The organism is Kluyvera sp. CHPC 1.251 (genome assembly GCF_036759945.1).
GTDB lineage: Bacteria > Pseudomonadota > Gammaproteobacteria > Enterobacterales > Enterobacteriaceae > Kluyvera > Kluyvera sichuanensis.
Genome location: NZ_JAPKIC010000004.1, coordinates 170,904 through 227,566, shown reverse-complemented (window position 1 = coordinate 227,566; position 56,663 = coordinate 170,904). Strand labels below are relative to the sequence as shown.

General features: G+C 56.3%; 55 protein-coding genes and 1 tRNA gene (2 of these 56 cut by a window edge). 25 read left to right on the top strand and 31 right to left on the bottom strand.

Annotated features, from left to right (window positions below; all coding sequences use genetic code 11):
• From rlmKL to rmf, 6 genes are all read left to right on the top strand, one after another.
• Window positions 1-378, top strand: the 3' end of a protein-coding gene (rlmKL, locus tag V6940_RS10250; protein ID WP_333495769.1) for a bifunctional 23S rRNA (guanine(2069)-N(7))-methyltransferase RlmK/23S rRNA (guanine(2445)-N(2))-methyltransferase RlmL. It extends 1,728 nt beyond the left edge of the window; only the last 378 of its 2,106 coding nucleotides appear in the window; its start codon lies off the left edge, out of view; it ends in the stop codon at window positions 376-378.
• 12 nt (window positions 379-390) lie between these two features.
• Window positions 391-2,298, top strand: a complete 1,908-nt coding sequence (locus tag V6940_RS10245; protein WP_185666544.1) for an ABC transporter ATP-binding protein — start codon at window positions 391-393, stop codon at window positions 2,296-2,298.
• A gap of 13 nt (window positions 2,299-2,311) precedes the next feature.
• Window positions 2,312-3,571 (top strand): membrane integrity-associated transporter subunit PqiA, encoded by a 1,260-nt coding sequence (gene pqiA, locus V6940_RS10240; RefSeq protein WP_333495768.1) that lies wholly within the window; start codon window positions 2,312-2,314, stop codon window positions 3,569-3,571.
• 4 nt (window positions 3,572-3,575) lie between these two features.
• Window positions 3,576-5,213 (top strand): intermembrane transport protein PqiB, encoded by a 1,638-nt coding sequence (gene pqiB, locus V6940_RS10235; protein ID WP_333495767.1) that lies wholly within the window; start codon window positions 3,576-3,578, stop codon window positions 5,211-5,213.
• Window positions 5,213-5,767: a membrane integrity-associated transporter subunit PqiC gene (gene pqiC, locus V6940_RS10230; protein WP_220440999.1), complete on the top strand. Its 555-nt coding sequence runs from the start codon at window positions 5,213-5,215 to the stop codon at window positions 5,765-5,767. The genes pqiB and pqiC overlap by 1 nt, the downstream gene beginning before the upstream one ends.
• A gap of 261 nt (window positions 5,768-6,028) precedes the next feature.
• A complete protein-coding gene (rmf, locus tag V6940_RS10225; protein WP_035892402.1) occupies window positions 6,029-6,196 on the top strand; it encodes a ribosome modulation factor in 168 nt (55 codons plus the stop codon).
• Between the two features lie 97 nt (window positions 6,197-6,293).
• On the opposite strand, the gene fabA is transcribed toward rmf, so the two are convergent.
• Entirely contained in the window at window positions 6,294-6,812 is a 519-nt protein-coding gene (gene fabA, locus V6940_RS10220) for a bifunctional 3-hydroxydecanoyl-ACP dehydratase/trans-2-decenoyl-ACP isomerase (protein WP_185666540.1), read from the bottom strand.
• A 69-nt stretch (window positions 6,813-6,881) separates the two neighbouring features.
• Window positions 6,882-8,642, bottom strand: coding sequence for a Lon protease family protein (locus V6940_RS10215; protein WP_333495766.1), 1,761 nt, complete (start codon window positions 8,640-8,642; stop codon window positions 6,882-6,884).
• A 184-nt stretch (window positions 8,643-8,826) separates the two neighbouring features.
• Here V6940_RS10215 and matP point away from each other — a divergent pair, with 184 nt between their 5' ends.
• On the top strand, window positions 8,827-9,282 hold the full coding sequence (gene matP, locus V6940_RS10210; RefSeq protein WP_333495765.1) for a macrodomain Ter protein MatP: 456 nt from the start codon (window positions 8,827-8,829) through the stop codon (window positions 9,280-9,282).
• Window positions 9,283-9,366: 84 nt separating this feature from the next.
• Here matP and ompA read toward each other — a convergent pair whose 3' ends face one another.
• The gene (ompA, locus tag V6940_RS10205) at window positions 9,367-10,428 is read right to left on the bottom strand and encodes a porin OmpA (protein WP_333495764.1); all 1,062 of its coding nucleotides are present in this window, start codon (window positions 10,426-10,428) and stop codon (window positions 9,367-9,369) included.
• Between the two features lie 354 nt (window positions 10,429-10,782).
• On the bottom strand, window positions 10,783-11,292 hold the full coding sequence (sulA, locus tag V6940_RS10200) for an SOS-induced cell division inhibitor SulA (protein WP_333495763.1): 510 nt from the start codon (window positions 11,290-11,292) through the stop codon (window positions 10,783-10,785).
• 218 nt (window positions 11,293-11,510) lie between these two features.
• Here sulA and V6940_RS10195 point away from each other — a divergent pair, with 218 nt between their 5' ends.
• Complete coding sequence (locus tag V6940_RS10195; protein WP_333495762.1) at window positions 11,511-12,128, top strand: TfoX/Sxy family DNA transformation protein; 618 nt, start codon at window positions 11,511-11,513, stop codon at window positions 12,126-12,128.
• Here the strand turns inward: V6940_RS10195 and yccS are convergent.
• Window positions 12,118-14,244: a YccS family putative transporter gene (gene yccS, locus V6940_RS10190; RefSeq protein WP_333495761.1), complete on the bottom strand. Its 2,127-nt coding sequence runs from the start codon at window positions 14,242-14,244 to the stop codon at window positions 12,118-12,120. The two genes, V6940_RS10195 and yccS, sit on opposite strands and share 11 nt — an antisense overlap.
• An 18-nt stretch (window positions 14,245-14,262) precedes the next feature.
• Complete coding sequence (locus V6940_RS10185; RefSeq protein ID WP_333495760.1) at window positions 14,263-14,709, bottom strand: YccF domain-containing protein; 447 nt, start codon at window positions 14,707-14,709, stop codon at window positions 14,263-14,265.
• 122 nt (window positions 14,710-14,831) lie between these two features.
• Between V6940_RS10185 and helD the strand changes: the two genes are divergently transcribed.
• Window positions 14,832-16,886 (top strand): DNA helicase IV, encoded by a 2,055-nt coding sequence (gene helD, locus V6940_RS10180; RefSeq protein WP_333495759.1) that lies wholly within the window; start codon window positions 14,832-14,834, stop codon window positions 16,884-16,886.
• Window positions 16,887-16,929: 43 nt separating this feature from the next.
• Here helD and mgsA read toward each other — a convergent pair whose 3' ends face one another.
• The gene (gene mgsA, locus V6940_RS10175; RefSeq protein ID WP_185666531.1) at window positions 16,930-17,388 is read right to left on the bottom strand and encodes a methylglyoxal synthase; all 459 of its coding nucleotides are present in this window, start codon (window positions 17,386-17,388) and stop codon (window positions 16,930-16,932) included.
• A gap of 134 nt (window positions 17,389-17,522) precedes the next feature.
• On the opposite strand from mgsA, the gene V6940_RS10170 reads away from it, so the two are divergent.
• Complete coding sequence (locus tag V6940_RS10170; protein WP_185666755.1) at window positions 17,523-17,936, top strand: CoA-binding protein; 414 nt, start codon at window positions 17,523-17,525, stop codon at window positions 17,934-17,936.
• Between the two features lie 65 nt (window positions 17,937-18,001).
• Here the strand turns inward: V6940_RS10170 and hspQ are convergent, their stop codons facing one another.
• Both hspQ and rlmI read right to left on the bottom strand, forming a co-directional pair.
• Window positions 18,002-18,319: a heat shock protein HspQ gene (gene hspQ, locus V6940_RS10165; protein ID WP_220441056.1), complete on the bottom strand. Its 318-nt coding sequence runs from the start codon at window positions 18,317-18,319 to the stop codon at window positions 18,002-18,004.
• A gap of 71 nt (window positions 18,320-18,390) precedes the next feature.
• On the bottom strand, window positions 18,391-19,581 hold the full coding sequence (gene rlmI, locus V6940_RS10160) for a 23S rRNA (cytosine(1962)-C(5))-methyltransferase RlmI (RefSeq protein ID WP_333495758.1): 1,191 nt from the start codon (window positions 19,579-19,581) through the stop codon (window positions 18,391-18,393).
• 143 nt (window positions 19,582-19,724) lie between these two features.
• Here rlmI and yccX point away from each other — a divergent pair, with 143 nt between their 5' ends.
• Window positions 19,725-20,003, top strand: coding sequence for an acylphosphatase (gene yccX, locus V6940_RS10155; protein WP_035892387.1), 279 nt, complete (start codon window positions 19,725-19,727; stop codon window positions 20,001-20,003).
• Here the strand turns inward: yccX and tusE are convergent.
• Window positions 20,000-20,329, bottom strand: a complete 330-nt coding sequence (tusE, locus tag V6940_RS10150; protein ID WP_202216118.1) for a sulfurtransferase TusE — start codon at window positions 20,327-20,329, stop codon at window positions 20,000-20,002. The two genes, yccX and tusE, sit on opposite strands and share 4 nt — an antisense overlap.
• An 87-nt stretch (window positions 20,330-20,416) precedes the next feature.
• Window positions 20,417-21,076 carry an FtsH protease modulator YccA gene (gene yccA / locus V6940_RS10145; RefSeq protein ID WP_052284078.1) on the bottom strand — a complete coding sequence of 220 codons (660 nt, stop codon included), beginning with the start codon at window positions 21,074-21,076 and terminating at the stop codon, window positions 20,417-20,419.
• 236 nt (window positions 21,077-21,312) lie between these two features.
• Between yccA and V6940_RS10140 the strand changes: the two genes are divergently transcribed.
• The 3 genes from V6940_RS10140 to V6940_RS10130 all read left to right on the top strand — a co-directional run bounded on the left by V6940_RS10140 (window position 21,313) and on the right by V6940_RS10130 (window position 24,197).
• A complete protein-coding gene (locus tag V6940_RS10140; RefSeq protein WP_333495757.1) occupies window positions 21,313-22,932 on the top strand; it encodes an ABC transporter substrate-binding protein in 1,620 nt (539 codons plus the stop codon).
• A 144-nt stretch (window positions 22,933-23,076) separates the two neighbouring features.
• A tRNA-Ser gene (locus tag V6940_RS10135) sits at window positions 23,077-23,164 on the top strand.
• Window positions 23,165-23,480: 316 nt separating this feature from the next.
• Window positions 23,481-24,197: a hypothetical protein gene (locus V6940_RS10130; protein ID WP_333495756.1), complete on the top strand. Its 717-nt coding sequence runs from the start codon at window positions 23,481-23,483 to the stop codon at window positions 24,195-24,197.
• 42 nt (window positions 24,198-24,239) lie between these two features.
• Here the strand turns inward: V6940_RS10130 and V6940_RS10125 are convergent, their stop codons facing one another.
• On the bottom strand, window positions 24,240-25,115 hold the full coding sequence (locus V6940_RS10125) for a LysR substrate-binding domain-containing protein (RefSeq protein WP_333495755.1): 876 nt from the start codon (window positions 25,113-25,115) through the stop codon (window positions 24,240-24,242).
• A gap of 108 nt (window positions 25,116-25,223) precedes the next feature.
• Here V6940_RS10125 and V6940_RS10120 point away from each other — a divergent pair, with 108 nt between their 5' ends.
• The 3 genes from V6940_RS10120 (at window position 25,224) to ansP (ending at window position 28,431) form a co-directional block, all read left to right on the top strand.
• Window positions 25,224-25,805: a nuclear transport factor 2 family protein gene (locus V6940_RS10120; protein WP_333495754.1), complete on the top strand. Its 582-nt coding sequence runs from the start codon at window positions 25,224-25,226 to the stop codon at window positions 25,803-25,805.
• A gap of 270 nt (window positions 25,806-26,075) precedes the next feature.
• Entirely contained in the window at window positions 26,076-26,675 is a 600-nt protein-coding gene (locus V6940_RS10115; RefSeq protein WP_333495753.1) for a transporter, read from the top strand.
• Between the two features lie 313 nt (window positions 26,676-26,988).
• Window positions 26,989-28,431: an L-asparagine permease gene (gene ansP / locus V6940_RS10110; RefSeq protein ID WP_185666523.1), complete on the top strand. Its 1,443-nt coding sequence runs from the start codon at window positions 26,989-26,991 to the stop codon at window positions 28,429-28,431.
• A 90-nt stretch (window positions 28,432-28,521) separates the two neighbouring features.
• Here the strand turns inward: ansP and V6940_RS10105 are convergent, their stop codons facing one another.
• A complete protein-coding gene (locus V6940_RS10105; RefSeq protein WP_442910796.1) occupies window positions 28,522-29,475 on the bottom strand; it encodes a hypothetical protein in 954 nt (317 codons plus the stop codon).
• Window positions 29,476-29,617: 142 nt separating this feature from the next.
• Between V6940_RS10105 and V6940_RS10100 the strand changes: the two genes are divergently transcribed.
• From V6940_RS10100 to V6940_RS10070, 7 genes are all read left to right on the top strand, one after another.
• The gene (locus V6940_RS10100; RefSeq protein ID WP_333495752.1) at window positions 29,618-29,980 is read left to right on the top strand and encodes a hypothetical protein; all 363 of its coding nucleotides are present in this window, start codon (window positions 29,618-29,620) and stop codon (window positions 29,978-29,980) included.
• Window positions 29,981-30,027: 47 nt separating this feature from the next.
• Window positions 30,028-32,058 (top strand): protein-disulfide reductase DsbD family protein, encoded by a 2,031-nt coding sequence (locus tag V6940_RS10095; RefSeq protein ID WP_333495751.1) that lies wholly within the window; start codon window positions 30,028-30,030, stop codon window positions 32,056-32,058.
• A gap of 6 nt (window positions 32,059-32,064) precedes the next feature.
• Window positions 32,065-32,787, top strand: a complete 723-nt coding sequence (locus V6940_RS10090; protein WP_333495750.1) for a DsbA family protein — start codon at window positions 32,065-32,067, stop codon at window positions 32,785-32,787.
• A gap of 44 nt (window positions 32,788-32,831) precedes the next feature.
• Entirely contained in the window at window positions 32,832-33,590 is a 759-nt protein-coding gene (dsbG, locus tag V6940_RS10085) for a thiol:disulfide interchange protein DsbG (RefSeq protein ID WP_185666753.1), read from the top strand.
• A gap of 615 nt (window positions 33,591-34,205) precedes the next feature.
• Entirely contained in the window at window positions 34,206-35,219 is a 1,014-nt protein-coding gene (gene glsA, locus V6940_RS10080; RefSeq protein ID WP_333495749.1) for a glutaminase A, read from the top strand.
• A 3-nt stretch (window positions 35,220-35,222) separates the two neighbouring features.
• The gene (locus V6940_RS10075) at window positions 35,223-36,824 is read left to right on the top strand and encodes an MFS transporter (protein ID WP_333495748.1); all 1,602 of its coding nucleotides are present in this window, start codon (window positions 35,223-35,225) and stop codon (window positions 36,822-36,824) included.
• A 71-nt stretch (window positions 36,825-36,895) separates the two neighbouring features.
• Window positions 36,896-37,273 (top strand): hypothetical protein, encoded by a 378-nt coding sequence (locus tag V6940_RS10070; protein ID WP_333495747.1) that lies wholly within the window; start codon window positions 36,896-36,898, stop codon window positions 37,271-37,273.
• A gap of 49 nt (window positions 37,274-37,322) precedes the next feature.
• On the opposite strand, the gene V6940_RS10065 is transcribed toward V6940_RS10070, so the two are convergent.
• The 6 genes from V6940_RS10065 to V6940_RS10040 all read right to left on the bottom strand — a co-directional run bounded on the left by V6940_RS10065 (window position 37,323) and on the right by V6940_RS10040 (window position 41,572).
• The gene (locus V6940_RS10065; RefSeq protein ID WP_333495746.1) at window positions 37,323-37,463 is read right to left on the bottom strand and encodes a hypothetical protein; all 141 of its coding nucleotides are present in this window, start codon (window positions 37,461-37,463) and stop codon (window positions 37,323-37,325) included.
• 49 nt (window positions 37,464-37,512) lie between these two features.
• Window positions 37,513-37,749: a hypothetical protein gene (locus V6940_RS10060; RefSeq protein WP_185666515.1), complete on the bottom strand. Its 237-nt coding sequence runs from the start codon at window positions 37,747-37,749 to the stop codon at window positions 37,513-37,515.
• Window positions 37,750-38,226: 477 nt separating this feature from the next.
• The gene (locus V6940_RS10055; protein WP_220439829.1) at window positions 38,227-39,354 is read right to left on the bottom strand and encodes an ABC transporter substrate-binding protein; all 1,128 of its coding nucleotides are present in this window, start codon (window positions 39,352-39,354) and stop codon (window positions 38,227-38,229) included.
• A 24-nt stretch (window positions 39,355-39,378) separates the two neighbouring features.
• Complete coding sequence (locus V6940_RS10050) at window positions 39,379-40,149, bottom strand: ABC transporter ATP-binding protein (protein WP_333495745.1); 771 nt, start codon at window positions 40,147-40,149, stop codon at window positions 39,379-39,381.
• A complete protein-coding gene (locus V6940_RS10045; protein WP_442910808.1) occupies window positions 40,149-41,150 on the bottom strand; it encodes a FecCD family ABC transporter permease in 1,002 nt (333 codons plus the stop codon). Before V6940_RS10045 ends, V6940_RS10050 begins: the two co-directional genes overlap by 1 nt.
• A 299-nt stretch (window positions 41,151-41,449) precedes the next feature.
• Window positions 41,450-41,572, bottom strand: coding sequence for a hypothetical protein (locus V6940_RS10040; RefSeq protein WP_333495743.1), 123 nt, complete (start codon window positions 41,570-41,572; stop codon window positions 41,450-41,452).
• 158 nt (window positions 41,573-41,730) lie between these two features.
• Here V6940_RS10040 and V6940_RS10035 point away from each other — a divergent pair, with 158 nt between their 5' ends.
• Window positions 41,731-42,342, top strand: a complete 612-nt coding sequence (locus V6940_RS10035) for a class I SAM-dependent DNA methyltransferase (protein ID WP_333495742.1) — start codon at window positions 41,731-41,733, stop codon at window positions 42,340-42,342.
• A gap of 18 nt (window positions 42,343-42,360) precedes the next feature.
• On the opposite strand, the gene V6940_RS10030 is transcribed toward V6940_RS10035, so the two are convergent.
• The 12 genes in view from V6940_RS10030 to V6940_RS09975 are tightly spaced (at most 43 nt apart) and all read right to left on the bottom strand, a layout consistent with a single transcriptional unit that may run on beyond the window.
• Window positions 42,361-43,356: an ABC transporter permease gene (locus V6940_RS10030; RefSeq protein WP_333495741.1), complete on the bottom strand. Its 996-nt coding sequence runs from the start codon at window positions 43,354-43,356 to the stop codon at window positions 42,361-42,363.
• Window positions 43,353-44,288: an ABC transporter permease gene (locus V6940_RS10025; protein ID WP_333495740.1), complete on the bottom strand. Its 936-nt coding sequence runs from the start codon at window positions 44,286-44,288 to the stop codon at window positions 43,353-43,355. Before V6940_RS10025 ends, V6940_RS10030 begins: the two co-directional genes overlap by 4 nt.
• Window positions 44,266-45,906, bottom strand: coding sequence for an ABC transporter ATP-binding protein (locus V6940_RS10020; RefSeq protein WP_333495739.1), 1,641 nt, complete (start codon window positions 45,904-45,906; stop codon window positions 44,266-44,268). Before V6940_RS10020 ends, V6940_RS10025 begins: the two co-directional genes overlap by 23 nt.
• 10 nt (window positions 45,907-45,916) lie before the next feature.
• Entirely contained in the window at window positions 45,917-47,671 is a 1,755-nt protein-coding gene (locus V6940_RS10015) for an ABC transporter substrate-binding protein (protein ID WP_333495738.1), read from the bottom strand.
• Window positions 47,672-47,690: 19 nt separating this feature from the next.
• Window positions 47,691-48,899, bottom strand: a complete 1,209-nt coding sequence (locus V6940_RS10010) for a GNAT family N-acetyltransferase (protein WP_333495737.1) — start codon at window positions 48,897-48,899, stop codon at window positions 47,691-47,693.
• A gap of 10 nt (window positions 48,900-48,909) precedes the next feature.
• On the bottom strand, window positions 48,910-50,130 hold the full coding sequence (locus V6940_RS10005; protein WP_333495736.1) for an acyl-CoA dehydrogenase family protein: 1,221 nt from the start codon (window positions 50,128-50,130) through the stop codon (window positions 48,910-48,912).
• 43 nt (window positions 50,131-50,173) lie between these two features.
• A complete protein-coding gene (locus tag V6940_RS10000; protein ID WP_333495735.1) occupies window positions 50,174-51,316 on the bottom strand; it encodes an LLM class flavin-dependent oxidoreductase in 1,143 nt (380 codons plus the stop codon).
• Complete coding sequence (locus V6940_RS09995) at window positions 51,313-52,719, bottom strand: LLM class flavin-dependent oxidoreductase (RefSeq protein ID WP_333495734.1); 1,407 nt, start codon at window positions 52,717-52,719, stop codon at window positions 51,313-51,315. The genes V6940_RS10000 and V6940_RS09995 overlap by 4 nt, the downstream gene beginning before the upstream one ends.
• Window positions 52,720-52,741: 22 nt before the next feature.
• Window positions 52,742-54,382: a dipeptide ABC transporter ATP-binding protein gene (locus V6940_RS09990; RefSeq protein ID WP_333495733.1), complete on the bottom strand. Its 1,641-nt coding sequence runs from the start codon at window positions 54,380-54,382 to the stop codon at window positions 52,742-52,744.
• Window positions 54,383-54,394: 12 nt separating this feature from the next.
• Window positions 54,395-55,231: an ABC transporter permease gene (locus V6940_RS09985; protein ID WP_333495732.1), complete on the bottom strand. Its 837-nt coding sequence runs from the start codon at window positions 55,229-55,231 to the stop codon at window positions 54,395-54,397.
• Window positions 55,232-55,233: 2 nt separating this feature from the next.
• Window positions 55,234-56,187 (bottom strand): ABC transporter permease, encoded by a 954-nt coding sequence (locus V6940_RS09980; protein ID WP_333495731.1) that lies wholly within the window; start codon window positions 56,185-56,187, stop codon window positions 55,234-55,236.
• On the bottom strand, window positions 56,184-56,663 hold the 3' portion of the coding sequence (locus V6940_RS09975) for an ABC transporter substrate-binding protein (protein ID WP_333495730.1). 1,143 nt of this gene lie beyond the right edge of the window; only the last 480 of its 1,623 coding nucleotides appear in the window; its start codon lies beyond the right edge, outside the window; the stop codon is at window positions 56,184-56,186. The genes V6940_RS09980 and V6940_RS09975 overlap by 4 nt, the downstream gene beginning before the upstream one ends.

The window sequence follows — 56,663 nt, the reverse complement described above, 5'->3', positions numbered from 1 at the left end:
GAACGTAACCTGCGCCTTAACGGCTTAACCGGCCGTGCGCATCGCCTGATGCAGGCGGACGTGCTGGCATGGTTGCGCGATACCGACGAACAGTTCGACGTGATCTTTATCGATCCGCCAACCTTCTCGAACTCCAAGCGCATGGAAGATGCGTTTGACGTTCAGCGCGATCATCTGCGTCTGATGAAAGATCTGAAGCGTCTGCTGCGTAAAGGCGGCACCATCATGTTCTCCAACAACAAACGCGGTTTCCGTATGGACCACGACGGCCTGGCAGAACTGGGACTGAAAGCACAAGATATTACCCAAAAAACACAGTCTCAGGATTTCGCCCGTAACCGTCAGATCCACAACTGCTGGCTGATTACTGCAGCCTGAAAGGAATAAAGAATGTCATTAATTAGTATGCACGGTGCCTGGCTGTCGTTCAGCGATGCGCCGCTTCTTGATAATGCAGAACTGCATATTGAGGATAACGAGCGCGTCTGTCTGGTCGGCCGTAACGGCGCGGGCAAATCGACGCTGATGAAGATCCTCAACCGTGAGCAGGGTCTCGACGACGGCCGTATTATTTATGAACAGGATCTGGTTGTGGCGCGTCTGCAGCAGGATCCACCACGTAACGTGCAGGGCAGCGTTTACGACTTTGTCGCTGAAGGTATCGAAGAGCAGGCGGTGTACCTTAAGCGCTACCACGATATCTCGCATCTGGTGATGACCGACCCAAGCGACAAAAACCTGCAGGAGCTGGCGAAGGTTCAGGAACAGCTGGATCACCACGGCCTGTGGCAGCTGGAAAACCGTATCAACGAAGTGCTGGCGCAGCTGGGTCTGGAGCCGGATATGGAACTGGCGGCACTGTCCGGCGGCTGGCTGCGTAAAGCGGCGCTGGGCCGTGCGCTGGTGAGCGCACCGCGCGTGCTGCTGCTCGACGAACCGACGAACCACCTGGATATTGAAACGATCGACTGGCTGGAAGGTTTCCTGAAAACCTTCAAAGGCACGATTATCTTTATCTCCCACGACCGTTCCTTCATCCGCAATATGGCGACCCGTATTGTTGACCTCGATCGCGGCAAGCTGGTGACCTATCCGGGTAACTACGACCAGTACCTGCTGGAGAAAGAAGAAGCGCTGCGCGTAGAAGATCTGCAAAACGCCGAGTTTGACCGCAAGCTGGCGCAGGAAGAGGTCTGGATCCGTCAGGGCATTAAAGCGCGGCGTACCCGTAACGAAGGTCGCGTTCGCGCCCTGAAAGCGATGCGAAACGAACGTAGCGCCCGCCGTGAAGTGATGGGCAGCGCTAAAATGCAGGTTGAAGAAGCGTCCCGCTCCGGCAAAATCGTCTTTGAGATGGAAGACGTTAACTACCAGGTTAATGGCAAAGTGCTGGTGAAAGATTTCTCCGCACAGGTTCAGCGCGGTGACAAGATTGCGCTGATCGGCGCCAACGGCTGTGGCAAAACCACGCTGCTGAAGCTGATGTTAGGTCAACTGGAGGCGGACAGCGGGCGTATTCACGTCGGCACCAAGCTGGAAGTGGCCTACTTCGATCAGCACCGCGCCGAGTTGGACCCGGACAAAACGGTGATGGACAACCTCGCCGAAGGCAAGCAGGAAGTGATGGTTAACGGTAAGCCGCGCCACGTGCTGGGCTATCTGCAGGACTTCCTGTTCCATCCGAAGCGCGCGATGACTCCGGTTCGGGCGCTGTCCGGCGGGGAACGTAACCGTCTGCTGCTGGCAAGACTGTTCCTGAAACCAAGTAACCTGTTGATTCTCGATGAACCAACCAACGACCTGGATGTCGAAACGCTCGAGTTGCTTGAAGAGCTCATCGACGGCTATCAGGGCACCGTGATGCTGGTCAGCCACGATCGTCAGTTTGTTGATAACACCGTTACCGAATGTTGGATCTTCGAAGGCGAAGGGCGCATTGGTCAATATGTCGGCGGTTATCACGACGCGCGCGGCCAACAATCGCAGTCACGGGCGCAAAAACAGTCAAACGAGAAAAAAAGCCCAGAAGTGGTGCAGCCAAAAGCAGAAACGGTCAAACGAGCAAGCGCCAAACTAAGCTATAACCTGCAGCGCGAACTGGAGCAGCTGCCGCAGAAGCTAGAAACGCTGGAGGCGAATCTGGAAACGTTGCAGGCTCAGGTTGCCGATGCATCGTTCTTCAGCCAGCCTCACGACCATACGCAAAAGGTACTGGCCGATCTGGCTCAGGCTGAGCAAGCGCTGGAAGAAGCGTTTGAACGGTGGGAATATCTGGAAGCGTTAAAAAACGGCGCCTGATTGAGGAGTTTTCATGTGCGAACAACATCATGCTGCGCAGCATATCCTATGTTCACAATGTGACATGCTGGTGGCGTTGCCGCACCTGGAGCATCGACATAAGGCCACCTGCCCACGCTGTGGTACAACGCTGACCACTGCGTGGGACGAGCCCCGCCGGCGCCCCACGGCCTATGTGCTGGTTGCGCTCTTTATGTTGGTGCTGGCGAACCTATTTCCGTTTATCAGCATGAATGTGGCGGGGGTCAGCAGTGAAATTGAGCTGCTGGAAATCCCAGGCGTTATGTTCTCTGAAGACTACGCCAGCCTCGGCACCTTCTTCCTGCTGTTTGTACAGCTGGTACCCGCGTTCTGTCTGATTACCATTCTGCTGTTGGTCAACCGGGTGCGCATGCCGCACCGGCTTAAGGCGATTCTGGCGCGTATTCTGTTTACCCTGAAAACCTGGGGTATGGCGGAAATCTTCCTTGCCGGGGTGCTGGTGAGCTTTGTGAAGCTGATGGCATACGGTGATATCGGTGTCGGTAGCAGCTTCCTGCCATGGTGTCTTTTTTGTCTATTACAGCTGCGGACCTTCCAGTGCGTAGACCGTCGATGGCTGTGGGACGATATTGCCCCGATGCCCAAACTTGAACAGCCGCCGAAACCTGGCGTGACCGGTATTCGTCAGGGGCTGCGCTCCTGCGCCTGCTGTACGGCGATTTTACCCGCCGACCAGCTTGAGTGCTCGCGTTGCCACAGCAAAGGGCACGTTCGACGTAAAAACAGCCTTCAGTGGACGATGGCGCTGCTGGTGACGTCGATTATGCTTTATCTTCCGGCCAACATCCTGCCCATCATGATAACCGACCTGCTGGGTGACAAGATGCCGTCGACCATCCTGGCCGGGGTGGTACTGCTCTGGAGCGAAGGGTCGTATCCGGTGGCAATGGTTATTTTCCTTGCCAGTATTATGGTCCCAACCTTGAAGATGATCGCCATCGCCTGGCTGTGCCTGGATGCCAACGGCATGAAGCGTAAGCACCGGGACAGTGAACGTATGCATCTGATCTACGAAGTGGTGGAGTTTGTTGGCCGCTGGTCGATGATCGACGTCTTTGTTATTGCGGTACTTTCGGCCCTGGTGCGTATTGGGGGCCTAATGAATATCTATCCGGCGATTGGCGCGCTGATGTTTGCGTTGGTCGTCATAATGACCATGTTCTCGGCAATGACGTTTGATCCGCGACTATCGTGGGATCGGGAACCTGAATCAAGCCATGAGGAGTCGTAAAAGCATGGAAACCAAGAGTGGGGAGGCGAATGTGCAGAAAGTGAAAAACTGGTCTCCTATTTGGATCTTCCCGATCGTAACGGCGCTGATTGGTGCCTGGATCTTATTTTATCACTACAGCCACCAGGGGCCGGAGGTGACGCTTATCACTACCAACGCTGAAGGTATTGAAGGTGGTAAAACGACGATCAAAAGCCGTAGCGTTGACGTTGGGATTGTCGAAAGCACGACGCTGACCGACGATTTAACGCACGTGGAAATTAAAGCGCGACTGAATTCCGGCATGGAAAAGCTGCTGCACAAAGACTCGGTATTCTGGGTCGTGAAGCCGCAGATTGGCCGTGAAGGTATCAGCGGGTTGGGCACGCTGCTGTCGGGCGCCTATATCGAGCTGCAGCCAGGCTCTAAAGGTTCTGAGCTGAACAGCTATCAGCTCCTGGATTCACCGCCGCTGGCTCCACCTGATGCGAAAGGCATTCGCGTGCTGCTTGATAGTAAAAAAGCAGGGCAGCTCAGTCCAGGCGATCCGGTGCTGTTCCGTGGCTATCGTGTAGGGTCCGTTGAGACGAGTACTTTTGACCCGCAGAGCCGCACTATCAGCTATCAGTTGTTTATCAGCGCGCCAAACGATCGACTGGTGACCAGCAACGTACGTTTCTGGAAAGACAGCGGCGTAGCGGTCGATCTGACCTCCGCTGGGATGCGCGTAGAAATGGGCTCGTTGTCGACACTCTTTAGCGGTGGCGTCAGCTTTGACGTTCCGGAAGGTGTGGAACTGGGTCAGCCGATAGCCGAGAAAACCGAATTTAAGCTGTATGACGATCAAAAGAGCATTCAGGACTCGCTCTATACCCAGCACATCGACTACCTGATGTTCTTCAAAGATTCTGTACGTGGGCTGCAGCCCGGTGCGCCGGTTGAATTCCGCGGCATTCGCCTTGGTACCGTGGCACAGGTGCCATACTTTGTACCTGGTTTACGTCAGGCATTGAACGATGACTATCGTATCCCCGTGATGATCCGCATTGAACCAGAACGTCTGGCGAGCGAACTCGGAGAAAAACCTGACGTAGGGGCCCATTTAACTGGCCTTATTCAACGTGGCCTGCGTGGTGCGTTAAAAACGGGTAACCTGGTAACCGGTGCACTTTACGTGGATCTTGATTTCTATCCAAAAGAGAAACCGGTTAAAGAGATGCCTGAGTTTGGTGGTCATCAGATTATCCCAACCGTCAGCGGTGGCCTGGCACAGATCCAGCAGCGCCTGATGGATACGCTCGATAAGATCAACAATCTGCCGCTAACGCCGATGGTTGAACAGGCAACGAACACGCTGAGTGAAAGCCAGAACACGATGCGCCGCCTGCAGACGACGTTGGATAATCTGAACAAGATAACCGCCAGCCAGTCCGCTCAGCAGCTACCTGCCGATATGCAGAAAACGCTGCGTGAGCTAAATCGCAGCATGCAGGGCTTCCAGCCGGGTTCCGCCGCCTACAACAAGATGGTGGGTGACATGCAGCGTCTGGATCAGGTTCTGCGTGAGCTGCAACCGGTGCTGAAAACGCTGAATGAGAAGAGCAATGCGCTGGTGTTCGAAGCGAAGGATAAAAAAGATCCAGAGCCTAAGAGGGCGAAATAATGAAAAAGTGGTTAGTACTGGTTGCAGCCTGCCTGTTGGCAGCCTGCAGCAGCACGGAAAATAAAACCTACTACCAACTGCCGCAGGCAACGGGCACGGTACAGAACAGCGCCAGCGCAAATCAGCGTCTGCTGTGGGTGGAACAGGTCAGTATCCCTGACTTTCTCGCCGGCAGCGGCGTGGTCTACCAGACCAGCGACGTACAGTATGTGATTGCCAGCAATAACCTGTGGGCGAGCCCGCTGGACCAGCAGCTACGCACAACGCTGGTAGCGAACCTCAGTAACCAGCTTCCGGGCTGGGTGGTCTCCTCGCAGCCGTTAGGTAGCGATCAGGATACGCTTAACGTCTCGGTAAATGGCTTCCACGGCCGTTACGATGGCAAAGTTATCGTGAGTGGGGAGTGGCTGCTCAATCATCAGGGCCAGTTGACGAAGCGTCCGTTCCATATCGAACTGGCGCAGCAGCAGGACGGCTATGACGCCATGGTGAAAGTGCTGGCACAGGCCTGGAGTCAGGAAGCGACCGCGATAGCGCAGACCATCAATCGGTAACCATAAGTAGAATTAATTGTTCTAAAGACCGCCGACGGTGCAAAACCTCGGCGGTTTTTTTTATCTCTATGCTCAATTGCTTACTTAACCCACTTCACATTTTTTGTACAAATGTTCTTCTGAGTAGCTCACAAATATGACATTGGTATGAATTCTGCGCATTGACGGGGGAATGGTTTAGCGGTATTCGTATTATGTGGCTGCACACTTTGTAACCACTGTTTTCTTTTCCACCAGACCAAGATATGAGGGAAACGAGGCATGAAGAGACAAAAACGAGATCGCCTGGAGCGGGCACATCAGCGTGGGTATCAGGCCGGGATTACCGGGCGACCAAAAGAAATGTGTCCATACCAGACCATTAACCAGAGGTCTTACTGGCTGGGAGGCTGGCGAGAAGCCATGGAGGACAGGGCGGTAGTCGCCTGACACTGTCTCTTTAAAAAGAAACCTCCGCAGTGCGGAGGTTTCGCCTTTAGATTCACAACGCTACTCTATCGTCAGTTCCCTCTGACGACAAACAGCATCAGAATGCAGAAGTGTCCTGGAACAGGCCCACTTTCAGATCGTTAGCGGTATAGATCAGACGACCATCAACCAGCACTTCACCATCCGCCAGACCCATGATCAGACGACGGTTAACAATACGCTTGAAGTGAATACGGTAGGTCACTTTCTTCGCGGTTGGCAGAACCTGGCCGGTGAATTTAACTTCACCCACGCCGAGCGCACGGCCTTTACCTTCGCCGCCCAGCCAGCCGAGGTAGAAACCAACTAACTGCCACATTGCGTCCAGACCCAGGCAGCCTGGCATTACTGGATCGCCGATAAAGTGGCAACCAAAGAACCACAGGTCAGGATTGATATCGAGCTCAGCTTCAACATAACCCTTGTCAAAGTTGCCGCCGGTTTCGGTCATTGAAATGACACGATCCATCATCAGCATGCTCGGAGCTGGCAACTGCGGGCCTTTAGCGCCAAACAGTTCACCGCGACCAGAGGCAAGAAGGTCTTCTTTTGTATAGGATTCGCGTTTATCTACCATGTTTTCAGTAAGCCTTATTTTGAGTTCGGGACGCAGGATAGCTAACACGTGTACGCTGAACAAGTCCGATCAGTTGGAAGCTGAACGATTTAACCAGCGTAACGGCCACGGATAGCGGTAGCGAGGCTCCTGCTGCGTAGCTTGTGCAATGCGTTCCTGAATAGTTTGCAACAGCGTCTGTCCTTCACCGTCCCAGTTCAATTGCATGAGAAGCGGCAGTGCATCGGTCACATCATCAATAGCCCAGATGGAGAATTCTCCGGCCTCTACCGCTTCCTGCACCTCGGTTGCGAGGCTCAGGTGGCGCACGTTAGCTGAAGGAATAATCACCCCCTGCTTGCCGCTCAGGCCGCGCTGAGCGCAGATAGCAAAGAAACCTTCGATTTTTTCATTCAGGCCGCCAACCGGCTGGGCGCGACCAAACTGATCGACAGAGCCGGTCATGGCAATGCTTTGGTTAATCGGCACGTTAGCCAGGGCGCTGATGAGCGCACAAAGCTCGGCCATGGAGGCACTGTCGCCGTCGACTTCACTGTAAGATTGTTCAAAGGTGATGGAGGCAGAGAACGGCAGTTGCTGTTCCAGATCCAGCTCGGCCATTAAGAAGGCCTGCATTAACATCATCCCTTTAGCGTGAATATTGCCACCGAGTTCGGCTTTACGTTCGACGTCGGTAAACTCGCCGTCGCCGATGTGTACTACGCAGCTAATGCGTGAGGGTTCACCGAATGGGCGAGGGTGACCAGGGAAATCAATGACTGACAGGGCGTTGATCTGACCGATGCATTCGCCTTCGGTTTCAATCAGGATCTGCTCAAGCAGGATTTCGTCCTGCATACGCTCGGCCAGGAACCCTTCACGCCACTGGCGCTGTACCAGCATCGTTTTCAGCTGTTCGGCATTGATAGTGCTGTCGGTGGTAAATGGTGCGGCTTCACGCAGCTGACGGCTAATCCACAGCGGGCAGAGCGGCATCACTTCCTGGTCGCCGGTGTAACGGGCGCCTTCCTGCATCAGAAGCGGCCAGGCATCGGCAGCAAGCCCTGGCAGCGATTTCTCACGTGCCACCCCGGAGACCCACTGACACCATTGTCTGAGGGCTTCTTCGTCCGTCAGCTGCAGGCTGTCTTCAAACTCGCTGTACAGCGAGGATTCGGCCAGTTCAGGCTCCATCTCCTGGAAGTCCGCCAGCGATTCACGCTCACCGACAAGCATGACCTTAAGCGTCAACGGCATAGAAGGGATGCTTACCGGCAGCGGGCGCGCATCGTCAAAGGTCAGCCAGTCGAAGCGCTGTTGAGTGACGATGTTTTTTAAGCGCATCCACAGAATGGGCTGCGACATCAGCGTGCGTAAAGAGAGGATCAGAATGCCGCCGTTGGCCTGATGAACCAGACCAGGCTGCAGGCTGATTTCGCCGTTAAACTGACGAACACAGCCAAAAAGTTGTTCTGCTTCGACCCAGTCAGCAAAAATGATGGGGCCGCTGCTTGCGAAGTTATCATCTGCGCTACGAGCTGGCTGTACGGTGACTTTGCCACCAACAGCCTGATAATCGACGCCCGTCAGAGCGGATTCATCGCTATTGCGCAGAGAGAGGGCCGTTTGCGAGAGCAGCTGCAGGTACTCTTTTTCTTCTGGTGCTTTGACCAGCAAGAACGGGGAAATCCCCTGTGGATGCAGAAACTGCTCCAGCGCGTAGTGTAAACGGGCCTGGAGTTCGCTGAATAATGCGTCGTTTTCTGAGGCTAAATCAGGCTGGGCAAATAGCGCCTGGTATGCTTCAGTCGCGGGGGCGAGAAAGCGCCGGGAAAGAGTATTTATAGTCAATGTCGCTATTTTTAGTCAGATGTAAAGTGCGTGATTATACCTGATGCCGTTGGGAAGCTCACGGAGAATAGGGAAGTATCTTCGGGCATCAGCCTTATCCGTATCACAGTTGCAGATTTCTTCTCAGCACATTGAGGAAAAACTGTTATCCTGAAAAGAGTTACACGGTCACACTGAGATCGCAATGAAATATCAACAACTGGAAAATCTTGAAAGCGGCTGGAAGTGGAAATACCTGGTGAAAAAGCACCGGGAAGGTGAGTCCATTACCCGTTACATTGAAGCCAGCGCCGCGCAAGAGGCTGTCGATGTTTTGCTGAAACTGGAAAATGAACCGGTTCTGGTGAATGGCTGGATTGCTCAGCACATGAACCCGCAGCTGGTGAACCGTATGAAGCAGACGATTCGCGCACGCCGTAAACGTCATTTTAACGCCGAGCATCAGCACACCCGCAAGAAGTCTATCGATCTGGAATTCGTTGTCTGGCAGCGTTTGGCAGGGCTTGCACAGCGCCGGGGTAAAACCTTGTCTGAAACGGTTGTTCAGCTTATTGAAGATGCCGAGAATAAAGAGAAGTATGCGACAAAGATGTCCAGCCTGAAGCAGGATCTGGAAGCAATGCTGGGAAAAGAGAAGTAGGCGATACCGCTGCTTTAACGTCGGTTGCTATAGATTCAGACCAAAAAAAACCCCGCGAAGCGGGGTTTTTTATTAGACGAGAACTTAAGCCTGAGGCTGAGTTACAACGTCTTTGCTACCTTTAACTTCGATCTCTACGCGACGATCTGGTGCCAGGCAGTCGATCAGCGCAGCTTTCGCTTTCACGCTGTCACAGGTGTTGCCAGTAACTGGGTTAGATTTGCCCATGCCACGTGCGGAGATTTTGTCAGCTGGGATACCTTTAGATACCAGGTAATCAACAACGGACTGTGCACGTTTTTCGGACAGACCCTGGTTGTAAGCGTCAGAACCGATACGGTCGGTGAAGCCCAGAACCACTACGGAACCTTCTTTAGGATCCAGGTTGCTCAGCTGGGAGTACATCTGATCCAGAGCTTGTTTGCCTTCTGGTTTCAGAGTTGCTTTGTTGAAGTTGAACAGAACGTCAGACTTCAGAGTGAAGTGCTTGGTCTGTACTTCTGGAGCTGGAGCTGGAGCTGGAGCGATTACTGGAGCTGCTGCATCCTGCTGGCCGAAACGGTAGGAAACACCTACGCTCAGCATGCCGTTGTCTGGACGTACGCCAACGCTGTTTGCGTCGCCGATGTTGTTAACCCACTGGTATTCCAGACGGGTAGCGATGTCACGAGTAACAGCCCACTCAACGCCGCCAGCGAATACTGGGGAAACGCCGGTGTCGTGGTTTTTACCAACGGTCGGGTTGTTGTTGTTGGAATCTGCACGCCATACCATGCCGCCCAGACGGGTGTAGATGTCCAGATCGTCAGTGATTGGGTAACCCAGTTTAGCGGTCAGCTGTACGCCCTGAGCTTTCAGTGCGCCATTGGTCACGCTACCGGTGTACTCCATACGGCCCAGCCAGTCGTAACCCATTTCGAAACCAACATACGGGTTAACCTGGTAGCCACCGAACGCGCCTGCGCCCAGCTGGCTGTTGTGGGTAGAACCGTTGTTGTTCAGGTCACTCTGGTACCAGCCGGTGTCATGGAACTGGGACCAACCCAGTTTACCACCTGCGTACCAGGTGTTGTCTTGCGGAGCGGCCTGCGCTACAGAAGCGAAGCCTGCCAGTGCCACTGCAATCGCGATAGCTGTCTTTTTCATTTTTTGCGCCTCGTTATCATCCAAAATTTGCCATGAAGTTCTAAATAGACTCACGGTTAAATCCTTCCACCGGGGGCGTGGCTTAATAAAATACTCAGCAGATAACTGCGGTTAAGCTTGAGCACCCCTGGCGATGTAAAGTCTACAACGTCGCTCGAAACTTACAAGTGTGAACTCCGTCAGGCTTATGAAAAAAAAAGAGTTGTATATGCAATATTTAACAAATATGTCGAAAAATTAATCGATATAAAATACCGCAAACCGCACCAGACAAGCGTTCTGTCTAAAATCAGCCGAAAAATCGTGGAGATAAAAAAACTGCAAAAAAAATCCCAGGAATAATCCTAATTTCACTCAATGATACAAATTTGAGTGAATTTTTAGCCCATTAAATTGTCCTGTTGAGTGAGATGCAGACTGAACTGGTCGCATAATGAGCACCATCGCGTTACCTTCTTCCGCAGCATGTTGTAATCGAGCATGTTCTTCCGCTGATAATTCATCCGTCAGCCAGCCGATAATCACACTATAATTTCCAGTCCGGGATGCCCGAACCATAGAATCAAGCATATCGTCTGATGACATCTGGCGCAGTTGCATGACTTTGGTGAGCGGCAGACCGGATGACTGTACCCACTCGCGGCTTAACTTTTGCTGCGGCGTTAGCCAAAGCTGCCAACGGGACTGCTGACCGAGTTGCTGGAGCAATGGTAAGAGTAATAACTGTGCCATCATTGGCTGATCTTCCCGATAAAGGACTTCGCTAATTAAAGCAGCAGACGGCGCTTTTACGGAGGTAAAAGTATGGGAAGCGGTAGTGGTTGCCGCGGCAGAAGAACGATTTACAACACCAGAAGTATACATAGTTAATCCAGCCCTGTGGGTTACTGTATGAATATACAGTACTACCCCGAAGATTAAAGATCAACCTCATTTTCTGAAAGCAACTCGCAAAAATGCACTCTAAATGCCCCTGAAGGCAAATTCACCTTGCCGCGCTGAAAGAACGCGCCTATGTTGCTTATTATGCATTCCATTAATTAATTTAATGCATCCATGTCCATGATTATTAAGGATTAATCATGAAGAAAATATCGTATAAACGGATTTATCAGTCCCAGAAATACTTTTCGCTGTTGGGCAAAATCAAGTCACGGGCGCTGTTTGGCGGCTACAGCCTTGCCGTCAACAATGCGGTGTTTGCAATGGTTTCTGAAGGGGAACTGTATCTGAGAATGTGCGAGGAGAGTGCGCCATACCAGGCTAAGCATTCACCTCCATTATTAACATTACGCAAAAGAGGATGTTCACAGCAGTTAAAATATTTCCACGTCGACAGTCTGCTTTGGTCCGATCGGCCGACGTTATTACAGCTAGGGCAGTTCTCACTGGCAGACGCGCGGCGGGAGAAAACCTGGCAGGGGCCGCAGAGGGTTAAAGATCTTCCCAATCTCTCTTTTCATATGGAGCTGTTGCTGAGTGAAGCGGGCATTAAGGATGTTCGAATGCTACAGCATATTGGAGCGGAAGAGGCATGGTTAGCGCTTCGTCGCATTCGCAAACAGATCAGTATTAATGTGCTGTATTCATTGGAAGGGGCGATTGTCGGCGTTCATGCCGCGACACTCCCGGCGCAGCGGCGCCAGGAGTTGCTGGAATGGGCATCAGCCAATGCCCGTACAACTGATGTTATGCCATAACCTGCTTTTGCAGGCGGCAAATTTCAGGTAACAACGAAATCATCAGGCCGATTTGTTGCAACACTAATGGCTCTTTGCTGTCTGGGCGAGGATCGAGATGTTGGATCCGCGCGGCTAAGCCGCTTAATGCCTGCTGCACCCTTTCCTCATCGGAAGGCTGGTGATGCAGGGCATCGTCGACGTAGCACACCGCATCGTCCAGAAGAGCCAGTATTTCCGCCGTAGCCAGTTTTTCCCTATGGGCTCCCAGGGCGGAAATATAGCTGGTGAGGGTATGGTTCAGGCACAGCAGACGAAACGCCGTCTCTCGCATCTCGGCGGTCACTTTTGGTTCGCTCGACATATTAGAGACCACGGAAGCTAACTCGGCGTCGCGATTATGGGCATCTCGTCGTGCGATTCGATAGGCCAGCCGGTTATCGCGCCCCTGGTGGTATTGTTCAAGAATCGCATCCAGATAGCGGCAGTTGGCATCCACCGCGCGCTCTAGCACGCGAGGAAGGTTGCGGAACTTCCAGTCAGGCCAGATAAAGCTGACGGCGACCCAGGCTATACCGCAGCCAATCAGCGTATCCACTACGCGCGGCAGCGCCACTTCAAAGCCTTCGCCGAGCAGATTAAAGCACAGCAGTACCAATAATGTGATAAACATCGTGGCGTGCGCATACTGAACGTTTCGAAACGCAAAGAACAGAACGCCGGTGACAACGATCAGCGCCAGTTGGCCCTCAAGCGAAGGGACCAGCCACAGAATCGGCAGCCCAAGCGCCACGCCGACTAGCGTGCCGATGATACGCAGCGCCAGGCGGTGACGGGTGGCGTTATAGTTGGGCTGGCAGACAAACAGGCTGGTGAGCAAGATCCAGTAGCCATGCTCTAAACCGGTAAACTGAATAAACGCATAGCCTGCGCACAACACCAGCGACATACGCACCGCGTGACGAAAAAGCGCCGACTCCGGTGACATATTGCGGCTCAGCCGTGAGCGAATGTCGGCAAAACCGTGCAGGCTATCGTCCGCCAACAGGGTTTCCGTTTCGCTTTTCGCCTGCGACTGCAGCTGTTCTGACTCGATGGTCGCCAACTGCGCATCAATAGCGCGCAGGTTGTTGAGTAAAAAACCGAGCGCTTTCATCTGTTCCGGCGCGGCGCCGCTGGCGCGAACGCGGTCTAATGCAGCATCGAGATGGGAAAATGCGCGCTCAAAGCGGGCATCATGCTGGTAGGGCGTACGCAGCAAAATAGCTTTTGCCAAATCCTGACAGGCCATCGACTGCATGGAGAGCAGCCGCTGGAAGCGGAACATCACGTCGCTGTAGCGGAAGGTATCGCGCAGCGCCTGATACTGGATATGCGATGAACTGGCGCGTTCATGAATATCCTGAGCGACAAAATAGTAGTGCAGCGTTCGACGCGTGCTGCGCTGCCCGCGGTCACCACGCAGACGCGTTAATAAAGAAGCCTTAGTCTGGTTGAGCGTTGCCATTAGCTGACCATTTGCTAGCGCCAGTTCATACAGCGGCGCCTGATCTTTATCATCCAGGTCAGGGTCAAACAGGCGCGACTTCAGCTCAAGATAGCGGGAAAGCTGTTCATAGCTGCGGGCGAGGTTATCCTGCAACGGACGGATAGGAAAAATCAGGTGGCCGGTTAGCGTCAGCACGTTATACCAGACGGCACCGGCAATCAGCAGCAGTGGCTGTTGATACCAGTGCGCGTAAAGTGACACACCAAGCATGGTATAAATGGCAATCAGCAGCGCGCCAAAGGCGATGGTCGCATAGCGCTGCCCCAGTCCGCCGAGCAGAATAAAACCGATGGTCGAAATGGTTAAACCCAGCGCAAACATCCACGGCCACGGAAACAGCAGTTCGACCGATGCGGAAGCGATAAAGAAGCAGATAAGGGTGATCACCAGGTTGCGCAGTCGCCCGGTGAGTCTGTCATCAAGGTCGGTCAGCGCCGCGGCAACCACACCCAGGGTGAGCGGGATGGTGAGTTTGGCATCGCCCAGCCACCAGGGTAGCGCGGTTGTGCCAACGAGCGCGATAAAGATTCTGGCGTTGTAGAGCCAGGTACTGTTCCATGTATAGCGGCGAAGCAACGGGCTTAGCATAGCGATTAATCGTCCTGATTACTGAAAACGGCGGCGCGCATTGGCTTCACGCGCCGCGCGTGCTACTTCCACTGGCACCACGCGTCGACCTACCGGCCAAAGGGCGATGGCGGCAATTTTAAAGTTAGCGATACCCACGGGGATACCAATAATGGTCACGCACTGGGCTATCCCGGCGACGATATGTGTCAGGCACAGCCACCAGCCAAACAGCACGAACCAGACGATATTCAGCACGGTTCCGCCCGCGTTCATGACACCGTTTTTGGCGGCGGGGTCCAGCTCATCAACATGGACGGCTTCGTTGCCGTAAGGCAATAACGACAGTTTGGTGATCTCCCAGCAGGAGCGGGTGAGCGGCAGCGTGATAACCAGAATGATGCTGACCAGCGTTGCAAACAGCCAGCCCAGCGTTGTCAGAAATCCACCTAACACAAAATTCAAAATATTCAGAACTGTACGCATAAATCCCCTGTGCTGCGTTGTGAATAATAAGACCTGATGATTGTAACGTTTTTTTGCGCTGGAGCACCTATTCTCTGGCGGTTACACTGTGAGGTATCGAAAAAGTCAGGATTCGACACAACATGGAATTAAAAGCAACGACGCTGGGCAAGCGCATGGCGCAGCACCCTTACGACCGGGTTGAGATCCTCAATGCGGGCGTCAGAGTTTCCGGCCCTCAACATGAATATCTCATTCCTTTCAACCAGCTCCTTGCGATTAACTGTAAGCGTGGTCTGGTGTGGGGAGAGCTGGAGTTTGTGTTGCCTGAGGATAAAGTTGTGCGCCTGCATGGAACCGAATGGGGGGAGACGCAGCGCTTTCACCGTCATTTAAGCGGCCTCTGGCAGCAGTGGGGCGTGGAGATGAGCGCAATAGCTGCCGAACTGCTCGAAAAGCAGTTGGCGATTATTGCTGGCAGCAGCGTGGAAACGCAGTGGCTCACCCGTCAGCAGGCGAAAAAGATACGCGAGCAGATTGTACTGGCGCTGGAAGGCTTACCGCTGCCGACCGATCGCCTCGAGGCGTTTGATAACTGCCGCGAGCCGTGGCGGCAGTGCCAGGCATGGCTCGCAGATAAAGAGAGCGGGCGTGCGCTGCATAATCAGCGTTATACCGATGCGATGCTTGAGCAGTACCATGAATTTTTCGAACAGATAGAATCATCGCCGCTGAACGCCTCCCAGGCCAGGGCGGTGGTAAACGGCGAGCGATCGCTGCTGGTGCTGGCGGGGGCCGGCAGCGGTAAAACGTCCGTGCTGGTGGCTCGCGCAGGATGGCTGCTGGCGCGCGGTGAAGCTTCCGCCGAGCAAATTCTGCTGCTGGCCTTTGGGCGCAAAGCGGCGCAGGAGATGGATGAGCGCCTGCAAACGCGCCTGCATACCGATGCTATTACAGCGCGAACCTTCCACGCACTGGCGCTCCATATTATTCAGCAGGGCAGCAAGAAAGTCCCTGTGGTCAGCAAACTGGAGAATGACGCCACTGCTCGTTATACGCTGTTCACCCAATGCTGGCAGCAGCAGTGCCGGGAGAAAAAAGCCCAGGCTAAGGGCTGGCGGCAGTGGATACAGGACGAACTGGGCTGGGACGTTGCCGAGGGTAATTTCTGGGAAGATGAAAAGATCATCAAACGCATGGGCAGTCGCCTCGACCGCTGGGTGAGCCTGATGCGCATGCACGGCGGCTCGCAGGCGGAGATGATTGCTGGCGCGCCGGAAGAGGTACGTGACCTGTTTGGCAAACGCGTCAAGCTAATGGCCCCGCTGCTGAAAGCATGGAAAACGGCGCTGAAAGAAGAAAACGCCGTCGACTTCTCCGGTCTTATCCATCAGGCCATCAATATTCTGGAAAAAGGGCGTTTTGTCAGCCCGTGGAAGCATATTCTGGTCGATGAATTCCAGGATATCTCGCCGCAGCGTGCCGCTCTGCTGGCGGCGCTACGCAAACAGAATTCGCATACTTCGCTCTATGCAGTGGGTGATGACTGGCAGGCTATCTATCGCTTTAGCGGCGCTCAACTGTCGCTGACGACCGCTTTTAACCACTATTTTGGCGAAGGTGATAACTGCGCACTTGATACAACCTACCGCTTCAACGGCCGTATTGGTGAGATTGCCAATCGCTTTATTCAGCAAAACCCTCATCAGTTGAGTAAACCGCTTAACAGCCTGACGGCAGGTGACAAAAATGCGGTAACGTTGCTGGAAGACGATAAGCTTGATGCGCTGTTCGATAAGCTCAGCGGCTATGCCACCGAGGATCAGCGGATTCTGGTGCTGGCGCGCTATCACCATCTGAAACCGGCTGCACTGGAAAAAGCGGTGACCCGCTGGCCGAAGCTGAATATCGACTTTATGACCGTTCACGCCAGTAAGGGCCAGCAGGCCGATTACGTTATCGTGCTGGGGTTACAGGAAGGGGTTGATGGTTTCCCGGCCCCTGCGCGGGAGTCGATTATGGAACAAGCGCTGCTGCCAGCGCCGGAAGATTTCCCGGATGCCGAAGAACGTCGTTTGCTATACGTGGCTATCACCCGCGCGCGTCTGCGCGTCTGGCTACTGTTTAATGCTAAACAGCCGTCACCGTTCGTCGATATTTTGAAGCAGCTATCGGTGCCAGTGGCACGTAAACCGTAAGATAAGCTGGAGTCGCTGTTGCGACTCCAGGCCTGGCGGACGCTTATTTCAGGCGTTCGGAGAGGTAGCGCTGATAGTCGGGGATCAGAATATCAACCGGCTCACTAAAGTTCGGTGACTGGATAATAAAGTCGGCGGTGGACGCATTGGTGGCAACCGGGATGTTCCAGACGGTTGCCAGACGCAGCAGCGCCTTAACGTCCGGGTCGTGCGGTACGGCGTTGAGCGGGTCCCAGAAGAAGATCAGCACGTCGATTTTACCTTCAGAAATCAGTGCGCCAACCTGCTGATCGCCGCCCATCGGGCCGCTCAGCATGGCTTTCACTTCCAGACCGGTGGCGCGTTGCACCAGGTTACCGGTGGTGCCGGTGGCGGACAGCGTATGCTGCGCCAGGCAATCCCGGTGGCGCTGCACCCATTTCATCAGCATATCTTTGCAGTGGTCGTGTGCCACCAGAGCAATGTGTTTACGCGCCGGTAAGGTGCGGGTCGTCAGTTCCATAAAGCCATTCCCTAAGTGTGTAATCCAGACAGATTACTGCAAGCAAATCAGCCTGCAAGCTCTGAATCACAAAAATTTGACGCGCGACATCAGCGTGCTCGCGTACACTTAATCTATTAGCCAGGAGGATAATGATGACAGAAAATGATATTGCCAACATTTTGACCAACACCCACACCATCGCGCTGGTAGGGGCGAGCGATAAACCTGACCGCCCGAGCTATCGGGTGATGAAATATCTGCTGGATCAAGGCTATCGCGTGATCCCGGTGTCACCGAAGGTGGCTGGCGGTACGCTATTGGGGCAAAAGGGCTACGCCACGCTTGCCGATGTGCCAGAGAAGGTCGATATGGTGGATGTATTCCGCAATTCCGAAGCCGCATGGGGCGTGGCGCAGGAGGCGATTGCGATTGGCGCAAAAACGCTGTGGATGCAGCTTGGGGTCATTAACGAACAAGCGGCCGTACTGGCGCGCAACGCGGGTCTGCAGGTGGTGATGGACCGCTGCCCGGCGATTGAGATCCCTCGTTTGGGCCTCGCAAAATAAAGATGTTCACCGCCACTTCATAACAAAAAACCCCGCAATGCGGGGTTTTGTCATTAATGCGGCGACTAGTTACGCAGTCGCGGTGCCTGTAGCTGTCGGCGGATGGTACGCGCCAGTTCATCCATCGTGGGTTGCTCTGGGTGATCTTCTCTCGGTTCACTGCTCAACTGGGCTTCGGCCAGATAGGTATGCACCGGCTGGCCTTCGTCATCTTCCATCACCACGTGATACCACGGCAAAGCACGAAGCTCGTCGCTTGCCGCCAGATCGTCGGGGTCAGGATCGTCAAGTGAGTAAACCGGGTCGATATCTACCACCACGCCCAGGTAGCCAAGCAGGGAGTGACGCACCTGCTGGCCAATACCGAATTTGCTGGTAATCATCATACTCACCTCCCGGGAAATGGTGTTATCTCTGTATCTCTACATATATAGACACCATTTCGCTTTTCAAGTTACATGACGCGGCAGGCAAATCCTTTCAGGTACAGTCCTTCCGGGTAGGTTGCAATCACCGGGTGATCGGCTGCCTGACGGAACTGCTCTATAAATTGTACATCACGACCGGCATCAATTGCGGCATCGGCAATGATTTTCTGGAATAAATCCGTTGTCATCAGGCCGGAGCAGGAGAAGGTCAGCAGCACACCACCTGGGTTCAACAGCTGGATAGCCAGCATATTGATGTCTTTATAGCCGCGGCAGGCGCCCATTAACTGGCTTTTGTTTTCCACGAATTTCGGTGGATCCATCACGATGACATCGAACTTCTCGCCCTGGTCGCGGTATTTACGCAGCAGCTTAAAGACATCGTCGCGAACGAACTCGGCTTTGCTCAGATCCAGCTTGTTCAGTTCGACGTTTTGACGGGCGACGTCCAGTGCTTCCTGAGAGGTGTCCACGCTAGTCACCTGGCTGCAGCCGCCCATCAGCGCGGAAACCGCAAAGCCGCCGGTGTAGGAGAAGCAGTTCAGGACGCGCTTATTCGCCACGTAGCGACGCGTTGCCAGACGGCTGTCGCGCTGGTCGAGGTAGTAGCCGGTTTTATGGCCGCCCTGGATGTCGACCAGCAGCTTCATCCCGTGCTCTTCAATAGGCAGCAGAGCAGGTGGCAGTTCGCCGGTCACTGGACCTTGGGTCAGTTCCATACCTTCTTTTTTACGCACCGCAACGTCGCTACGATCGTAAATCGCACACTGTGGATACAGCGTTTGCAGGGCGCTAATCAGCGCTGCACGCTGGTATTCCGCACCAGCGCTCAGCAACTGCAGCACCAGGAAGGAACCGAAGCGGTCGATGGTCACGCCCGGCAGGCCGTCAGACTCACCGGCGATCAGACGGTAGCTGTCCAGCCCGTCTTGCTGCGCCAGCCAGTCGCGCCAGGTTTGCGCTTGCTGCAGGCGACGCACGAAGAAGTCGATATCGATGGTTTCGTTGGCATCGAACGTCCACACGCGAGCGCGGATCTGCGAAGCCGGAGAATATGCGCCGCGGGCTAACCATTTCCCCTGATGGTCGACAATATCAATGGTCTCGCCGAGGCTGGCTTTGCCTTCCATGCGAGCAACCGCACCGGAAAAGACCCAGGGATGACGGCGCAGCAATGATTTTTCGCGCCCTTTGGCTAACACTAAACGTACACTCATAGTTTTTTATCTGACTATATAAGAAGGGATCAGGCTGCATTTTCCCGACTTCGCTGCACAAATGCAACGAACAGCGGAAGAATGTCAGGACAATTGGCGGTAGAGTGGGGTGAGTCGTCTGAACCATACCGGAGGAGAATCGCATGGATAAATGCGTGATTTGTTGGGTTTACGGCCAGGTACAGGGCGTCGGTTTTCGCTTTTTTACCCAGCAGGAGGCTGTGCGCCTTGGCCTACGAGGCTATGCGCTGAATCTGGATGATGGCAGCGTGGAGGTTGTCGCCTGCGGAAGTGAAGAGCAGGTCGAGAAACTACTGGCGTGGTTGAAAGCGGGAGGGCCGCGCAGCGCCCGGGTTGATAAAGTTCTGGCAGAACCTCATCAACCCGAAAAAGCGTGGAGCAACTTCAGTATTCGCTATTAAATGCACTTCACAGGCTTAGGCAGGCCCGCGATTTTGGTGGCCTGTTTAGCCGGGCCTTTTGGGAACAGGCGATACAGGTAGCGGCTGTTGCCTTTCTCTTCGCCGAAGGTATTCGCCATCGCTTTGACCAGCATACGAATGGCCGGGGAAGTGTTGAATTCCAGGTAAAACTCCCGCACAAAGCGCACGACTTCCCAATGTTCGGGGCTCAGTTCAATCCCTTCATTTGCGGCAATCGCCGCCGCCAGCCCTTCGCTCCACAGCGTAGTGTCTTTAAGATAGCCTTCGCTATCGGTCTCGATTTCGGTGTTTTCGTAGATAAGCATAATATTTCACGCAACAAACAGATGGCGGCAAGTGTAGCAAATAAAAAGGCCCCGCATAAGCGAGGCCTTGAGTCCGTTGAGTCGGGGTTAATCGCGGCTTGCGAAGCCCAGAATGCTCAGCAGGCTGACGAAGATGTTGTACAGCGAGACGTACAGGCTAACGGTTGCACGGATGTAGTTGGTCTCACCGCCGCGGATGATATTGCTGGTCTCATACAGGATGGCACCGGAAGAGATCAGGATAAACACCGCGCTAATTGCCAGGTGCAGGGCAGGCAGCTGCAGGAAGATGTTCGCCACCATACCAATCAGCACCACTACGATACCGGCCATCAGCATACCGCCGAGGAAGGACATATCCTTACGGGTGGTCAGCACGTAGGCCGAGCAGCTAAAGAACACCAGCGCCGTACCGCCCAGCGCCATCCCGATAACGTCACCCATGCCCGCAGACAGGTAGGCGTTCAGAATCGGCCCCAGGATATAGCCCAGGAAGCCGGTGAAGGCGAAGGCGGACAGAATACCTACCGGTTTATCGGCCGTTTTGTAGGTCAGGAACATTAACCCGTACATGCCAACCAGCGTCAGGATCAGGCCCGGAGACGGCAGCATCAGCACGGTGCTGGCCGTGGCGGTAATGGCGGAAAACGCCAGCGTCAGGCTCAGCAGGAAATAGGTATTACGCAGGACTTTGTGTGTGCTCAGCAGCGATGAGCGGTCACGCGATGAAGTAATTATGCGATCCATGAGTCACTCTCTTATGACAGATGTTATTAGTGGCATAGAATAAGAAATCTCTCTTTTATTCCCAAATGGTTTTACCCATCTTTACTCTGCCGAATCAGGGTATTACTGGTCGGTCACAGATTCTATCAATAAAGCCAGAAAGAGCGAGATCAATCTCTTATAGGTTGTTGAAAGCCCTTGCGTTATCACCGCTTCATGCCAAGAGTGAAGAGGGTTATAACAACAAGGCAATGGAAATGAAATTAAAACACAATAACAACATCACGATCGCGCTACTGGCGCTAGGTTTAAGCGCTGCTGCACAGGCTGCAAATGTACCAGAAGGTACTGCACTGGCGGACAAACAGGAGTTGGTGCGCGGCAACGGCAATGAGCCAGCCTCGCTTGACCCGCATAAAGTGGAAAGTGACGTTGAGTTTAACATCCTCAACGATCTGTTTGATGGGCTGGTGGCGGTGAAACCCGATGGCAGCATTGAGCCAAGACTGGCGGAGTCCTGGGACAATAAAGACAACACCGTCTGGACGTTCCACCTGCGCCCCGGGATTACCTGGTCCGATGGCTCTGCAATTACCGCGCAGGATGTCGTCTGGAGCTGGCAGCGCCTGGTTACCCCGGCCACTGCGTCCCCTTACGCCAGCTATCCGGGCAATATGCATATTGTGAACGCGGCGGATATTGCCTTAGGCAAGAAAGCGCCAGACACCCTCGGCGTGAAGGCGCTGAACGACACCACAATCGAAGTGACCCTCACTCAGCCCAACTCCGCCTTCCTCGCCATGCTCGCGCACCCGTCGATGGTACCGCTGGATAAGGTGCTGATCGGCCGCTTTGGCGATAAATGGGTGAAGCCGGAGCACTTTGTGGGCAGCGGGGCCTATACGCTCTCACAGTGGGTCGTTAATGAGCGCATTGTGGCCGAGCGTAACCCTCGTTACTGGGATAATGCGAAGACGGTAGTCAACAAGGTGACCTATCTGCCCATCCGCTCTGAAGCTTCTGATGTAAACCGCTACAAGGCGGGTGAAGTCGATATCGTTTATACCTTACCGATTAACCAGTTTAGTCAGTTGAAAAAGACGCTCGGCGATCAAGTGGACGTTAAACCACAGCTTGCCACCTATTACTATGAGTTCAACACCACGAAACCACCGTTTAACGATGCCCGCGTGCGTCGAGCGCTGAATATGGCGCTGGATAAAGACATCATCGCCGACAAAGTATTGGGGCAGGGTCAGAGCCCGGCGTGGGTGATTAGCCAACCGGATATTGGTGGCGTGAAGCTGCACGGGCCTGAGTATTCCACCTGGCCGCGCGATAAGCGTCTGGCCGAGGCGAAAAAGCTGCTGGCAGAAGCCGGGTTTAATGAAGCGCACCCGCTGTCATTCAATCTGCTGTACAACACATCGGAATCGCATCAGCGCATCGCTATTGCGGCGGCCTCTATGTGGAAGAAAAATCTCGGCGTTGAGGCTAAGCTGCAAAATCAGGAATGGAAAACCATGCTGGATGCGATGCATACCGGTAATTTTGACGTCGTACGCTACGCCTGGATTGCGGACTACGATGATGCTTCGACGTTCCTCAATACCTTCCGTACCGGCGACAGCGAGAATACGGCAAAGTACAGCAACCCAGACTATGACGAGGCACTGCGCGATGCGGCCAGAACGCAAGATGTCGCCCAGCGCGCACGTGACTACCAGAAAGCCGAAGATCTGCTGGCGCGCGATGTACCAGCCATTCCGGTTTATCACTATGTGCGTACGCACCTGGTGAAACCGTGGGTTGGCGGCTTTGCGCCGGATCGCCTTGGAAACTTCTCCACCAAAGATATCTACATCAAAAAGCATTAAGCGTAAATTCGAGGAATAAAGCGTCGTAAAAATAGCCATTTTGTTGTTTTTTCAGACGAATAACAACATTTTGGCTGTTTTTCAGGCAAACGAACGTTTTGGTGCTTTACAGGTCCGTTCGGGATGTTTATAGTGCGCCTCATTGGAAGCGTGGCCGAGTGGTTGAAGGCACCGGTCTTGAAAACCGGCGACCCGAAAGGGTTCTAGAGTTCGAATCTCTACGCTTCCGCCAAATTAGAAAAGGGCTTGTCGAAAGACAAGCCGTTTTTGCTTTGTGTCGTCTCCTTAAACACAGCTTTATCACCTTGTGTATCCCACTTCGCCTCATCGCAGCTCCCCGCGAATGATTAAATCATCCTTAACTAAAATTAATTAACCGTATTTGAGTTTAATTCAGATTCATTCCTTGTGACGCTCTGATTTTATTAAAAAAGGTTGTCCGTCCCCCCTACCAAATATAAGTGTTTAAGCCGCTGGCAATTTCAAAATGTGATAAGAATAATCCGATCTTAATATCATGCTAACGACTTTTATGGGATGTGCTGTCGATGGAAAATAAATATAAAATGACCTTGTTGGCCTTTGGGGGCCTTGCGCTGAGTGCCTGTTCAACTACCCAACCGCCGAAAACAAAGATTGTGGATACCAGAGTAGTTAAACTCAGCAATGGTTCGAAAATTGACGTTCTGACTCAAAATGCGATCAATGGCGATGTCATCGAAGACACGAATAACTCGCTTAATCTTGTCGCTAAATCTGATAATGCAAAGGTTGTCGCGTTGAAAACGCTGCAGTTTGCTGCGGTGTTGTTGGGCGGGGGGAGCTCTCAGGTAAATACATTTAGTAAAGACCAGCTCAAAGGCACCTATGTTGGTAGCGTTCAAAACAGAACGATGGAGTACGTCAATCCAGAGCTTGATAAGCTTCTGACTAGCGCGGATATCCCTTCTAATGTCAATAAAGAGATTGTCATCCAGCCGTATAAATATAAGCTCTTATATGAAGGCTTAGATACCAGCGATTATACATTCCTCTATTCAGCGACAATAAAGAGCGGTGATTATTATCATACGTGTTCGAGCAGCGATCTGCTCTCTGCTGAGCGTACAAGACCGCTCAGCGATTGGGAAAAGAATAATTATGAGTTAACGCAAACCGTCGCTAAAAAAATCATCGCGGAGTGTTTCAAAACAATTAACTCACCGGCAGAAAAAACGAAACTAATTGCTGCACTCAGTTCGACCGGTACAGTGAAGAACATGTAAGCTAACGAGCCTGGGGAAGGGACTCCCCATGACATTTGAGGCTTACCCCATGACCCCTCGAATAAACGCCTTTACCGCAGCGCTCGACTCCTGCGTGCGAGACACCAGCATCAAATTGGCGTTCAGTTCAATATCATCCAGGGGACGATAGGTCAGGCCTGGAATGTGCACCTGCTGTAGTGGGGCCGGAATTAACGCTACCCCCAGCCCGGCCGCGGCAATGGCGAGCACGCTTAGCGTACTGCTGGAGCGCTGCACAATATGTAACTGGTCGCCCAGCTTTTCTTGCAGCAGCAGGCAAAGCCGTTCATGAGTATCGTGCGCTTCGTAAAGAATAAGCGTTTCCCCGGCGAGCTGTTCAGGGGAAATGCTCGCGTGAGCGGCCAATGGGTGAGCGTCGGCGAAGGCCACCAGAAACGCCCAGCGCCCAATGGGCTGTGCGATAATGCCCGGCGATGCGGTTTTGCTGTTATCGGGGGCGTAACCTACATCAAGCTGTCCTGCCAGAATGGCATCTACCTGCAACTGAGGGGCCATCTCTTCAATCACCAGTTCAACGTCCGGGTAAACATGATGAAACTCGCGCAGGTCGTTCGTCATCTTGCCGCTAAAAATCGCGTTGCCGGCAAAGCCCACCCGCACTCGTCCCGTCTCACCACGCAGCGCGCGTGCCACTGCCTGGCGGGCATGCTCCGCCTGCGCTAAGGTTCGTTTGGCCTCTATCAACATAAGTTGCCCGGCTTCAGTGAGCTCGACGCGTCGACTGGTACGGGTAAACAGTGCGCCGCCGAGTTCTGACTCCAGGGCTTTAATTTGCATGCTTAACGCGGGTTGCACGATGTTGAGCCGCTCTGCGGCACGGCCAAAGTGGCCTTCTTCTGCAACGGCCAGAAAATAGCGGAGATGACGCAGTTCCATGGTGAGCTCTTTCAATCATTAATAATGATGAATCAGTCATATCAATATATTTGAATTTGCTCGCCCTCACCAGCACACTCAGCGCACACCCTCACTGGAGAAAACACCATGCAAAATCTGAATAACGATCGCCAACAGCTTAACGATCTGGTCAACGGTTGGATCCATCGTGATCTTGGCGAATGGGCGCAGTTACGTGATCTATTTCACCCTGATGGCACTATTGAGATCACCTGGTTTGAAGGGCTGGCGAGTGATTTTGTCGATGGGTCGATGCGCATGGGGGCGTCCGATCTGCGCACGAAGCACCTGATTACCTTACCGCGCATCACCTTCAATGCCGACGGTAATAAAGCCACGCTGGAAACTAACGCGGTGATTATTGCCGAGAACGTTAAGCTGAATATCGGTTGTGAATGCCACAACCGCTTTTTCGATCTGGCGGAAAAACGGGATGGGGTCTGGAAACTGTTTCACCGGCAGAGCATTTACGATATGGGGACGTTTACCTTCCCGCAAGGCTGGGTGGAGATCGCGCAGAAAGATATTGCCCGTTACCCGAGAGAATATGCCCCGCTGGCCTATTTGCTGGAGAAAAGCGGGTTCCCGCTTGGTCGGGTCTTCGCCACGCGCGGCAGCGAACTGGAAGCGAAAATGAAAGCAGAGGGGCAGCGCTGGCTAGCAGCCTGAGGCTGGAACGTTGATGCGTGGCTGTCGCCGAGGTGGGCCGCGCTGAATGTTCGAAAAATATCTCCTGACGCCGATATTTTTATATCGGCACTAATATATTGGTCAGTAATTCCTCATACTAAAATATATTCCCTGGGCTAGGGTTGTATTAATTATCACTCTGGAATAACGCAACAATTGTTAAATTTTATGGTTGCTGAGGCACATAAGGATAAGTTCTGTTACGGTCAGTAATGTAAACTGTTTGTTTATTAAAAGACCGTGACTATTATGATTTTAGTTAATTTATTTTTACGCTGCTTCTTTTTATCGCTGGCAACCGGCGCTGCTATTTTATGCCTGCATATCGATGTCAATATTCTCAAAAATAGCCTGTCTGAGGTCTCGCTCACCGAGATTGTTCAGGAGACTATCCTCTTGCTTATCGTCCTGATCCACCTCGTGGCTGCACGTAAGCAACCCGATATGCGTCAATGTAATACCCTGATTGCAGGCTTCTTTATGGCCATGCTGATCCGCGAACTCGACGGCATTTTCGATCTGATCCACCACGGCAGCTGGGTATGGTTTGCACTGGCAGTCAGTATTACTGCGCTTATCTACGCGTTTCGACAGCCTCAGCGGGTATTACATCAGCTCACCCTGTATTCAGCAAAACCCGCCTTCGGGATTATGCTCGCGGGATTATTGGCCACGCTGGTGTTTTCTCGCCTGTTTGGTATGTCGTTGCTCTGGCACTCCCTGCTCCAGGATGGCTACGTTCGGGAGGTGAAAAATATGGTGGAAGAGGGGACGGAACTCTTCGGTTATATTCTCTGCCTGGCGGCTTCGGTAGAAATATTCCATCGGCAGAAAGCGGACCACCGTTAAATTTTCCGCCCAATAAATCATCACATTTACGGGCCTCCTATGGGAGGCCCTTTTTGTACTCGTCGCTGGACGAAAGCACTGGCCCAGAGCAAGTAACCGACGTTTTCGCAGAGGGCACCGTTTTATGCGTGAAAGAGGTCTGAAGAGTAAGCGTATGTTTTGCGCCGCTTAATAATTGCAGGTAGGATGCTTCGCGGCAGTTTTATCCCTACGCAGAATGACGGGAAAAACCGCGCGGGTTGTCGTGGATAGGCGTTCCGTATTCATTCGATAACCTTATGCATTCCATACATCAGACAGGTACAGGGTAATAATGGAAACACAACATTCACAGGCCGCGGAGCAACGCGCGGCAAAACGACGCTGGCTGAACGCCCACGAAGAGGGTTATCACAAGGCGATGGGCAACCGACAGGTACAGATGATCGCCATCGGTGGCGCTATCGGTACCGGCTTGTTCCTCGGCGCAGGTGCGCGTTTGCAAATGGCAGGTCCGGCGCTGGCGCTGGTTTACCTGGTTTGCGGCATCTTCTCGTTCTTTATTCTTCGCGCGCTGGGCGAGCTGGTACTGCACCGCCCATCGAGCGGCAGCTTTGTCTCCTATGCTCGTGAGTTTCTCGGCGAAAAGGCCGCCTATGTGGCGGGCTGGATGTACTTCGTCAACTGGGCAATGACCGGTATTGTCGATATCACCGCAGTGGCGCTCTATATGCACTACTGGGGCGCGTTTGGTGATGTGCCGCAGTGGGTGTTTGCGCTGGGCGCGCTGGCGATTGTCGGCACCATGAACATGATTGGCGTGAAGTGGTTTGCCGAGATGGAGTTCTGGTTTGCGCTGGTTAAGGTGTTGGCGATTGTGGTGTTCCTCGTCGTCGGGACCGTGTATCTGGGCAGCGGCAAACCGCTGGACGGTAATGCCACCGGCTTCCATCTGATAACCGACAACGGCGGCTTCTTCCCGCACGGCCTGTTGCCTGCGCTGGTGCTGGTGCAGGGCGTGGTATTTGCCTTCGCCTCCATTGAACTGGTGGGTACTGCGGCGGGCGAGTGTAAAGATCCGCAGACCATGGTGCCGCGCGCCATCAACAGCGTTATCTGGCGTATCGGCCTGTTCTACGTGGGTTCGGTGGTGCTGCTGGTGCTGCTGCTGCCGTGGACAGCTTATCAGGCGGGGCAGAGCCCGTTTGTCACCTTCTTCTCGAAGCTCGGCGTGCCTTATATCGGCAGTATCATGAACATCGTGGTACTGACGGCGGCGCTCTCCAGCCTTAACTCGGGCCTCTACTGCACCGGGCGTATCTTACGCTCGATGGCGATGGGCGGTTCCGCACCGAAGTTTATGAGCAAAATGAGCCGCCAGCACGTGCCGTACGCAGGCATTATGGCGACGCTGGTAGTCTACGTGGTGGGCGTGTTCCTGAACTATCTGGTGCCGTCTCAGGTCTTTGAAATCGTGCTGAACTTCGCCTCGCTGGGCATTATCGCTTCGTGGGCGTTTATCATGGTGTGCCAGCTGCGCCTGCGTAAGGCCATTAAAGAAGGCAAGGCCGCGGACGTGAACTTCAAGCTGCCGGGCGCACCGTTTACCTCCTGGCTGACGCTGCTGTTCCTGCTGAGCGTGCTGGTACTGATGGCGTTCGACTATCCGAATGGCACCTACACCATCGCCTCGCTGCCGCTGATTGCTATTCTGCTGGTGGCTGGATGGTTCGGCGTTCGTAAACGTGTAGCGGAAATTCACAGCACCGCACCGTAATCCACGGTAGGCCGGATAAGGCGTTTACGCCGCCATATGGCACTCTGCTCTATGCTGCCGGATGGCGCTTTGCTTATCCGGCCTACCCGATTAAAAGCTCATGGCTAGCCCCACGCCATAGCCGCTGGTGCCGTTACCGAACATATAGCGCGCCACCAATCGCGTGCGGGTAATAAAGACCGGGTACTTACTGCTGTCCATCTCAATCCCAATCCCGACCGAGCTCAAACTATCAAACCCTAACGTGCCGCGTTGTTCGCCGAGATACTCGGTATGCGCCCCTTCCAGCACATAACGCACCGGGCTTTTCAGCAGCGTCCAGTCAAAAAGCGGGGCGCGACGGCGCAGATAAAGCCCGAGGTTTTGTGCCGTAGCGCTGCCCGCGACGGCGCTGGATGTGTTGCCGAAGGTTTGCAGATTCATGCCCGTATAGCGCAGTTCAATGTCAATATCCTGCGCCGGGGAGACTAGTTCATAGTCGAGCATTAACGAACCGCCCAGGCCATAGGCGTTGAGCCGGCCACCGTCGAGAAAGTCATATTCGGCGTTGCGGTGCCGCTCCAGCGCCCATTTGCCGATCCGCAAATCGCTCGCCATGGTGCCGAGCATGAAGTTAGCAATGGGACGCAGCACGAGGTTGCCGCCCCAACGGTCGCGGTACAAATTAAAATCCCAGCCGATACCGCCGGTGGCCGTCAGGCTGTTCCATTTGGTCGGAATACGTCGGCTTTGGTCGCCATCGCTGATGACGAACTGCGGATCGTAGCGGCTGTAGCCCATCGCCCCTTCGAGATAAAGCGGGAAGGCATCGCCCATCGTTGCGCCACCGCCAAACTGGGTGATCGACAGCTCGGTTTTATCGTCGGAGCCCGAGCCGATATTGAGGTCGCTGGCGGTAATATCCGGCACAATCATGTAGCTCATCAGCGTCAGCACTGCATCGGCCCGCTGCTTAATGCGCTGTCCGTCCGCTGCCTGCAGCGCGGTGCTGAAGGTCAGCGAAGTCAGCAAAAGCATGAACATGCCGGAAAATGCCGCGATCATGGTCGGTGCAGCCTCAATCGGGTGATAATGGATTAACTATAGAGCAGGATCCCGCCGCAGTAAGACAAAACCTTACACTCGCGGCCTTGCGCATTGTTGAGGATTGTTTATGATTCGGCTGTTCTGAAACGTCTGGTAATTTATGCGTAATCGTCAGCTTTTTGCTAAAGGGTTCTTGATAGTGACCTGCCTCGCCATGGCGCTTTGCCTGGTGCAGCGGGCGGTCTATCTGCACCATTTTCTCGAGCAGGTTGGCAACCCGGTTCAGACTCTCTCCACGCCGGCAACGGACGAATCCCAGGTTGGGCCTTCGCCGTGCCAGCTTAGCGCCAACTCGCTGTTTTGCGCGCAGCCCATTTTCTTCGACGGCGCGCTGCCTGCCGTCATCATCTTCCTGGCCCTGATTCAGCTATTCGCTGAAGTGCGTACGTTTGTCTTCCGCGACGTGCCCAAACGGCCGCCCACGCTTCGAATACACCTCAAAAACTGTGTTTTCCGTGAATGAATCATCGTCCTGACGACGATTGATTATTTAATTCACGGAGAAAAAACATGTTGAATATCTTCAGGGGATTACTCCTCCTGTTGCTGGCCTGCGTGGGCACCGCTCACGCTGCCGATACCGGGTGGCTTACGTCACCGCAAAATGACCACGCTAAGATTCGTTTCCAGGCAGAAAGAGGGCAGGACCGCCTGTATGGCTTGCTGACCGTTGAGCTGCAGTCCGGCTGGAAAACCTACTGGCGATCGCCGGGAGAAGGGGGCGTGGCGCCCGAAATTCACTGGAAAAACGGTGAAAAGGCGCAGTGGTACTGGCCGGTGCCGTCGCGCTTTGATATTTCGGGGCTGACCACCCAGGGCTACCATAACCGGGTGGTGATTCCGATGATCATCACCGGTAATCCGGGGGATGTGCTGGACGGCACGCTGACGCTCTCAACCTGCAGCAACGTCTGTCTATTAACGGACTACCCGCTGCATCTCGATTTTAACCAGCCGGTCGACGGTCAGTTCCAGAACGCGTTCGAGCAGGCGATGCGCACCATCCCAGCGGAGAAGGGTATTTCGGAGGATCTCGCGGCGCACCTTGAGGGCGATCGACTGGTGATCACCGGTACCACCGTGGGGACATGGCGTTCTCCGGAAATCTATTTTGACCCGATGGACGGCGGCATTATTCCCGGCGACCCGAGCATCGAAATGCACGGCGCGGAACTGGTTGTGAGCGCGCCGGTGACGGACGAGTGGGGCGAAAAACCGGCAACGCTCGCGGGGAAAACGCTCTCCTTTGTCCTCACCAGCGACGGCAAAGCCCAGCAAACCACCCTGACGGTAGGGGCCGATCAAACCGCCAATGCACCCGCTGTAGCCAGCGTCAGTATCGTGCAGATGCTGCTGTTTGCACTGCTCGGCGGGTTTATCCTCAACCTGATGCCCTGCGTCCTGCCGGTGATGGGGATGAAGCTGAGCGCGGTGCTCCACGCCGGGTCGGATACGCGCAGTATCCGCCTGCGATTCCTCGCGACCAGCGCCGGGATCCTCGTCTCCTTTGCGCTGCTGGCAACAATGGTCACGGTGCTGAAGCTGACCGGTGCCGCGCTGGGCTGGGGGATCCAGTTCCAGAATCCTTGGTTTATTGGCCTGATGGTCGCTGTTACCTTTATCTTCGCGCTGAACCTGTTTGGCACCTTTGCCGTGCTGCTGCCGTCATCCATGGTCGGAAGGATGGCCACCGCCGGTGGTAACGGGATGCTGGGCAGTTTCTTTGAGGGGATGTTTGCTACGCTGCTGGCCACACCGTGTTCGGCGCCGTTCCTCGGCACCGCCGTGGCCTTTGCGCTGGGGGCACCGCTTCAGGATCTCTGGTTTATCTTTATCGCGCTTGGCATCGGGATGGCGATACCCTGGCTGCTGGTGGCGCTGCTGCCAAAAACCGCCGCGCTCTTACCACGTCCGGGGCGCTGGATGGCGATGCTGAAAACCATTCTGGCGCTGATGATGCTGGCTTCAAGTCTGTGGCTGGCGTCGTTGCTGAGCCTGCATTTAGGTGACCGGATCAGTGATATGGTGATTCTGCTACTGGCCATCGTGGCGCTGGTGGCCGTTCTGTTCACCGGCCCACGCAGCGGCGCGGCGTTCTATCTGGCGGTGATTCTGCTCACCGGCCTTGGCGGCTACCAGCTGCGCGGGCTGATTCAGTCGCCGTCAGCCTCGTCCACTGAGGCCAGCGTGGATATTCGCTGGCAGCCGCTTAGCGAAGCTGCAATTGACCAGGCGCTGGCGCAGGGCAAACGCGTTTTCGTGGACATCTCCGCCGACTGGTGCGTGACCTGCAAAGTGAATGAAATGCGCGTGCTGAACCAGCCGGAGATCGTCGCGGCGCTGAATGCCCCAGATGTGGTGGCGCTGCGTGGTGACTGGAGTAAGCCTTCAGCATCGATAGCCGCCTTCCTGCAAAAGCGCAACCGCTACGCCATCCCCTTCAATGAAGTTTACGGGCCGGGCCAGCCCGAGGGCGAGATCCTCTCGCCGCTGCTGGACCAACAAACGCTGCTCGCCGCCCTGAAACATGCCAAAGGTTAATGAATCATGAAATACACGCTTCTGTTTACGCTTTTAATGACCGCCTCATTGCAGGCCATTGCCGCACCCGCCCTCACGCCAGCCCAGGAGGCCCGCGTCCAGGAATTAGTGCAGGAGACGCTGCTTAAACATCCGGAAATTCTGGCCGCTGCGGCAGAAAAGCTGGATCAGCAAAGCGCTGAGGCCAGCCAGCAGCAGATGAAATCGGTTATCGCGCAGAACAGCGATTTTCTCTATCGCGACCCCAACTCTCCGCGCATTGGGGCAGCGAAACCTCGCCTGACGCTGGTGGTCTTTACCGACTATAACTGCCCATACTGCAAGAAATTTGATCCTTATCTGGAGAAGATCGTGGCGAAATACCCGGACGTTGCCGTGGTGTTCAAATTCCTGCCTTACCGCTCGGAAAGTTCGGTGACTTCGGCCCGGGACGCGCTCACCGTCTGGCGTGCTCACCCGGAGCAGTTTATGAAGTTTAACGACCTGCTGATGGCGAAAAAGGGCTATCACGATGATGCCAGCATCACACAGGCCAAGCAGAAAGCGGGCGTGGTGGTGAATGAACCGGACAGCGAGAGCTTTGAGACGGTGAAGAAAAGCCTCGCACTGGCGCAGCAGTTGGGTATTCAGGGCACGCCCGCCACGCTGATTGGCGATGAAATGCTCTCCGGCTGGGTTCCTTACGAGCAGTTTGATGCTATGGTCAGCGACGCGCTGAAAAAACAGTAAATTCACTTCCGGGGGAGCGATCCCCCGTTCAGAGAGGGACGATGATGAAATCGATTATCCTAACGTCACTGGCGCTGCTCCCGGCGTTCGCCTACGCCAGCGCGCCGCTTCCCGATATCGTGAAGCGCTTTAGCGAACAGCAGAACATCACCATCATTAAAGAGGTGGAGGCCCCCGGTGGGCTGAAAAGTTGGGTCGGGAAGTATCAGGATATGGGGGTAAACCTGTTCCTGACTCCCGACGGCAAGCACGTGGTATCGGGGTACCTTTATGACGACAAAGGTAAAAACCTGAGTGAAGGCTACTTTACCGAAGCGATTTACGTGCCGATGGGCCAGGAGATGTGGAAAACGCTCAATAGCGCCCACGCGCTGAAGGAGGGGGCCGATACCGCGCCGAGAAAGGTGTTTGTGTTTGCCGATCCTTTCTGCCCTTACTGCAAAACTTTCTGGGCGGCAGCGCAGCCGTGGGTTGAGGCGGGTCATGTCCAGCTCAATACGCTGCTGGTGGCCTTCCTGAACCCGAAAAGCGGGCGCAACGCGACGGCCATTCTTAATGCGGCGGATCCGGTAGCGGCCTGGCGGGATTACGAATTGTCCAACGGTAAGAAATTGCCGCGTTTTGACGGCGTCACGCCGCGCGAGACCTTCAATCTGCTGCAACAGCATCAGAAGATGATGGATGACTTAGGCGCGAACGCCACGCCGGCGATTTACTATATGAACGATAAGAATGAGCTACAGCAGGTGGTGGGGATGCCTGATGAGAAACAGCTTGAGGCGATGTTTGGCCCGAAACCCTGATATGACGTGTGGCCCCCTCACCCTAACCCTCTCCCCACAGGGGCGAGGGGACCGATTGGCGTCGTTGGTAAACCTGGCGCTGGTTTTCCCCCTCTCCCTTTCAGGGAGAGGGCCGGGGTGAGGATAATGCGCGGAGCTGGGCAAATATCTACAATTAAGCGCTAATAAAAGCAGGTAATTTACCAGGATTACCCCTGTCAGATTATTTAAATATTTCAGGTGTACCACTTTATGGTTATATTGTTTAACTGGTATCTCAAATGACACTTATTTACATTCAGCTGGCGAATCTTTAACGGGAATAACGCTATAATGCCGCCGCTCTAAGGAAAAACATCAATCATTCATTACCAATGAGTCATATGCTATGGATAAGCAAATGTATATCATCACCCGAAGTCAACGCTACCTGCAGACCAAACCCCCTTCTACGCCATAATTGCCCCCCGCTGTTTCTCACAGCATCTACTATTTTTCCTCCTTACCGCTCGACGGTTATTTTCCCTGTCTAGCGTATAGGTCACGCTGCGTCTTTCAATACGCTTATTCGTACAGCAAAATTTAAATTATAAATTTTGGTATTCTGCTGTGCGCCAAAAATAAAGGAACGTCTTTATGGAATATCATTCCAGGGACCACCATAACCAAAATATATCGCTGCCCAGCGGCGAACACATTGAACGTCTGATTACGGACGTTTATTCGGCCCTGCGCTCCGAGCAAGAGGGTGCCGTTTCGACGGTCTATCCGGCATTAACCCGCGTCGACCCGAACCTGTTTGGCATCTACCTCAAAGGCGTAGACGGCTACGAGTTCTCCATCGGTGATGTGGGAACAGAGTTCACCATCATGAGCATCTCCAAGCCCTTTATCTTTGCGCTGGTGTGCCAGGCCATTGGGCCGCAGGCGGCGCGCGAACGGCTTGGCGTCAACGGTACCGGGATGCCCTTTAACTCGGTATCGGCCATTGAGCAGTCGACCACAAAACTGACGAACCCGATGGTCAATTCCGGGGCCATTGCCACCACCAGTTTTACGCCAGGAAAAACTAAAGAAGAGAAATGGCACTATATCTACAACGGCCTTTGCGGATTTGCCGGGCGTAAGCTGACGTTAAACGAAGAAATATATCAGTCTGCCTGCCAGAGTAATTATCGCAATCGCGGAATTGCCCATCTGCTTTATAGCTATGGACGCCTCGGGTGTGATCCGGAAATGGCCACCGAACTGTATACCCGTCAATGCTGCCTGAATATTAACTCCCGTGATTTAGCCGTAATGGGGGCAACCCTTGCCGACGGCGGAATTAACCCGGTAACCGGAGATAAAATTATTAATAACGCCATCTGTCATTATACCCTCGCCGTGATGCTGACGTCGGGAATGTATGAAACCTCCGGGGAATGGCTATATGAAACCGGACTGCCTGCTAAAAGCGGTATCGGCGGCGGCATTATTGCCGTCTCACCGGGAAAATGTGCGTTAAGCGCTTTCTCTCCGCTGCTCGACGGTGCCGGAAATAGCGTTAAAGCGCAGAAAGCTATTCGATCATTATCGCGCTGTCTGGGGATGGATCTGCTGGTCGCTAAACCCTACACCGATAACCGCAGCCTAACGGGGCAGGAGTAACCGATGAGTACAATAACCGCAGAACAACAGCAGCGCTCCTGGGCGCCGATGATCGCCATCGCGCTGGCCCAGGTGTTGATGTCATTCAACGTCGCGTCGCTTCCGGTCGCGCTTAGCGGTATGGTCAACAGCTTTAACGTGCCGCCAACCGATATTGCCACCGGCATTATTATGTACTCGCTCTCCGTCGCCGCGTTTGTGATGGCCGGCTCTAAGCTCAGCCAGCGCTTTGGCCCGGTTATCGTCTTTCGCGTGTCTGTGCTGGTCTTTGGCGGCGCGCAGATTTTCATGGTCATCAGCCAGAACGTACAGACCATGATTGCCGCGCAGGCGCTTTGCGGGCTTACTGCAGCCGCGCTGGTACCAGCGCTGGTGGCGCTGATTGCGGAAAACTACAAGGGCAAGCAGCAGGCGACAGCGCTGGGCTCGCTCGGCTCCGCCCGTGCGGGCGCCGGCGTGGCGGCATTTCTGATTGGCGGTGTCTTTGGCACCTGGATCGGCTGGCGCCCGGTGTTTGCCGTAATGATTGTCCTCGCGCTTATCACTTTTGCGCTGAGCTTCCGTCTGCGTAAAGATGAAGGCGACCCGAGCGTGCAGATAGACGTGATTGGCCTGCTGCTGGCTGCCAGCGCTATTGTACTGCTCTCGCTGGGCTTCAATAACCTGAACGGCTGGGGTGGCCTGATGGCGAAACCCGCCGCGCCGTTTACCCTGAACGGTCTGTCACCCGCGCCGGTGATGATTGTGGTGGGCTTTATCCTGCTGCAAGGGTTTGTGATGTGGAACCGTCATATCAAACAGCGCGGCCGCACGCCGCTGATTGCGCTGGAAGTGATGGACTCGCCGTCCGAGAAAGCCGCCGTCATCGTGATGTTCGCCGTGGTGGCGCTGGAAGCAATGCTGAACTTCACCGTGCCGCTGTATATCCAGATTGTGCAGGGACGCACGCCGATGGCGACCACCGTGGCGATGCTGCCGTTCAACCTGTCGGTGTTCTTCTCCGCGCTGTTGGTGATTAAGTTGTACGACAAATTTACGCCGAAACAGATTGCCACCTCGGGGTTCATCGTCTGCTGCGCGGCGCTGGTCTGGCTCTCCTGGGTTGTCACCAATAACTGGAGTGAATGGCCGGTGATGGTGGGGCTGATTGTCTTCGGCATGGGGCAGGGGGCGCTGGTCACGCTGGTGTTCAACGTGCTGGTCAGCTCCTCACCTAAATCGCTGGCAAGCGACGTAGGGGCGCTTCGCGGCACGACCAGCAACCTGGCAAACGCCATTGGTACGGCGGTGGCGGGCGCGCTGCTGGTTGGCTTGCTCAGTGCCAGCGTGATGAAAAGCGTGGTGGCCTCGCCGGTGGTCACCGCCGAGCTTCAGGCGGAGGTGAATCTGGATAACATCAACTTTGTCAGCAACGAACGTCTGGCGACGGTGCTGGAAAATACCTCGGCGACGCCTGCGCAGGTGCAGGAAGCGATGGACATCAACGAGGCTTCCAGACTGAAGGCGCTGAAGCTCGGGATCCTGATCATGGCGCTGATCTCCGCGCTGGCCATTCTCCCGGCTCGTCGACTGCCGGGCTACTCTCCGGGCAATATTCCGGTGTAGCGATACCTTCCCGGCGTTGAGGTTATTCGACATGCTTCAACGCCGCTTATTTTTGAATTAAGGATTTCATCATGACGCGTATCTCTTTCTGGAAGGGCGTAATGGCGTGGGTCAAGCTCGCCTCGCTGCTCTTTTTCACCCTGTTTGTGCTTCTTGTACTGCCGCATCTGGGCGTCGCTGGGATGAATTTCTCGGTGCAGTTTTTATCGTTCAAACTGGTGATTGTGCTGTTTATCATCGCCTACCTGGCGTTTGTCTTTTCTTATGGCCGACTGCGCTTAAAGCGTCGTGGTTTTTTGATGGCGGGTGTGGGGCATATTCTGGTCGTCGCGCTATTTAGCCTGTTGTTCTATCCGATCGTCGGTTTTGCGATTGCGCTATTTTATCTCGCGGCGGCGTATAAGTTTGCGAGCATTAAAATTGGCTGCCAGTGCAGCGCGATGGGCTAATGGTGGTGATGGGTTACCGATGCGGGCGCATCGGTAACCCATCAAGCCATCAGGACGGATCTTTAATGTCGCCCAGTAGCTTTCTCATCCGTGGGCCAAGTATCCAGAACAGCGCCAGAATAATCAGCAGCAGCAGTGCCGACAGCCCTTTATGGTTATTGATGAGGATAAAAATCATTGCCAAAGTCAAGGCGTAAATCCTTATTGTTGTGCGTTGTGTATTTTATGCAGCGTAGGGATTAGCCCCAGACGCGAATAAAGTTAGTTGCGATAGTGATAATCACCCACACCAGTAAATAATAACGGCGGGAATCATTACGTGATTCCAGGGCGGCGAAATAGTTAGCGCTATAAAATGCTGAAATAATAATGGCGACGGTGATGACAATATGCCAGACGCCTTCTCTGATACCGATAACGGCGCTAATGGAGGCAAAGCAGATAACGATCGCAATGCCGTTCAGGGCATTACACATCAACCAACCCCACAGGCTTGATGGCCTGCTAAACATCTGTTCAAGTCTTAAAACCAATTAGTCATTCACCCAGTCAATAAAAGAGCGCTATAAAATGCATTTTATAACCTGGCAGGGAGTTGACCAAAATCAAGTTTGATGGTTTCTATAGGGAATTAATTTGAAACTGATACATATCAATTTACGCGATATATTGTGAGTTTACGGTTGTTTTGAAAATATTAAAACCTGCAAATCACCATGATATATAAAGATAAAGTGGGGAGGGCTAGTGTTTTATTTTTAACGCTATTTTAAATTTATTACCTATTTGGTATAGGGTTTAGTACTACTGTTTATCGAATGATAGTCACTGCCTTTATTATTATTTTAGCTGAATATAACCGACGTTAACAGCGATTTCAGAATAGCGATCGTTGATCGGTAAAATAGAATAAAAAGGCGTCAGTGAAAAATTTCACTGACGCCACGCGTTTTTTACTTCCCAGGCGTATAGCTCAGAATCACCTTATCATCCGGAATATGGGTGAATTGGGTAATCAGCTGATGGTAATCTGCCAGAGGATCGACATCTTTAAACTGCGTTGGATAGAAAATCTTACTCAGCGTCTCAATAGCGATAATGTTGTACGGGTTGTTATAGAAGTGGTGATACAGCGCCCCGGTATGCCCTGCGACAACCGCCGGAATGCTGCTCACACCCTGACGCGCCAGCAGCGCGTTAAAGGCGCTGACCACATCGCTTTCCGGCACGTTGTAGCCGAACGGAATAATCGCCGTGCCTTTGCCCGGGCGTTTAGAGCCGGTCATCAGATAGTAGTCAGGATTCATGGAGATGATTTTCTCCACCGAGATATTGCCGGTTGCGCCCGGCAGCAGTTGCGAACCAATGTTCACGCCGCCTGCGGCTTCGACCAGACCGCCCCAGCCGTTGCGCGCATGAGTGAAGCAGCAGCCGTTATCCAGCCCGGCAACCCCGGCAATCGGCTCGATAAACACTAATGGCTTCTTCTCAACCTTAGCCAGGCGCTGATGAATAGTGTCCAGGCGCTGCTGATAGAAGTTGATATAGGCCTGCGCGCGGTCGCTCTGACCGAGCACTTTGCCGAGCATCGCGATGCTTGGCATGGTGTTCTCAACCGGATGCAGTTCGTAGTCAACGAAAACGACCGGCACGTGGAGCGCCTCGAGCTTCGCCAGCACGCCGCTTTGCACCAGCGATGGCTTAGCGCGCAGCTGGGCAATCATCAGATCCGGGTGGCGAGAGATCACCGTCTCCAGGTCAACGTTGCCCTGGTCGGAGAATTTCATATCGAGGATCTTATCCGCCTCGGGCCATTTACGCTTCAGCACGTTCCAGGTTTCGGTATCCTGCTTTTTCGGCAGGTTGTTCCACGCCACCACTTTGGCGAACGGATTGTCGCGCTCAAGCACCGCCAGCGTCAGAATATCGCGACCGTCCTGCAGAATAATGCGCTGCGGCTCCTGCGTTACCGTGACCGTCCGGTTGTCCATATCCTTGACCGTGACCGGCCAGTTACCCGCCATCGCCAGCAGCGGTGAAAGCAGCAGCGCTGCGCCTAGTAGTGCCTTCTTCATCGTCATGATTTCCCCGTCTTACGATTATTGTTATGTCGTTAACCCATCGACCACCACGTGCGGCAGCCCTTGTGAACAATGTTCGACCCGGCCACGCACGCCGTAAACGGTCGCCAGATTTTGTGGAATCACCACTTCATCCGGTACGCCGCTTGCTACCAGCGCACCGTTTTTCAGCATCACGGCATATTCGGCGTGGCGAAGAGCAATGTTGATATCGTGGATAACCACCACCGTGACGATATTGCGCAGCCGCGTCTCTCTGGCGACGATATCCATCACGTGAAACTGGAAGTTGAGGTCGAGGGCGCTCAGCGGTTCATCAAGCAGCAGCAGATCCGGTTGGCGAATCAGGGACTGCGCCAGGCCAATCAGCTGTTTCTGGCCCCCGGAGAGCTGGTCGAGGTAGTGCATCGCCAGATGGGCGACGCCGAGTTTTTCCAGAATGGCGTAGGCTTCCTGCTCGGCGTTGCCTTCGTGGTAGCCGCTGGCGCGGCGCGCCACGATAACCGACTCCAACGCGTGCAGATGCACACCGGCGGGCAGCGACTGCGGCAGATAAACCACCTTCTGGGCGCGTTTGGCGGGCATCAGCGTCATCAGATCTTCGTCGTTCAGCGACAGCACGCCCTGCGCTGGGTTGAGATCCGCCAGTGCCCGTAGCAGCGTCGATTTGCCGGAACCGTTGGGGCCGAGCAGGGCGGTAATCTTCCCGCGCGGCAGCAGCGGCGTGGTCAGGCCATCGATAATTTTCTTTTTGCCATACCCGGTATGGAGGTCGCGAATAGAGAGGCCATCCATTACAGCGTTCCTCGGTGGCGAATAATAATGCTCAGGAAGAAGGGTACGCCGACCAGCGAGGTCACGATGCCCACCGGAATAATGACCCCGGTGACGATATTTTTAGACACCACCGACGCCAGAGACAGCACCAGCGCGCCAATCAGCATGCTGCCGGGCAGGTAGAAGCGGTGATCTTCGCCAAACATCATGCGGGAAATGTGCGGCGCGACCAGGCCGATAAAGCCGATGGGGCCAACGAAGGCCACGGTCAGCGCCGAGATAATGCTGATGCGCAGCAGCGTTGCCAGACGCAGTTTACGTACGTTAATGCCAAAGCTGACGGCGCGATCTTCACCAAGGCGCAGCGCGGTCAGCTTCCAGGCGTTTTTCAATGACAGCGGAGTGATAATCAGCAGCGCCACCGCCAGAATCGCCAGCTTGTCCCACGAGGCGCGCGCCAGGCTGCCCATCGTCCAGAACACCAGACCCTGCAAGGTATCTTCGCTGGCGACGAACTGCAAAATGGAGATCAGCGCGTTAAAGGTGAAGACCAGCGCGATGCCAAACAGCACCACGCCAGAGGTGGCAACCCGCGTCCAGCGGCTGATGCCGTCGAGAATAAAGCAGGCCATCAGCGCAAAGACAAAGGCGTTCACCGAGATAAACCACTGGTCGGGAATGCCCGGAATGCCTAGCCCCAGAATAATTGCCAGTGCCGCGCCGAACGAAGCGGCAGAGGAGACGCCGAGGGTAAACGGGCTGGCCAGCGGGTTGTTGAGGATGGTCTGCATCTCTGCCCCGGCAAGCCCTAAGCCCATGCCGACCAGAATCGCCATCAGCGCGAACGGTAAGCGCAGCTCCCAGACAATCACGCGGATGCCTGCATCGGCGGCGTCGGCGTGGAACAGCGTCTGCCACAGCGTCGATACGGAGATGCCCGAGGGGCCGAGGGTAAAATCAAGCAGCAGGGAGCAGAGGATGCAGAGTAGTACCACGCCGGCAAGCAGGTAACGCTGCATAACCACCCGACGGTAGCGGGCGGCAATCGCCAGCGCGGGGGAGTCGGCGCTGGAGGCAAGGCTGGAATTCATCGGATAACCTTATGGAACAGGGTAAATTCAGTGAACCTCCCGCCTGTCCCGAGGCGAAAAATGCAGGATATCCAATATCCTGGAGAGAGCTGGCGACAATATATTGAATTGATAATGCTTATCAATTCAATATGAAAATAATTAGCGTTCCATTGATTGTTTGTTTAACTAATATCCTCACCCCGGCCCTCTGCCTGAAAGGGAGAGGGAGAAAACCGGTGCCAGACTCACCCGCAACGCCAATCGATCCCCTTGCCCCTCCGGGGAGAGTGCTGGAGTGCCGCGCCGGTGACGGCAAAAACCTTGCCGCTGAGGTCGAGCCAGTCCTGGGAGGCGTGCTGTTCAGTCATGGTTTTCTCCACGTTTTCGTTGTGTACAGATGCTCTGCCATTGTTGGAGGCGCGGCGGGGAAAGGGAATGCACGAATGAAAACCAGACGGGGACTTTTGCCTATGAGATGGGCTAATCTGTGAATTCAGCACGTCATTCTGCCACCATGAGGCCCAAGATGGACCATCCCGCTGCGCGTACTATTCTCGACCTGTATCAGCGTCACGCCGAAGCGTTTTACCAACAACGCTCACGAACGCTGTTTGAACAACGCTGGTTGGATAAGCTGCTGGTGACGATGGGGACGACCGGGAAAATGCTCGATCTTGGCTGCGGCAACGGTCTGCCGATTGCCGACTATTTTATCCAGCAGGGCTGCGCATTGACCGGGGTAGATGGCGCACCGGCGATGCTGACCCGCGCCCGTGCGCGTTTTCCCGAACAGCGATGGCTGCACCACGATATGCGGACGCTAAATCTTGCTGAGACCTTCGACGGCCTGATTGCCTGGGACAGCTTTTTCCACCTCACCCAGGATGACCAGCGTCGCATGTTTTCCGTCTTCGCCCGTCATAGCCATCCCGGCAGCGCCTTGATGTTCACCAGCGGCACCGGTCACGGCATCGCCATGGGGGAATTTGAAGGGGAACCGTTGTTCCACGCGAGCCTGGCGCCAGAAGCGTATCGGGAACGATTAGCGGAACATGGTTTTGCGGTGCTGGAGATGAAAATGGAGGACCCGGAGTGCGGCGGGCATACCGTGTGGCTGGCAAAGCGAGGAGAGCGCTGAGGCTCACCCCGCTTCGTGTTAGTGAGAATGGCTTCGCAAGAACGTGGCGTGGATAAGGTCGGTCAGTAAATTACAGACGATAAACACGCAGGCGGCGAAAATGGTGGTGCCGATCACCACCGGGAAGTCGCCGTCCAGCGCCGCATCGATGGCCAATCGCCCGACGCCGTCGAGGCCAAACATCTTCTCGGTGACAATCGCACCGCCCATAATGGCCGCCAGCTCCAGCCCGGTGAGCATCAGCACCGGGCTAAGTGCCGGTTTTAGCGCATGGTCAAAATAGACGCGCCATTCGCGAACGCCTTTTGCCCGCGCGGTACGGATATAGTCCCGATGCAGCACATCGAGCATGCTGCTGCGTAGCACCCGCTGAAAAATGCCGATCTCCGCCAACGCCAGCGTGAGCCACGGCAGGATCAGATGGCGCGCCCACTGCCATGGGTCGTCGTGAAACGCCACGTATCCTCCCGCCGGAAACCAGCCAATGTTGTGCAACGAGAGCTGATAGAACAGAAAGAAGATAATCAGCATCCCGCTGAGAAACGTCGGCAGCGACAGCGCGAGGTAAGCGAAGAGCGCCAGTAGACGGTCGATAAACCGCTCCCGGTAGCGTGCCGCCAGTACGCCCGTCAGCAGCGAAACCGCCGTCCAGATGACCAGCGCTCCCAGCGCTAACGACAGCGTGACGGGCACCTTTTCCAGAATCAACTGCGTGACCGGCGTCTGAAAGCGGAACGAATAGCCGAGCGCGGGCGGCCAGTGCAGCATCCCAACCGGCGCTCCCTGAATATCCGGGCCGCGCAGCAGGAAGTAGCGCAACTGCTGATACCAGGGATCGTTCAGGTGCAGCGCGCGGGCAATGGCTTCGATAGCCTCCGGCGTCGCGTTGCGCGGTGCCAGCATGACCGCCGGGTCCTGGTAGGCGATGCGGGTCAGCACAAAGGCCACAATCAGCACCAGCAGCAACGTCAGGGCGGTACGCAGTAGGGCTTTAATGAGCGAAAAGAAGGTCATGACGATCGGCGCTCCAGATGAGGGTCGAGGACGTTGCGCAGGCCGCTGCTCAGGCAGTTAAAACCCAGTACCGTCAGGAACAGCGCCAGCGCCGGAGCGGCTAAAAACCAGGGCTGCACCTGGTACATGGCCGAACGCTGTACGTCGGCAATTATGTTGCCAAGGCTGGCGGCAGGGGCCGGGATACCCACGCCCAAAAAGGAGAGGGTGGCTTCGGCGATAATGTTGGTCGGTAGCTGAATCGCCCAGTAGACGCCCATCGTGGGCAGCACGCCAGGGACAATATCGCGCCATAAAATGCGCCACGGCGACACCCCCATTAGCGCGGCGGCAGAGACAAACTCCTGCTGGCGCAGATCCAGCACCAGCCCGCGGCTGAGCCTCGCGAAGTAGCCCCAGGAGAAGAAGGTAATCACAAAAATAACCACCCACACCGGGTCGACGCGCGGCCCGCTCTCGCCGCCCTGATTGAGCGCCAGCAGGCTTAACGCCGTCACCACAAACGGGAAGGAGAGCACCAGGTTTATTAACTGCTGGCAGAGCGCATCGGTTTTTCCGCCGCGATAGCCGCCAATCAGCCCAACAAACAGGCCAATTATCATGGCGAGCGTGGTGGCGGGCACGGCGATAAACAGCGACACGCGAGTACCATAAAGGGTGCGCACCAGCACGTCGCGACCGTTATCGTCCGCGCCCAGCGGAAAGGCGGCGGTGGGGCCAATGGGGATCCCCATGTCCGACAGTGCGCTATCGCGAAACTGCTCGGTCTCCGCGTGGCCCAGCCAGACGGCGACCAGCGGAGCCGCCAGCGCCGCCAGCACCATCAGTGCTACGATCGTCAGCCCCCAGCGGGCGCTGGGCTCGTGCCACAACCGTCGCCATAGCGCAAGGGCTGACCGCGCTGGCGAATCAAAGAGCAATGGCTGCGTCATAGCGTAACTCCTCCGTTTCAAGCCAGGCACGGCCCGGAATGGCCGCCAGCAGCTGGCGCGTCCACGGCTGTTGCGGCTGCTGGAATATCTGTTCAGTGCTGCCCTGCTCGATAATCCTCCCGGATTGCAGCACCAGCACGCGGTCGCACAGCGCCGCCACGGCGTCGAGGTCGTGGGAGATAAACAGAATGGAGAGGCCGTAGCGCTCGCGCAGGCGGCTAAACAGCGTAATGATGCGATGCTGGGTAGTGATATCCAGGGCCGATACCGCTTCGTCGGCCACGATAAGCCGGGGCTTCATGGCCAGCGCTCTGGCGATGACCACGCGCTGGCGCTGCCCGCCGGAAAGCTGCGACGGATAGCGGGAGGCCAGAGAAGCCGGTAGCTCAACCTGCTCCAGTAGCTCAGCCACCGCTATTCGCAGCGCAGCGGGCGACAGCGATTGGCCCTGTTCGCGCAGGGCGGTTAGCTGGAGCGGCTGCGCCAGCGTATCATCGATGCGCCGACGAGGGTTGAGGCTGCTGTACGGATCCTGAAATACCATCTGCACCGCATGACGAGCCGGATGCTGGCTGCCCGGCGTCCGCCAGGGCTGACCGGCGAAGGTAAGGTGCCCGCTGTCGGCGCGATCGAGCCCGACCACAATCCGTCCCAGCGTGGTTTTACCAGAACCCGACTCGCCCACCAGCCCGAGGATCTCCCCCTCATGCAGCGTGAAGCTGACGTCATCCAGTACCGGAGCGGTGGGCGAGTGCGACCACCATTGTGACGCTTTGGCAAAACGCCGCGAGGCCTGATGAACCTCAAGCAACGGCTTCTCTTCACCGCCGCCAACCGGCGAAGATGAACGGGGATGCCAGCCCGCCTGCAGCAGTGAACGGGTGTATTCATGCGTCGGTGCGCTAAACAGCGCCGACGTTGCACCTTGCTCGACAATCCTTCCCTGCTGCATCACCGCAATGCGGTCGGCGATATCCGCCACCACCCGCAGGTTGTGACTGATAAAGACCAGCGCGCAGCCGTGCTGCTGCTGAAGGCGCTTGAGCAGGCGCAGAATCGACGCCTGCACGGTGGCATCCAGCGCCGTGGTGGGTTCGTCGGCGATAATCAGCTTCGGGTTGAGCGCAATGGCGATAGCGATCATCACCCGCTGGCGCTGCCCGCCGGAGAACGCCGCCGGACGGTCATGGTAGCGACGGGCGGCATCGCGGATGCCCACCTCGTCGAACAGCGCGACGACCCGCGCCCGCAGCGCCCGACGGCGCATCCGCTGGTGGGCGAGGATAGCCTCTTCAATTTGCCGGCCCACGCTTTTGAGCGGGTGTAAATTGCTGAGCGGATCCTGCGATACGTAGCCGATTTGCGCCCCGCGCAGCTGGCGTTTCTGGTTTGCCGTGAAGGTGTGCAGCGGCAGGTCATCAAAGACAATTTCTCCCTGCACACGCATCTCTGACGGTAACAGCCCCAGCACCGCCAGCAGGCTCAGGCTCTTCCCTGAGCCTGATTCGCCGACCACAGCCAGGGTTTCCCCTGGCTCAACGTGAAAACCGACCTCCCTGACCAGCGCGGTGCGCGGGTCAAGGCCAATCGTTAAGTCGCGTACATTGAGTAGTGGCATCGCGTCTCCGTTACGGCTTCAGCGCAATATTGGTGATATCGGCCTGGGTGGCCAGTGACGACCACGTCCAGTGGGTCACCCGGTCAGAAGTCACTGCAATACGGCGCTTCTCAAACAGCGGGATCCACGGCAGGTCGGCGGAGACCAACTGGTCGGCCTGCTGCCAGATAGGGCCCGGGTTATCGGAACCATAGGCCTGTTTTGCCAGCTGATTCAGTTTGTCGTTGCTGTAGCAGATGGCGTACACGTTACCGCGCCCGCACGGTGAGGCATCCGAGTTCAGCCAGCCACCGAGCAGCATGCGGGTTGCCGGGCCTTGCCAGTCAGGAGAGGTCTGTCCAAGCGCCAGATCCCAGCGGTTTTCCGGGCTTTGCAGATAGGCCATAAACTGCGGCGGCGGCACCGGGATCAGGTTCAGGCGAATACCGGCGCGGGCCAGATCTTCTTTGAGGATCACCGCCAGGGTGCTGAACTGATTATTGGCGCGGTAGACCAGATCCAGTGCCAGCCCCTCGTTAAGCCCGGCTTCCTTAAGTAACGCTTTGGCTTTCTCTGGGTCACCTTTGCTGTCCGGCGTGGCGTACGGATCAAAGGTCTGGTGGCCGAGCAGGGTGCTGGTGATGATTTGCCCCAGCGGCAGAGCAGCAATTTTCCCACCCTGCGCCTGAACCAGGTGCGCTTTATTCACCGCATAGGCCAGCGCCTGACGGACTTTCAGATTGCGCAGCGCCGTCGCCCCAGCGCTTTTAGCCTGCGGCTGGGCGTTGATGGCGATAAAGTTTGCCGCGCCGCTGTTGGCTGCGTGCAGGTTCGGGCTTTTTTGCACCAGATACTGGCGCACGGCGGCCTGCGGCGGCACGTCGAGGTAGAGCGATAAATCGGCATCGCCCGCCTGAATACGCTGGATCACGCTATCTTCGTTGTTGCCGGTAAAGCTGACTTCAATGGCGTCCACCCAGGCTTTACGCGCCGGGTCTTCTGCATGGTTGTAGTTTGCGACTTTTTTCAGCACCAGCTTCTGCCCGCTGGCGTAGCTTGCAACCTCATATGGCCCGCTGGACGGGAAGTTTTTGCGAAACTCCTGCGAGTCCGGGAAATAGCGCGAGGCGACCTCTTCCGGCAGCGGCGTGACGAAGTTCATCGACAGAATGTTGAGGAAATCGTAGTTCTTGCTGTCGGAGCGCAGCACCAGCGTTTTATCATCCGGCGCGCTGACGCCAGCAATGTCGTGGCTGTCGATATACGCTTTGCTGGCCGCCAGATCGCCGGGGGCAACTTTGCTGAAATCTTTGCAGTAGTCGGCAAAGCCGGAGAAGGCGAGGTTGAAGTAGTTCACCGCCGCCACCTGTTTGTTTGGGTCGCAGAAACGTTTGATGGCGTAGACAAAATCTTTAGCCACAATCGGGCGAGTGGTCGGCCCGGCGTAGTGAATGCCGTCGCGCAGATGGAAGGTGTAGGTTTTACCGTCGGCGCTAACGTCCCACGATTTTGCCAGATCGCCCACCAGCGTGGTGTCGTCCTTCAGGCTTTTCGGCGAACCGGGGTAGGTGACCAGTTGACGGGTGACCGCCCGCAGGATCTCCCAGGAGTCGACCGAATAGCCGGTCAGCGGATCAAAAGCGTCCAGATCCGGCTGTAGCGAGGCTATCTTCAGCGTACCGCCGGGCTGGGGAGCGGCCTCATCGGCTAAGGCCGGGGCCGCTGTGCCCAGTAACAGGGCGACGGAAAGCGTGTGGCCCATCAGGGGCCAACGAATGCTGTGCATAAAAAAATCTCCAGAAAAATTAGAAGAAGATCCCCGACCAGGGATGTTCATGACAGGCCAGCAGACGCGCTAAGCGTGCGGCTGCCTGAGTATGGTGAAGGGTGATACGCCGGGCGGCAGCAAGCTGCCACGGCGTGTACTCGCCGAGCAGCAGCATCGCCAGGCTATCGATGCTGAGTGACATATCGGGCTGGCTGGCGCTGCGCTGTACGCCGTCCGGGGTCAGCCGCCAGACGCCGTGGTTGGCAGGCAGCCACGGATCGTCAATCGCCAGCGTGACCGCGTCGCCGTCGCCATAGCGCCGGGCATTGAGCGTTTGCTCGAGGTCAATCACCCGTAGCCAGCTCTCATCAACCTGGGTGTGCTGTTGTACTGCCCGCGGGTTGTCCAGCAGCAGCGGCAGGGCATCATCCACCGGGCGATGCGGCAGCTCGATGTAGCGGGCGATGTCGAGCTGGAGCAGAAAACTCAGTAGCTGTGCTTCCAGCTGCGGGTCGGCGGCGTGTAGATCGTCCACTACCAGCGTACGCTCGGTGCTGTAGAGCCAGTTTTCCTCGGCCCTGGCGTGATAGCGAACAAAACCCTGCGGCTCGCCGTGACGCAGCACGACTGCCACATAGTGGTTCAGGCTGCTGTGCGCCAGCCGGTGCTGCTGCAGCGCCCACCACTGCGGCCAGCGGCTGAGCGAACCGGCGCGGGCGAGCGGAAAACGGGCCACGATATCCCGCAGTACCTCCCAGCCGTCGGCGGCGACAAGCAATCGGATGTCGCCGTCTGCCGCCGGCAGCGCGGGAAGTTCACGCTTATCAATGCGCAGATCCTGCACCGCCGTGGCGACACCGTAGCCAAAGCGACGGTAGAGGGTTCCCTGCGAGGCGCGCAGCGAGGCCACGGCAACGCCCTGCTGGTGGAGATCCGCCAGCTGGCGCGCAAACAGCGCTCGCAGTACGCCACGTCGGCTAATGTGTGGTAACACGCCGACGTGGGTGACGGCGGCGTGAGGCACGCGCTGGCCGCCCGGCAGCGTCAGTTCGCTGGAGAAGCTGTTGGTAGTGCCCACCAGTTGCCCGTCGAGCCAGGCGCCGTAGACCCTTCCCGGCACCACGTAGCGCTCAGCCCACTCGCTAACCGGCGTAACGCCACCCGGCAGGCCAAACATCGCCTGGCGAAACACGGCGGCAGCGGCGAGCAGATTCGCAGGGTCGTCGATAATCCGAATCTCCGGCATGGTCATGTCCTTAGCGCTTCGGCGGCGCGTAAACGCGCGGCGTCGGCAGCTTGCCGCTTAACACATAATCGCCCACTTCGCGGGTGCGGTAGGCCACCGGGTCGTGCAGGGTGTGGGTGCGCACATTGCGCCAGAAAACGTCCAGCCCATACTGGTTGCTGGTGGAGCGCCCGCCGGTCAGTTCATAGATTTCATGGCTGATTTTCAGCGCCACGTTGTTGGCAATGACCTTGGCCTGGTCGGTCAGCAGGGCCAGCTCGCCCCACTGCGCTTCGGTCAGATCGTCGCCCGCGTGGAAGGCATCCTGGAAGGCCTGAGCGGTTTTTTCCGCCAGCGCAATTCCGGCGGCCAGATCGGACGCGAGTTCACCCGCTTTCAGGCGGTGGTACGGGTCTTCCAGCGCGCTTTCCACGCCGGATTCAGGCCACGGGCGCACGGTGTCGCGGAAGTAGACGGCGGCCTGCTTCAGCGCCCCTTCGGCAATGCCGAGATAGAAATGAACGAAAATCAGCTGGCTGAACTGGTTGCGCAAGGCATTGCGCAGCTGTGCACTCTCCGGCTTCTCTTCCAGCCCGGTCAGGCGATCCTTCTCCTGTAGGCGCAGGCGGTTAAACTCCAGCGTGCCGCTGGCGGTCAGGCGCTGCCCGAGGTTATCCCAGTCGTCATTAAAGGTGATGCCCGGCTGGTCGGCGGTGACCTGGTACTGTACCAGCTGGTCTTCCACCCAGACGGCGATGGTCATAACCTGCGAGACGGCCGCGCCGGTCGCGAAGGTGCGGCGTCCGGTGACATACAGGTCGCTGCCGTCCCACTCCAGCTTCAGGCGCGGATCGCGCGGGTTACTGATGCTCGACTGGAACCAGCCGTCGTTGGCGACGCCGCGGGCGATAAACTCCCACTGCTCGCGGTTGCCGAGAATGTAGCTCCACACGCCGTTGGAGTAGTGGTAGGTGATGAGCTGGCCCAGCGAGCCGTCGGCGGCGGAAATGATGCGGCCAATTTCAAGCGCCTGCACCAGATTGGCGCCGCCACCGCCGAGTGATTTTGGCACGGCCAGCTTCAGCAGGCCGCTCTGGCGCAGCCAGTCAATCTCTTCAAACGGGTGCTTATTGGCCCGGTCGCGTTCCTGTAAGGTCGCGTACAGGCGATCCGCGACCTCCTGGGCTACCGCTTTCCAGTGGGCAAATTCCTGGTGATCAAGTCCTGCATAAATGTCCTGAGCGTGGCTCATGGTTTCTCTCCTGAGTGCTTGTTTGCGATGTTTTTATGGTTAATTACGGTGTTGCCAGCAATCCGCTGCGACGTAGCAGGGCTCCTGCGCCCTCGGCAAACCAGTAAGCCTCTTCAAGGTGCGGCTGACCGGATAAAATAAAGTGCTCAATGCCCATGTTGTGGAAGGTCTGGATCTTCTCCGCCACCTGCTGATGGCTGCCGACAATGGCGGTACCGACGCCGCCGCGCACCAGCCCGTAGCCGCTCCAGATGTTGGGCGCAATCTCCAGCAGGCGAACGTTCTCCGGGTTTACTTGTTCGGCGGAGATATCGTCCAGCAGCGCGCTCATCCGCTTTTGACCGACGGATTCGGTGCGCCCCAGTAGGGTTTGCGCACTGCGGATGCGCTCCGGCGTAATGCCGTTCAGCAGTCTCGCCGCTTCACGCCAGGCCTCCTCTTCGGTATCCCGGCTGATAACGTGAAAACGAATGCCGAAGCTCGGTGTTCGACCCTGAGCGCGCGCCAGCGAACGCACGATGTCCAGCTGCGGGGCGACCTGCTCAGGCGGTTCACCCCAGCTAATCCAGGTATCCGCCTGCGTGGCGGCAACCTGCTGTGCCGCTGGGCTGGAACCGCCGAAAAAGACGGGAGGGACGGGCCACGGCGAGGGCAGCAGGGTGGCCTGTTCTAACTGATAGTGTTCGCCGTGAAAGTCGAATGGCTGGCCGTTATTTCGGGCATGGCTAACGCCTTTAAAGGCGGCAATAAACTCGCCGCTGCGGGCGTAGCGCTGGTCGTGATCCAGCCTGTCGCCATAGCGGCGCTGCTCGACCGGGTCGCCGCCGGTGACGATATTGATCATCAACCGTCCTTCGGTCAGGCGTTGGAAGCTGGCGGCCTGGTGCGCGGCAAGCGTTGGCGAGATAAAGCCGGGGCGGAACGCGACGATAAATTTCAGCCGTTCGGTGTGCTGACTGATGGCCATGGTTGAGAGCCAGGCATCTTCACACCAGCTACCGGTGGGCGTGAGCACGCCTTCAAAGCCCAGCCGTTCAGCGCTGCGGGCGATATCGGTCAGATAATCGAGCGTCGCCGGGCGGAACTGACCGCCGATGCCGCTGATGTGCTGCGAGTCGTCGCCCGCGCCAACGATCCCCCGGCTGTCGCCGTTCGTTGGCAGATACCAATGCAGATGAATGCTCATTTCGCCTCCGTCACATAGTGGGTATCGAGAAGGCGGAATTGGGTGCCGGGGTGATCGTCACGTAGTTTTATCTGCCCCTCACCCTGTAAACGTTCGCGCAGGGTGAGCGCCGCGCCGTCGGCACGACGCATACGCCCGCGCGCCTGAAGCTCAGGCACCACCCAGCGAACAAAGTCTTCAAAGCTGCCGGGACTGATAGCGTAGGCGAGGTTGAAACCGTCGACGCCAGATGCATCGGCAAACGCCTCCAGCGCGTCGGCCACGGTCTGCGGGCTGCCGACCAGCGTCGGGTGAATGCCGCCGATGGCGATATAGCGGCTGATATCACCCACCGTCCACTGACGTTCGGCATCGATGCGGGTCAGCCCGGCCAGCGCCGAGCGGCTGGCGTTGGTTTCGATGTATTTGAGCGGTTCATCCAGCGCCCAACCGGACCAGTCCACCCCGGTCCAGGCGGAGAACAGCGCCAGCGCGGCTTCCTGACTGGCGTAGCTGAGGTAATCCTGGAATTTAGCGTGTGCCTTGTTGTCATCGTCGTCGACCACCACGCTAATGGCGGTAATAAAGCGAATGGCGTCAGCGGCGCGTCCCTGTTGATGCGCCAGGGTGCGAATTTTATCGATGTTCTGGGCGATGGCCTGCGGCGTAGTGCCGCCGAGAAACACCACTTCGGCATTCTGTGCGGCAAACAGGCGACCGCGGTCGGAGGTGCCCGCCTGGAACAGCACCGGCGTACGCTGCGGGCTAGGCTCGGAGAGGTGTGCGTCCGGCACCGTGAACCAGCGTCCCTGGTGGCGGATAGGGTGCACTTTGCTCGGGTCGGTATAGACTCCTGCGTGGCGGTCGCGGCGGACGGCATCGTCTTCCCATGAGCCTTCCCACAGCTTGTAGGTGACTTCAAGAAACTCCTGCGCGCGTTCATAGCGCTCGTCATGATCCATCTGTTTTTCCAGCCCGAGGTTACGGGCGGCGGATTCCAGCACCGAGGTGACAATGTTCCACGCCACCCGGCCTTTGGTCAGGTGATCAAGGGTGGTGAATTTGCGCGCCAGCAGATACGGATGCTCATAGGTGGTCGAGAGCGTAATACCGAAGCCTAACTGACGTGTGGCGGCGGCCATCGCTGAAACCAGCAGCAAAGGATCGTTGACCGGCGACTGCGCGGCAGTCCGCAGCGCCGCGTCTGGCTTCCCCTGATAGACGTCAATTTGTCCCAGCGCATCGGCGATAAACATGGCGTCAAATCCGGCGTCGTCCAGCAGTCGGGCGATATGCAACCAGTAGTCGAGGGTGGTGTACTCGCTTGCGCGATCGTCCGGATGTCGCCACAGCCCAGCGGAAACGTGGCCGACGACGTTCATCATAAATCCGTTGAATAACAACTGTTTTTTGGCGCTTGTCATAGTGCGTCCTTAGTCAAATAGGTCAGGCAAAACGTTTTAACGCTGCATCTGCGTTACCGGATGGCAGCAGATAGTTGGCGTCCAGCAGTTGCTGGGTGACCGGATGACGGTCGGGGGCGTACAGCTCGTGGCGCGCGAAATCGTCCACCACGACGCCGTGCGCCATGACCACGATGCGCTGGCAGAACTGCGACACCAGCGCGAGGTTATGGCTGATAAACAGACAGGTCAGTGCATGCTGTTGGTGCATCCGGGTTAAGAGGGTCATGACCTGCGCCTGAACCGTGAGATCCAGCGCGGAGGTGGGTTCATCCAGCAGCAGAATGCTGGGGTTAACCACCAGCGCTCGGGCGATATTGGCGCGCTGACGCTGGCCGCCGGAAAGCTGGTGGGGGAAGCGCAGCAGCAGCGCGGGATCCAGACCCACTTCTTCAAATAGCGCCGCCGCACGCGCGATGGCCTGCGGACGGTCGGCTGCCGTTCCCAGGCGAAACTGTGGACGCACCAGCTGTTCTTCCAGCGTCAGACGCGGGTTAAACGATGCGAGGCTATCCTGAAAAACGCACTGTAGCTGGCGGCGCAGCGCGGCAACCGAGGTAGGGTGACTGTCGTCAACCACATTGCCCGCCAGACGCAGCTCGCCCCGGCTGGCGGGTATCAGCTGTGCCAGAAGGCGCGCCAGCGTGGATTTTCCGGAACCTGATTCGCCGATAATGCCGACGATCTCACCGCGCGTGACGTCGAGATTGATGCCGTCTACCGCCGTGGTCGCGACTTTTTTCGGCCACCAGCCGGTGGTTTCCCGGCGCCAGAAATCGCGCCCCAGACCACGAGCTTGCAGCAGCGGCGTACCCTCAGCGCGCGGGGTGAGTACCGGATCGGCGCTGGGATAGGGAACCGCCGCCAGCAGCGATTGGGTATAGGGGTGCTGAGGTGCAGCGATCAGCGCCTTCGTGACGTTGCTCTCGATGATTTTCCCCTGCCGCATGACCGCCACGCGGTCGCTGAGTTCGGCGACGACGCCGAAATCGTGGGTGATAATCAGCATCGCCATCTGCTGCTGTTGGCACAGCGCTTTGAGCAGTTGCAGCACTTCGCGCTGCACGGTGGCATCCAGCGCCGTGGTGGGTTCGTCGGCAATCAGCAGGCGAGGGCGGCACATCGCCGCCAGTGCGATCAGCACCCGCTGGCGCATTCCGCCGGAGAGCTGGTGCGGAAAGCGCGACATCACCTGCTCCGGCTCACGGATTTTCATCCGCGTGAGCCACGCCAGCGCGGCTTCGCGTAGCGCGGTGCGGCCAAGCTCCGGATGCAGGCGTTTCAGGTTGTGCTGAAGCTGTTTGCCGATGCGCCACGATGGGTCGAGGGTCGAGAGCGAGTTCTGAAATACCATCGCTATCTCGTGACCGCGCAGGCGGTTAAGCTGCGCGGTGGACTGGTGCAGCAGCGGCTGGCCGTCAAAGGTGATGCTGCCGCTGACCGTCACCTGCGAGGCCGGGAGCAGGCCGAGGATCGCCGCCGCCGTCACGCTCTTGCCAGAGCCGGACTCCCCCGCCAGCGCCAGCACTTCGCCGGGCGCAATGGTCAGTGAAATATCGTCGACTGCCTGCACGTTCTGGTGATGGAACAGCACGTTCAGGTGGGAAAGGGTTAATAGGCTCATTGTCGTCTCTCCTTACTGATAAGGATCGAGGAGATCGCGCAGGCCATCTCCTAACCAGTTAAATGCCAGCGACAGCAGGACAATCGCTATGGCAGGCGCGGTTGCGATATGGGGCGAGCCGAAGATCATCATCTGCGCGCCTTCGCCTACCATCCGTCCCCAATCGGCCTGCGGCGGCTGGACGCCCAGTCCCAGGAAACTCAGCCCGGCGAGGAACACCACCATGCCGCCGAGCAGCGAGGTGGTGTACACCAGCAGCGGGGTGGCGACGTTGGGTAAAATTTCGCGAAACAGGATGTCGCGGTTGCTCGCCCCCTGCGCACGCAGCGCTTCGACGTACTCTTTCGCCACCTCAGTGCGGGTGTCGCGATAGACCACGCGGGTGAGATAGGGGATCACGCTGCAAATCAGGGTGATGATGAGCGTGGGATAGCCGCTCCCCAGTACCGCCGACAGACCAATTGCCAGCAGCACCATCGGGAAGGCGAACAGCATGTCCATGGTGCGCATAATCAGCTCGGAGAAGGCCGAGGCGCGAAAGCCCGCCAGCAGGCCGAGCGCCAGGCTGACCAGCGCGGCAAAGACTATTGGTAGCACCGAAGCGGCGAGAATGGTGCGCCCACCCCAAATCAGGCGGCTGGTGATATCGCGCCCCTGATTATCAAGACCCAGCAGGTGTCCCGGCGTGCCCGGTGGCGCAAGGCGCAGACCATCGAACGCCGCCAGGGGGTCATAGGGCGCAACCCACGGCGCGGCGAGCGACAGCACCACGGCAGCCAGAAAAATCCCCAGGCCAAGCAGCGCCAGCCCGTGTCGGGAGAGCCGACGCAGGAACGTTGAAATTGTCATGATTAACGAGCTCCTTCGTGGCGGGGATCCAGCCAGTCCTGTAGGACGTCGCTTATCAGGTTAACGGCGAGGAAGCAGGCGGCAATCAGCATCACGCCGGTCTGGATGGTGGGGTAATCCTGACCCGCCGCCGCGTTATACAGCTGTGTGCCAATCCCCGGCCAGGCGAAGATCTTCTCGATAAAAATCACGCCGCTGAGCAGGTAGCCAATTTGTAAGCCGGTAATGCTGATGATAGGCGCCAGCAGATTGCGCCCCAGGTGACGCCACAACAGGCGGGGCGTGGAGTAGCCGAGCGCCCGGTAGGTGCGGATATAGTCGGCCTGCATAATCCCGATAACGCTGTTGCGTACCTGGCGGGCGAGGATCAGCATCGAAATCAGTGCCGTCGACAGGGCCGGTAAAAACAGGTGATGCAACAGGTCGGCAATACCCCGGTCTCCGCGCATGTCATACATGCCGGATACCGGGAACCAGTGCAGCTTGACGGCAAATAGCCAGATGAAAAACACCGCCAGCCAGAAGATAGGCACGTTGTGGGCGAGCTGAACCACCAGCATCACCAGACGATCGCGGCGCGTTCCCTGCCATAGCCCGCATACCACGCCGATAATCACGCCGGGGATCAGGCACAGCAGCACGGCGGCAACGGTCAGGATAACCGTATTGGCAAATGCCCCGCCGAGCACGTCGGCGACCGGCGTGCGCATGGTGAGCGACATCCCCCAATCGCCGCTGAACAGGTTTTTCACCCACAGCAGATATTGCACTGCTGCGGGTTTATCCAGCCCGTAGACGTGACGAATCTGCTCTATGGCCTCGGTGGAGAGCTGACCGGCCAGCGCGTTGGCGATCGGGTCGCCGGGCACCAGCTTGGCAATCAGAAACACCAGCAGCGAGATTAAAAACAGCAGCGGCACCGTCTGCGCAAGCCGCAGCAACAGCAGGCGGGTCATGGTTTCAACCACACTTGGGTCAGGTCGTAGAAGTTCTGCGCCGGAACGTTAAAGCCCTGTACGGCCGGTGAGGTAGTAAACACGCGGTTAAGCTCCAGCAGCGGGACAAACGCCGCCTGTTGCTGGAACTGCTGGTTCACCTGGTGCCACAGCGCCAGCGCTTTTGGCTTATCGGTGGTGATGCTCGCCTGCGCAATCAGCGGCGCGACGTCGGTAATCACCTTCTCGCCTTTGCCGCGCGAAACCACGTAGTTTTTCCAGGCGACGTTGAGCCATTGTGGGCTAATCAGCCCCCATTCCATGGTGAACAGTCCGGTGTCGTCCGCCAGATTCGCCAGATGCGAGCTGTAGGTAATCCACTCCTGTGAGACCACCTTCACGGTAATGCCCACTTTGCTGAGATCGCGTTGGATCCACTCGATAACCGGCTGATTCTGATCGTAGGTGATGATGGTAAAGCTGACTTCACCCGGTTT

Excerpts from the sequence above, each read along its gene's own strand:
- V6940_RS10100 (WP_333495752.1), top strand. The coding sequence starts at position 29,618 with ATGCGTAATCGTCAGCTTTTTGCTAAAGGGTTCTTGATAGTGACCTGC.
- V6940_RS10130 (WP_333495756.1), top strand. The coding sequence starts at position 23,481 with ATGGAAAATAAATATAAAATGACCTTGTTGGCCTTTGGGGGCCTTGCG.
- V6940_RS10170 (WP_185666755.1), top strand. The coding sequence starts at position 17,523 with ATGACAGAAAATGATATTGCCAACATTTTGACCAACACCCACACCATC.
- V6940_RS10005 (WP_333495736.1), bottom strand. The coding sequence starts at position 50,130 with ATGAGCCACGCTCAGGACATTTATGCAGGACTTGATCACCAGGAATTT.
- V6940_RS10045 (WP_442910808.1), bottom strand. The coding sequence starts at position 41,150 with ATGCAGCGTTACCTGCTTGCCGGCGTGGTACTACTCTGCATCCTCTGC.
- glsA (WP_333495749.1), top strand. The coding sequence starts at position 34,206 with ATGGAATATCATTCCAGGGACCACCATAACCAAAATATATCGCTGCCC.
- V6940_RS10000 (WP_333495735.1), bottom strand. The coding sequence starts at position 51,316 with ATGAGCATTCATCTGCATTGGTATCTGCCAACGAACGGCGACAGCCGG.
- V6940_RS09995 (WP_333495734.1), bottom strand. The coding sequence starts at position 52,719 with ATGACAAGCGCCAAAAAACAGTTGTTATTCAACGGATTTATGATGAAC.
- V6940_RS10075 (WP_333495748.1), top strand. The coding sequence starts at position 35,223 with ATGAGTACAATAACCGCAGAACAACAGCAGCGCTCCTGGGCGCCGATG.
- mgsA (WP_185666531.1), bottom strand. The coding sequence starts at position 17,388 with ATGGAACTGACGACCCGCACCTTACCGGCGCGTAAACACATTGCTCTG.
- rmf (WP_035892402.1), top strand. The coding sequence starts at position 6,029 with ATGAAGAGACAAAAACGAGATCGCCTGGAGCGGGCACATCAGCGTGGG.
- yccX (WP_035892387.1), top strand. The coding sequence starts at position 19,725 with ATGGATAAATGCGTGATTTGTTGGGTTTACGGCCAGGTACAGGGCGTC.
- V6940_RS10125 (WP_333495755.1), bottom strand. The coding sequence starts at position 25,115 with ATGGAACTGCGTCATCTCCGCTATTTTCTGGCCGTTGCAGAAGAAGGC.
- sulA (WP_333495763.1), bottom strand. The coding sequence starts at position 11,292 with ATGTATACTTCTGGTGTTGTAAATCGTTCTTCTGCCGCGGCAACCACT.
- V6940_RS10010 (WP_333495737.1), bottom strand. The coding sequence starts at position 48,899 with ATGCCGGAGATTCGGATTATCGACGACCCTGCGAATCTGCTCGCCGCT.
- pqiB (WP_333495767.1), top strand. The coding sequence starts at position 3,576 with ATGGAAACCAAGAGTGGGGAGGCGAATGTGCAGAAAGTGAAAAACTGG.
- helD (WP_333495759.1), top strand. The coding sequence starts at position 14,832 with ATGGAATTAAAAGCAACGACGCTGGGCAAGCGCATGGCGCAGCACCCT.
- dsbG (WP_185666753.1), top strand. The coding sequence starts at position 32,832 with ATGAAATCGATTATCCTAACGTCACTGGCGCTGCTCCCGGCGTTCGCC.
- hspQ (WP_220441056.1), bottom strand. The coding sequence starts at position 18,319 with ATGATTACCAGCAAATTCGGTATTGGCCAGCAGGTGCGTCACTCCCTG.
- V6940_RS10060 (WP_185666515.1), bottom strand. The coding sequence starts at position 37,749 with ATGTGTAATGCCCTGAACGGCATTGCGATCGTTATCTGCTTTGCCTCC.
- V6940_RS10050 (WP_333495745.1), bottom strand. The coding sequence starts at position 40,149 with ATGGATGGCCTCTCTATTCGCGACCTCCATACCGGGTATGGCAAAAAG.
- pqiA (WP_333495768.1), top strand. The coding sequence starts at position 2,312 with ATGTGCGAACAACATCATGCTGCGCAGCATATCCTATGTTCACAATGT.
- yccS (WP_333495761.1), bottom strand. The coding sequence starts at position 14,244 with ATGCTAAGCCCGTTGCTTCGCCGCTATACATGGAACAGTACCTGGCTC.
- V6940_RS09990 (WP_333495733.1), bottom strand. The coding sequence starts at position 54,382 with ATGAGCCTATTAACCCTTTCCCACCTGAACGTGCTGTTCCATCACCAG.
- V6940_RS10140 (WP_333495757.1), top strand. The coding sequence starts at position 21,313 with ATGAAATTAAAACACAATAACAACATCACGATCGCGCTACTGGCGCTA.
- V6940_RS09985 (WP_333495732.1), bottom strand. The coding sequence starts at position 55,231 with ATGACAATTTCAACGTTCCTGCGTCGGCTCTCCCGACACGGGCTGGCG.
- matP (WP_333495765.1), top strand. The coding sequence starts at position 8,827 with ATGAAATATCAACAACTGGAAAATCTTGAAAGCGGCTGGAAGTGGAAA.
- V6940_RS10195 (WP_333495762.1), top strand. The coding sequence starts at position 11,511 with ATGAAGAAAATATCGTATAAACGGATTTATCAGTCCCAGAAATACTTT.
- fabA (WP_185666540.1), bottom strand. The coding sequence starts at position 6,812 with ATGGTAGATAAACGCGAATCCTATACAAAAGAAGACCTTCTTGCCTCT.
- V6940_RS10105 (WP_442910796.1), bottom strand. The coding sequence starts at position 29,475 with ATGATCGCGGCATTTTCCGGCATGTTCATGCTTTTGCTGACTTCGCTG.
- yccA (WP_052284078.1), bottom strand. The coding sequence starts at position 21,076 with ATGGATCGCATAATTACTTCATCGCGTGACCGCTCATCGCTGCTGAGC.
- V6940_RS10090 (WP_333495750.1), top strand. The coding sequence starts at position 32,065 with ATGAAATACACGCTTCTGTTTACGCTTTTAATGACCGCCTCATTGCAG.
- V6940_RS10055 (WP_220439829.1), bottom strand. The coding sequence starts at position 39,354 with ATGACGATGAAGAAGGCACTACTAGGCGCAGCGCTGCTGCTTTCACCG.
- ansP (WP_185666523.1), top strand. The coding sequence starts at position 26,989 with ATGGAAACACAACATTCACAGGCCGCGGAGCAACGCGCGGCAAAACGA.
- V6940_RS10015 (WP_333495738.1), bottom strand. The coding sequence starts at position 47,671 with ATGCACAGCATTCGTTGGCCCCTGATGGGCCACACGCTTTCCGTCGCC.
- rlmI (WP_333495758.1), bottom strand. The coding sequence starts at position 19,581 with ATGAGTGTACGTTTAGTGTTAGCCAAAGGGCGCGAAAAATCATTGCTG.
- V6940_RS09980 (WP_333495731.1), bottom strand. The coding sequence starts at position 56,187 with ATGACCCGCCTGCTGTTGCTGCGGCTTGCGCAGACGGTGCCGCTGCTG.
- V6940_RS10245 (WP_185666544.1), top strand. The coding sequence starts at position 391 with ATGTCATTAATTAGTATGCACGGTGCCTGGCTGTCGTTCAGCGATGCG.
- V6940_RS10185 (WP_333495760.1), bottom strand. The coding sequence starts at position 14,709 with ATGCGTACAGTTCTGAATATTTTGAATTTTGTGTTAGGTGGATTTCTG.
- V6940_RS10020 (WP_333495739.1), bottom strand. The coding sequence starts at position 45,906 with ATGCCACTACTCAATGTACGCGACTTAACGATTGGCCTTGACCCGCGC.
- ompA (WP_333495764.1), bottom strand. The coding sequence starts at position 10,428 with ATGAAAAAGACAGCTATCGCGATTGCAGTGGCACTGGCAGGCTTCGCT.
- tusE (WP_202216118.1), bottom strand. The coding sequence starts at position 20,329 with ATGCTTATCTACGAAAACACCGAAATCGAGACCGATAGCGAAGGCTAT.
- V6940_RS10070 (WP_333495747.1), top strand. The coding sequence starts at position 36,896 with ATGACGCGTATCTCTTTCTGGAAGGGCGTAATGGCGTGGGTCAAGCTC.
- V6940_RS10040 (WP_333495743.1), bottom strand. The coding sequence starts at position 41,572 with ATGACTGAACAGCACGCCTCCCAGGACTGGCTCGACCTCAGCGGCAAG.
- V6940_RS10115 (WP_333495753.1), top strand. The coding sequence starts at position 26,076 with ATGATTTTAGTTAATTTATTTTTACGCTGCTTCTTTTTATCGCTGGCA.
- pqiC (WP_220440999.1), top strand. The coding sequence starts at position 5,213 with ATGAAAAAGTGGTTAGTACTGGTTGCAGCCTGCCTGTTGGCAGCCTGC.
- V6940_RS10030 (WP_333495741.1), bottom strand. The coding sequence starts at position 43,356 with ATGACCTTCTTTTCGCTCATTAAAGCCCTACTGCGTACCGCCCTGACG.
- V6940_RS10025 (WP_333495740.1), bottom strand. The coding sequence starts at position 44,288 with ATGACGCAGCCATTGCTCTTTGATTCGCCAGCGCGGTCAGCCCTTGCG.
- V6940_RS10120 (WP_333495754.1), top strand. The coding sequence starts at position 25,224 with ATGCAAAATCTGAATAACGATCGCCAACAGCTTAACGATCTGGTCAAC.
- V6940_RS10035 (WP_333495742.1), top strand. The coding sequence starts at position 41,731 with ATGGACCATCCCGCTGCGCGTACTATTCTCGACCTGTATCAGCGTCAC.
- V6940_RS10095 (WP_333495751.1), top strand. The coding sequence starts at position 30,028 with ATGTTGAATATCTTCAGGGGATTACTCCTCCTGTTGCTGGCCTGCGTG.